This is a genomic window from Caldalkalibacillus mannanilyticus JCM 10596 (assembly GCF_000615945.1).
Taxonomy (GTDB): domain Bacteria; phylum Bacillota; class Bacilli; order Caldalkalibacillales; family JCM-10596; genus Bacillus_AT; species Bacillus_AT mannanilyticus.
In genome coordinates this window covers 1-53,951 of the sequence record NZ_BAMO01000036.1, presented here as the reverse complement: position 1 = coordinate 53,951, position 53,951 = coordinate 1, and the positions used below count along the sequence as shown (strand labels likewise).

At 39.1% G+C, this 53,951-nt stretch carries 62 protein-coding genes and 3 pseudogenes; 23 read left to right on the top strand and 42 right to left on the bottom strand.

Annotation, left to right across the window (positions count from 1 at the left end):
* Positions 1-200: 200 nt before the first annotated feature.
* The gene (locus JCM10596_RS18045; RefSeq protein WP_025028331.1) at positions 201-659 is read right to left on the bottom strand and encodes a hypothetical protein; all 459 of its coding nucleotides are present in this window, start codon (positions 657-659) and stop codon (positions 201-203) included.
* A 181-nt stretch (positions 660-840) separates the two neighbouring features.
* Between JCM10596_RS18045 and JCM10596_RS18040 the strand changes: the two genes are divergently transcribed.
* On the top strand, positions 841-1,278 hold the full coding sequence (locus JCM10596_RS18040; RefSeq protein WP_025028330.1) for a DUF1885 family protein: 438 nt from the start codon (positions 841-843) through the stop codon (positions 1,276-1,278).
* A gap of 188 nt (positions 1,279-1,466) precedes the next feature.
* Positions 1,467-2,702 (top strand): DNA polymerase IV, encoded by a 1,236-nt coding sequence (locus JCM10596_RS18030; protein WP_025028329.1) that lies wholly within the window; start codon positions 1,467-1,469, stop codon positions 2,700-2,702.
* Here JCM10596_RS18030 and JCM10596_RS18025 read toward each other — a convergent pair.
* The 8 genes from JCM10596_RS18025 to JCM10596_RS17990 form a co-directional block, all read right to left on the bottom strand.
* Positions 2,693-3,400, bottom strand: a complete 708-nt coding sequence (locus JCM10596_RS18025) for an LrgB family protein (protein ID WP_051541372.1) — start codon at positions 3,398-3,400, stop codon at positions 2,693-2,695. The two genes, JCM10596_RS18030 and JCM10596_RS18025, sit on opposite strands and share 10 nt — an antisense overlap.
* On the bottom strand, positions 3,378-3,755 hold the full coding sequence (locus tag JCM10596_RS18020; protein WP_025028327.1) for a CidA/LrgA family protein: 378 nt from the start codon (positions 3,753-3,755) through the stop codon (positions 3,378-3,380). Before JCM10596_RS18020 ends, JCM10596_RS18025 begins: the two co-directional genes overlap by 23 nt.
* 156 nt (positions 3,756-3,911) lie before the next feature.
* Positions 3,912-5,189 carry an isocitrate lyase gene (gene aceA / locus JCM10596_RS18015; RefSeq protein WP_025028326.1) on the bottom strand — a complete coding sequence of 426 codons (1,278 nt, stop codon included), beginning with the start codon at positions 5,187-5,189 and terminating at the stop codon, positions 3,912-3,914.
* A 77-nt stretch (positions 5,190-5,266) separates the two neighbouring features.
* Positions 5,267-6,877, bottom strand: coding sequence for a malate synthase A (gene aceB, locus JCM10596_RS18010; protein ID WP_025028325.1), 1,611 nt, complete (start codon positions 6,875-6,877; stop codon positions 5,267-5,269).
* The gene (locus JCM10596_RS29615) at positions 6,862-7,017 is read right to left on the bottom strand and encodes a hypothetical protein (RefSeq protein WP_159102373.1); all 156 of its coding nucleotides are present in this window, start codon (positions 7,015-7,017) and stop codon (positions 6,862-6,864) included. Before JCM10596_RS29615 ends, aceB begins: the two co-directional genes overlap by 16 nt.
* A 244-nt stretch (positions 7,018-7,261) precedes the next feature.
* The gene (locus tag JCM10596_RS29610; protein ID WP_025028324.1) at positions 7,262-7,471 is read right to left on the bottom strand and encodes a hypothetical protein; all 210 of its coding nucleotides are present in this window, start codon (positions 7,469-7,471) and stop codon (positions 7,262-7,264) included.
* A 159-nt stretch (positions 7,472-7,630) separates the two neighbouring features.
* Entirely contained in the window at positions 7,631-8,020 is a 390-nt protein-coding gene (locus JCM10596_RS17995; protein ID WP_025028323.1) for a thiol-disulfide oxidoreductase DCC family protein, read from the bottom strand.
* A gap of 18 nt (positions 8,021-8,038) precedes the next feature.
* Positions 8,039-8,767: an AAA family ATPase gene (locus JCM10596_RS17990; protein WP_025028322.1), complete on the bottom strand. Its 729-nt coding sequence runs from the start codon at positions 8,765-8,767 to the stop codon at positions 8,039-8,041.
* Positions 8,768-9,065: 298 nt separating this feature from the next.
* Here JCM10596_RS17990 and JCM10596_RS17985 point away from each other — a divergent pair, with 298 nt between their 5' ends.
* The gene (locus JCM10596_RS17985) at positions 9,066-9,560 is read left to right on the top strand and encodes a hypothetical protein (protein ID WP_025028321.1); all 495 of its coding nucleotides are present in this window, start codon (positions 9,066-9,068) and stop codon (positions 9,558-9,560) included.
* An 80-nt stretch (positions 9,561-9,640) separates the two neighbouring features.
* Here the strand turns inward: JCM10596_RS17985 and pruA are convergent, their stop codons facing one another.
* Genes pruA through JCM10596_RS17970 form a run of 3 tightly spaced genes read right to left on the bottom strand, consistent with a single transcriptional unit; the run spans position 9,641 to position 13,785 of the window.
* A complete protein-coding gene (gene pruA / locus JCM10596_RS17980; protein WP_034681657.1) occupies positions 9,641-11,206 on the bottom strand; it encodes an L-glutamate gamma-semialdehyde dehydrogenase in 1,566 nt (521 codons plus the stop codon).
* 46 nt (positions 11,207-11,252) lie between these two features.
* Positions 11,253-12,548, bottom strand: coding sequence for a Glu/Leu/Phe/Val family dehydrogenase (locus JCM10596_RS17975; RefSeq protein WP_025028319.1), 1,296 nt, complete (start codon positions 12,546-12,548; stop codon positions 11,253-11,255).
* A 19-nt stretch (positions 12,549-12,567) separates the two neighbouring features.
* The gene (locus JCM10596_RS17970; RefSeq protein WP_025028318.1) at positions 12,568-13,785 is read right to left on the bottom strand and encodes an ornithine--oxo-acid transaminase; all 1,218 of its coding nucleotides are present in this window, start codon (positions 13,783-13,785) and stop codon (positions 12,568-12,570) included.
* A gap of 351 nt (positions 13,786-14,136) precedes the next feature.
* Here JCM10596_RS17970 and JCM10596_RS17965 point away from each other — a divergent pair, with 351 nt between their 5' ends.
* Both JCM10596_RS17965 and JCM10596_RS17960 read left to right on the top strand, forming a co-directional pair.
* The gene (locus JCM10596_RS17965; RefSeq protein ID WP_148302638.1) at positions 14,137-15,525 is read left to right on the top strand and encodes a sigma-54 interaction domain-containing protein; all 1,389 of its coding nucleotides are present in this window, start codon (positions 14,137-14,139) and stop codon (positions 15,523-15,525) included.
* Positions 15,526-15,625: 100 nt separating this feature from the next.
* Positions 15,626-15,850, top strand: a complete 225-nt coding sequence (locus JCM10596_RS17960; RefSeq protein WP_025028316.1) for a hypothetical protein — start codon at positions 15,626-15,628, stop codon at positions 15,848-15,850.
* An 84-nt stretch (positions 15,851-15,934) separates the two neighbouring features.
* On the opposite strand, the gene JCM10596_RS17955 is transcribed toward JCM10596_RS17960, so the two are convergent.
* Genes JCM10596_RS17955 through JCM10596_RS17945 form a run of 3 tightly spaced genes read right to left on the bottom strand, consistent with a single transcriptional unit; the run spans position 15,935 to position 17,070 of the window.
* Positions 15,935-16,405: a hypothetical protein gene (locus tag JCM10596_RS17955; RefSeq protein ID WP_025028315.1), complete on the bottom strand. Its 471-nt coding sequence runs from the start codon at positions 16,403-16,405 to the stop codon at positions 15,935-15,937.
* Positions 16,398-16,553, bottom strand: a complete 156-nt coding sequence (locus JCM10596_RS29605) for a hypothetical protein (protein ID WP_159102372.1) — start codon at positions 16,551-16,553, stop codon at positions 16,398-16,400. Before JCM10596_RS29605 ends, JCM10596_RS17955 begins: the two co-directional genes overlap by 8 nt.
* Entirely contained in the window at positions 16,540-17,070 is a 531-nt protein-coding gene (locus tag JCM10596_RS17945) for an RNA polymerase sigma factor (RefSeq protein WP_159102371.1), read from the bottom strand. Before JCM10596_RS17945 ends, JCM10596_RS29605 begins: the two co-directional genes overlap by 14 nt.
* Positions 17,071-17,220: 150 nt before the next feature.
* Here JCM10596_RS17945 and JCM10596_RS29600 point away from each other — a divergent pair, with 150 nt between their 5' ends.
* Positions 17,221-17,379 (top strand): hypothetical protein, encoded by a 159-nt coding sequence (locus JCM10596_RS29600; protein ID WP_159102370.1) that lies wholly within the window; start codon positions 17,221-17,223, stop codon positions 17,377-17,379.
* A gap of 58 nt (positions 17,380-17,437) precedes the next feature.
* On the opposite strand, the gene JCM10596_RS28165 is transcribed toward JCM10596_RS29600, so the two are convergent.
* From JCM10596_RS28165 to JCM10596_RS17930, 3 genes are read right to left on the bottom strand one after another with little or no spacing between them, the layout of a single operon-like run.
* The gene (locus JCM10596_RS28165) at positions 17,438-17,980 is read right to left on the bottom strand and encodes a M23 family metallopeptidase (RefSeq protein ID WP_081792099.1); all 543 of its coding nucleotides are present in this window, start codon (positions 17,978-17,980) and stop codon (positions 17,438-17,440) included.
* A 20-nt stretch (positions 17,981-18,000) separates the two neighbouring features.
* Positions 18,001-18,618, bottom strand: coding sequence for a hypothetical protein (locus tag JCM10596_RS28160; protein WP_051541369.1), 618 nt, complete (start codon positions 18,616-18,618; stop codon positions 18,001-18,003).
* A gap of 30 nt (positions 18,619-18,648) precedes the next feature.
* The gene (locus JCM10596_RS17930) at positions 18,649-19,263 is read right to left on the bottom strand and encodes a stalk domain-containing protein (protein WP_025028313.1); all 615 of its coding nucleotides are present in this window, start codon (positions 19,261-19,263) and stop codon (positions 18,649-18,651) included.
* A gap of 208 nt (positions 19,264-19,471) precedes the next feature.
* On the opposite strand from JCM10596_RS17930, the gene JCM10596_RS17925 reads away from it, so the two are divergent.
* Positions 19,472-19,795, top strand: coding sequence for a hypothetical protein (locus JCM10596_RS17925; RefSeq protein WP_025028312.1), 324 nt, complete (start codon positions 19,472-19,474; stop codon positions 19,793-19,795).
* A 67-nt stretch (positions 19,796-19,862) separates the two neighbouring features.
* Here JCM10596_RS17925 and JCM10596_RS17920 read toward each other — a convergent pair whose 3' ends face one another.
* The 4 genes from JCM10596_RS17920 to JCM10596_RS17905 form a co-directional block, all read right to left on the bottom strand.
* Positions 19,863-20,312, bottom strand: a complete 450-nt coding sequence (locus JCM10596_RS17920) for a YlbF/YmcA family competence regulator (protein WP_025028311.1) — start codon at positions 20,310-20,312, stop codon at positions 19,863-19,865.
* 33 nt (positions 20,313-20,345) lie between these two features.
* A complete protein-coding gene (locus JCM10596_RS17915; RefSeq protein ID WP_148302636.1) occupies positions 20,346-21,545 on the bottom strand; it encodes a hypothetical protein in 1,200 nt (399 codons plus the stop codon).
* Positions 21,546-21,658: 113 nt separating this feature from the next.
* Positions 21,659-22,297 (bottom strand): hypothetical protein, encoded by a 639-nt coding sequence (locus JCM10596_RS17910; protein WP_025028309.1) that lies wholly within the window; start codon positions 22,295-22,297, stop codon positions 21,659-21,661.
* A gap of 2 nt (positions 22,298-22,299) precedes the next feature.
* Positions 22,300-24,003, bottom strand: coding sequence for a DNA repair helicase XPB (locus JCM10596_RS17905; RefSeq protein ID WP_025028308.1), 1,704 nt, complete (start codon positions 24,001-24,003; stop codon positions 22,300-22,302).
* 95 nt (positions 24,004-24,098) lie between these two features.
* On the opposite strand from JCM10596_RS17905, the gene JCM10596_RS26305 reads away from it, so the two are divergent.
* Positions 24,099-24,410, top strand: coding sequence for a protease complex subunit PrcB family protein (locus tag JCM10596_RS26305; protein WP_025028307.1), 312 nt, complete (start codon positions 24,099-24,101; stop codon positions 24,408-24,410).
* 102 nt (positions 24,411-24,512) lie between these two features.
* Here the strand turns inward: JCM10596_RS26305 and JCM10596_RS17895 are convergent, their stop codons facing one another.
* From JCM10596_RS17895 to JCM10596_RS17880, 3 genes and pseudogenes are all read right to left on the bottom strand, one after another.
* Positions 24,513-25,190, bottom strand: coding sequence for a C40 family peptidase (locus tag JCM10596_RS17895; protein ID WP_025028306.1), 678 nt, complete (start codon positions 25,188-25,190; stop codon positions 24,513-24,515).
* Positions 25,191-25,355: 165 nt separating this feature from the next.
* Positions 25,356-25,849: pseudogene (locus tag JCM10596_RS30435) on the bottom strand (S1C family serine protease).
* Between the two features lie 203 nt (positions 25,850-26,052).
* Positions 26,053-26,523, bottom strand: a complete 471-nt coding sequence (locus tag JCM10596_RS17880; RefSeq protein ID WP_025028303.1) for a hypothetical protein — start codon at positions 26,521-26,523, stop codon at positions 26,053-26,055.
* 118 nt (positions 26,524-26,641) lie between these two features.
* Between JCM10596_RS17880 and JCM10596_RS26295 the strand changes: the two genes are divergently transcribed.
* The 4 genes from JCM10596_RS26295 to JCM10596_RS17865 all read left to right on the top strand — a co-directional run bounded on the left by JCM10596_RS26295 (position 26,642) and on the right by JCM10596_RS17865 (position 28,404).
* Positions 26,642-27,130 (top strand): glycerophosphodiester phosphodiesterase family protein, encoded by a 489-nt coding sequence (locus JCM10596_RS26295; protein ID WP_051541368.1) that lies wholly within the window; start codon positions 26,642-26,644, stop codon positions 27,128-27,130.
* Positions 27,127-27,366: a PI-PLC domain-containing protein gene (locus JCM10596_RS28155; protein ID WP_051541367.1), complete on the top strand. Its 240-nt coding sequence runs from the start codon at positions 27,127-27,129 to the stop codon at positions 27,364-27,366. The genes JCM10596_RS26295 and JCM10596_RS28155 overlap by 4 nt, the downstream gene beginning before the upstream one ends.
* A 115-nt stretch (positions 27,367-27,481) precedes the next feature.
* On the top strand, positions 27,482-28,003 hold the full coding sequence (locus tag JCM10596_RS17870; RefSeq protein WP_051541366.1) for a PaaI family thioesterase: 522 nt from the start codon (positions 27,482-27,484) through the stop codon (positions 28,001-28,003).
* Between the two features lie 59 nt (positions 28,004-28,062).
* A complete protein-coding gene (locus tag JCM10596_RS17865) occupies positions 28,063-28,404 on the top strand; it encodes a hypothetical protein (RefSeq protein ID WP_148302634.1) in 342 nt (113 codons plus the stop codon).
* A 93-nt stretch (positions 28,405-28,497) separates the two neighbouring features.
* On the opposite strand, the gene JCM10596_RS17860 is transcribed toward JCM10596_RS17865, so the two are convergent.
* From JCM10596_RS17860 to JCM10596_RS26290, 3 genes are all read right to left on the bottom strand, one after another.
* Complete coding sequence (locus JCM10596_RS17860) at positions 28,498-28,944, bottom strand: CBS domain-containing protein (RefSeq protein WP_025028300.1); 447 nt, start codon at positions 28,942-28,944, stop codon at positions 28,498-28,500.
* A 139-nt stretch (positions 28,945-29,083) separates the two neighbouring features.
* Positions 29,084-29,680, bottom strand: a complete 597-nt coding sequence (safA, locus tag JCM10596_RS17855; RefSeq protein WP_148302637.1) for a SafA/ExsA family spore coat assembly protein — start codon at positions 29,678-29,680, stop codon at positions 29,084-29,086.
* Positions 29,681-29,784: 104 nt separating this feature from the next.
* Positions 29,785-31,002 (bottom strand): alanyl-tRNA editing protein, encoded by a 1,218-nt coding sequence (locus JCM10596_RS26290; RefSeq protein ID WP_025028298.1) that lies wholly within the window; start codon positions 31,000-31,002, stop codon positions 29,785-29,787.
* Between the two features lie 150 nt (positions 31,003-31,152).
* Between JCM10596_RS26290 and JCM10596_RS17845 the strand changes: the two genes are divergently transcribed.
* Both JCM10596_RS17845 and JCM10596_RS17840 read left to right on the top strand, forming a co-directional pair.
* Complete coding sequence (locus JCM10596_RS17845; RefSeq protein ID WP_025028297.1) at positions 31,153-31,872, top strand: N-acetylmuramoyl-L-alanine amidase; 720 nt, start codon at positions 31,153-31,155, stop codon at positions 31,870-31,872.
* Between the two features lie 100 nt (positions 31,873-31,972).
* Positions 31,973-32,338: a YugN family protein gene (locus tag JCM10596_RS17840; RefSeq protein ID WP_025028296.1), complete on the top strand. Its 366-nt coding sequence runs from the start codon at positions 31,973-31,975 to the stop codon at positions 32,336-32,338.
* 156 nt (positions 32,339-32,494) lie between these two features.
* Here JCM10596_RS17840 and JCM10596_RS17835 read toward each other — a convergent pair whose 3' ends face one another.
* Complete coding sequence (locus tag JCM10596_RS17835; RefSeq protein WP_025028295.1) at positions 32,495-32,872, bottom strand: Asp23/Gls24 family envelope stress response protein; 378 nt, start codon at positions 32,870-32,872, stop codon at positions 32,495-32,497.
* Positions 32,873-33,086: 214 nt separating this feature from the next.
* On the opposite strand from JCM10596_RS17835, the gene ytvI reads away from it, so the two are divergent.
* On the top strand, positions 33,087-34,142 hold the full coding sequence (gene ytvI / locus JCM10596_RS17825; protein WP_025028294.1) for a sporulation integral membrane protein YtvI: 1,056 nt from the start codon (positions 33,087-33,089) through the stop codon (positions 34,140-34,142).
* A gap of 152 nt (positions 34,143-34,294) precedes the next feature.
* Here the strand turns inward: ytvI and JCM10596_RS17820 are convergent, their stop codons facing one another.
* A complete protein-coding gene (locus tag JCM10596_RS17820; protein WP_025028293.1) occupies positions 34,295-35,089 on the bottom strand; it encodes an endonuclease/exonuclease/phosphatase family protein in 795 nt (264 codons plus the stop codon).
* A 151-nt stretch (positions 35,090-35,240) separates the two neighbouring features.
* Here JCM10596_RS17820 and JCM10596_RS29595 point away from each other — a divergent pair, with 151 nt between their 5' ends.
* Positions 35,241-35,381, top strand: a complete 141-nt coding sequence (locus tag JCM10596_RS29595) for a hypothetical protein (RefSeq protein WP_159102369.1) — start codon at positions 35,241-35,243, stop codon at positions 35,379-35,381.
* 53 nt (positions 35,382-35,434) lie between these two features.
* On the opposite strand, the gene JCM10596_RS17810 is transcribed toward JCM10596_RS29595, so the two are convergent.
* From JCM10596_RS17810 to ftsW, 3 genes and pseudogenes are all read right to left on the bottom strand, one after another.
* A complete protein-coding gene (locus tag JCM10596_RS17810) occupies positions 35,435-35,698 on the bottom strand; it encodes a hypothetical protein (protein WP_025028292.1) in 264 nt (87 codons plus the stop codon).
* Between the two features lie 118 nt (positions 35,699-35,816).
* Positions 35,817-39,263 (bottom strand): annotated as a pseudogene (gene pyc, locus JCM10596_RS26285) (pyruvate carboxylase).
* A gap of 117 nt (positions 39,264-39,380) precedes the next feature.
* A complete protein-coding gene (gene ftsW, locus JCM10596_RS17800; protein ID WP_025028291.1) occupies positions 39,381-40,499 on the bottom strand; it encodes a putative lipid II flippase FtsW in 1,119 nt (372 codons plus the stop codon).
* A gap of 136 nt (positions 40,500-40,635) precedes the next feature.
* On the opposite strand from ftsW, the gene JCM10596_RS17795 reads away from it, so the two are divergent.
* Both JCM10596_RS17795 and JCM10596_RS17790 read left to right on the top strand, forming a co-directional pair.
* Complete coding sequence (locus JCM10596_RS17795; RefSeq protein WP_025028290.1) at positions 40,636-41,130, top strand: divergent PAP2 family protein; 495 nt, start codon at positions 40,636-40,638, stop codon at positions 41,128-41,130.
* 62 nt (positions 41,131-41,192) lie between these two features.
* The gene (locus JCM10596_RS17790; protein ID WP_234410554.1) at positions 41,193-41,717 is read left to right on the top strand and encodes a DUF309 domain-containing protein; all 525 of its coding nucleotides are present in this window, start codon (positions 41,193-41,195) and stop codon (positions 41,715-41,717) included.
* Positions 41,718-41,819: 102 nt separating this feature from the next.
* Here JCM10596_RS17790 and acsA read toward each other — a convergent pair.
* Positions 41,820-43,561: pseudogene (gene acsA, locus JCM10596_RS26280) on the bottom strand (acetate--CoA ligase).
* A gap of 253 nt (positions 43,562-43,814) precedes the next feature.
* Between acsA and JCM10596_RS17780 the strand changes: the two are divergent.
* Positions 43,815-44,159, top strand: a complete 345-nt coding sequence (locus JCM10596_RS17780) for a hypothetical protein (protein WP_025028288.1) — start codon at positions 43,815-43,817, stop codon at positions 44,157-44,159.
* A gap of 109 nt (positions 44,160-44,268) precedes the next feature.
* Here JCM10596_RS17780 and JCM10596_RS17775 read toward each other — a convergent pair whose 3' ends face one another.
* From JCM10596_RS17775 to JCM10596_RS17755, 5 genes are all read right to left on the bottom strand, one after another.
* Entirely contained in the window at positions 44,269-45,462 is a 1,194-nt protein-coding gene (locus tag JCM10596_RS17775) for an ornithine--oxo-acid transaminase (protein WP_025028287.1), read from the bottom strand.
* 143 nt (positions 45,463-45,605) lie between these two features.
* Positions 45,606-46,010, bottom strand: coding sequence for a hypothetical protein (locus JCM10596_RS17770; protein WP_025028286.1), 405 nt, complete (start codon positions 46,008-46,010; stop codon positions 45,606-45,608).
* A gap of 175 nt (positions 46,011-46,185) precedes the next feature.
* Positions 46,186-46,509 carry an Fpa/YlaN family protein gene (locus JCM10596_RS17765; RefSeq protein WP_025028285.1) on the bottom strand — a complete coding sequence of 108 codons (324 nt, stop codon included), beginning with the start codon at positions 46,507-46,509 and terminating at the stop codon, positions 46,186-46,188.
* Positions 46,510-46,598: 89 nt separating this feature from the next.
* Positions 46,599-47,558: a glutaminase A gene (gene glsA, locus JCM10596_RS17760; RefSeq protein ID WP_025028284.1), complete on the bottom strand. Its 960-nt coding sequence runs from the start codon at positions 47,556-47,558 to the stop codon at positions 46,599-46,601.
* A 72-nt stretch (positions 47,559-47,630) separates the two neighbouring features.
* Positions 47,631-48,461 carry a GNAT family N-acetyltransferase gene (locus JCM10596_RS17755; protein WP_025028283.1) on the bottom strand — a complete coding sequence of 277 codons (831 nt, stop codon included), beginning with the start codon at positions 48,459-48,461 and terminating at the stop codon, positions 47,631-47,633.
* Positions 48,462-48,612: 151 nt separating this feature from the next.
* Between JCM10596_RS17755 and JCM10596_RS28885 the strand changes: the two genes are divergently transcribed.
* The 4 genes from JCM10596_RS28885 to JCM10596_RS17730 all read left to right on the top strand — a co-directional run bounded on the left by JCM10596_RS28885 (position 48,613) and on the right by JCM10596_RS17730 (position 51,220).
* Complete coding sequence (locus JCM10596_RS28885; RefSeq protein WP_081792096.1) at positions 48,613-48,783, top strand: DUF2759 family protein; 171 nt, start codon at positions 48,613-48,615, stop codon at positions 48,781-48,783.
* A 178-nt stretch (positions 48,784-48,961) separates the two neighbouring features.
* Positions 48,962-49,693 (top strand): DUF421 domain-containing protein, encoded by a 732-nt coding sequence (locus tag JCM10596_RS17745; RefSeq protein WP_234410553.1) that lies wholly within the window; start codon positions 48,962-48,964, stop codon positions 49,691-49,693.
* Between the two features lie 368 nt (positions 49,694-50,061).
* Complete coding sequence (locus tag JCM10596_RS17735; RefSeq protein ID WP_025028280.1) at positions 50,062-50,484, top strand: hypothetical protein; 423 nt, start codon at positions 50,062-50,064, stop codon at positions 50,482-50,484.
* A 103-nt stretch (positions 50,485-50,587) separates the two neighbouring features.
* A complete protein-coding gene (locus tag JCM10596_RS17730) occupies positions 50,588-51,220 on the top strand; it encodes a TVP38/TMEM64 family protein (protein WP_025028279.1) in 633 nt (210 codons plus the stop codon).
* A 95-nt stretch (positions 51,221-51,315) separates the two neighbouring features.
* Here the strand turns inward: JCM10596_RS17730 and JCM10596_RS17725 are convergent, their stop codons facing one another.
* From JCM10596_RS17725 to JCM10596_RS17715, 3 genes are all read right to left on the bottom strand, one after another.
* Entirely contained in the window at positions 51,316-51,516 is a 201-nt protein-coding gene (locus JCM10596_RS17725) for a cold-shock protein (RefSeq protein ID WP_025028278.1), read from the bottom strand.
* Between the two features lie 321 nt (positions 51,517-51,837).
* Positions 51,838-52,896, bottom strand: coding sequence for an ABC transporter ATP-binding protein (locus JCM10596_RS17720; RefSeq protein ID WP_025028277.1), 1,059 nt, complete (start codon positions 52,894-52,896; stop codon positions 51,838-51,840).
* Positions 52,897-53,027: 131 nt separating this feature from the next.
* Positions 53,028-53,876 carry a putative bifunctional diguanylate cyclase/phosphodiesterase gene (locus JCM10596_RS17715; RefSeq protein ID WP_025028276.1) on the bottom strand — a complete coding sequence of 283 codons (849 nt, stop codon included), beginning with the start codon at positions 53,874-53,876 and terminating at the stop codon, positions 53,028-53,030.
* Positions 53,877-53,951: the final 75 nt, after the last annotated feature.

Sequence of the window (53,951 nt, the reverse complement as noted above, 5' to 3'; positions counted from 1 at the left end):
CTCAGACACAAATCCAACAAACCTTACCTTGGCAGTCTCAGTCTCATCATACAAACGCTCATATACGTTCATGTGGATACCCCTCCTTGTCTTTATTCAAATTAATGTAACACATTGTAGTTATATTATACCTTATATCTTTTTTGGCAGGCAAGGAGATAGATCACTTCATTCAAGTTCTTTCCTTATTTATTTGAGATTTATTTGAGCTTCCCCATCTCTCCTCTCTCTTTTATTCTTCTCTTCAAATAAGCTACAACCTCCGATAGAAAAATACAGTCTTCTTCATCGACCTCTTGATGATGATGACTACTAACCCATAAAATTCCTAGGAGGTGATGTTTCTCATAACAAGGAATGTATATGTCAATCCCTCTCTGCTTATTCACCATTTGATTCGTTCCCCGTATAGCACATAATGATAATTCATTATCACCAAAAGGAAACGTTTCAGGTTGCGGATCCACACCCGCCCTACATAAGAGATAAAAGCCATTTTTCTCGCATGTATAATAGGAAACGTTACGATAGATGTATTTCTCAGTAGTAATTAATTTCGTTACCTTCTCTAATAAAATTCCCGTTTCCTTAATTTTTTCCCCATAAATCCCAATTTGATATCTAAATTCATCTAAGGTATCAGATTTAGAGTCATACATACTATTGCCTCCACACTTTTATCAGCATTCTACATACATTGTACTATTTTCCATTTACTTTCATACGTTTTTTTTTGATTAAGTTTCACTAGTGTATTTAGAGTTGTCAATCTAAGTTGATAATGCTAAGATGTTAAAAGATGTTAAGCGTATACATAGCTGTAAGTTAGGAGTGAACGTCGTGAGTAATAGCTCGTTTATAAAACTGGTCAAAGCCTCTGCTACCTCTCAGGTTACTTTGCAGGATGTAAAATCAAAATTACAGCATTACATAGACATGACTACAAAAACCGGTAAGCAGTTGGACTGGGGATACTCAGAAGCCGCTTTCCCTTATTCGATCGCGGAAAAACCTGAGGGAAAAGACCAATGGTTTTATCTAAAAGGGAAAGATCAGAAATTATATAAGTATATTGTGTTTGGTGTAGGCTCCGAAACCGTTCCTAATGAAGAAGGGAATGAAGAACAATATTTTATACAGGTTGTGTTGCCTGAAGGAGCTACTCATGGTGATAAAGGGAAAGCCAATGAGTTTTGTAAATATCTTGCTAAAGAATACAAAGCTGAACTGCATTTATTCAATGGACGCATCATGTATTACTATCCTCGAAAGCCTTAAATCATTTGAACCTTAGGATTCTCTAGAAAAGATTCTTAAGGTTTTTTTATACTATCAGAAAGTCTTCTTTTTTTCCAGAGAACTCCTGTTTCATTCCTCTTCTATTTTCTTTTTTTTTATCATATAATAAGAACACACGTTCTTTCAATAGGAAAAATGGAGGATGTTTCACCATGTCTAATACTCCCTTGAAAACTACAACCATCTTCTTAGTTGACATGCAATCCTTTTATGCAAGCGTAGAAAAGGCCTGCCTCCCACATCTTCGTGATAAGCCCTTAGTTGTAGCAGGTGACCCTGAACGACGCAGTGGAATCATTCTTGCCGCCTGCCCCCTCGCTAAGAAATGGGGGATTAGCACAGCTGAAGCCCTGTGGCAAGCAGAACAAAAGTGCCCAGAATTAGTCGTTGTTCGACCTCGGATGCAGAAATATATTGATGTTTCTCTTCAAATCACTTCCATCTTAGAAAGCTTCAGCGATCTTACAGAACCCTATAGTATAGACGAACAATTTGTAGATATGACCCCCTCTCTCCATCTATTTGGGACCGCTCATAAAACCGCCTTGCTGCTACAGAATCGCATTCTACAGGAAACAGGAGTCTATGCAAGAATTGGAATTGGACCAAATAAAGCATTAGCCAAAATGGCCTGCGATCATTTCGCCAAAAAAAACAAGGAAGGTATTTTTTATCTACCAAAAGAAAGCATCCACTCTCTTCTCTGGCCTCTTCCTGTTGGAAAGCTATTTGGTGTAGGGAGAAAAATGAAAAAGCATCTAGAACATATGGGCATACGAACCATTGGACAGCTGGCTCAATACCCTATGGAGCTTCTGCAAAAAAAATGGGGAATTAATGGAGTCGTGCTATGGATGACTGCAAACGGTCAGGATGATTCTCCTGTTTCAACAGAATCTCATGTACAACAAAAAGCAGTGGGACATCAAATGACACTCCCTAGAGATTATAAAGAACTGGCTGAAATCAAAGTAGTTCTGCTAGAACTAAGTGAGGAAGTAGGGTATCGTGCCCGCTGTAAACAGTACCTAGGTCATACCGTTTCAGTAGGCGCCAAAGGGGCTGATTTTGCTTTCCCCACCGGATTTTATAGACAGTCTAAACTCTATTACGAAACTAATTTTGGGATGGATATTTTTAAATCAGCCTACCGTTTATTCTGTCAGCACTGGGATGGAGAGCCTATCCGAAGCGTATCTGTGACTCTTTCTGGTCTTTCTCCTTTACATGATTGTCAACAGCTCCATTTCTTTCACGATATAGGTAAAAAAGAACAGATTAGCACCGCCATGGATCAAATCAAACAAAAATATGGATCAGCCTCTATCATAAGAGCCTCTTCTCTCACCAAGGCAGGGCAAGCTGTAGCTCGTTCTCACAAAATTGGAGGCCACTACAAATAGAAGGTCAAGAGTACCATGAACAAGGGCATCACAATTCCAGTCAATCCCATAGCAAAGCCACTCACACCTCCTCTGCGCTCAGAATCAAGAAGAAGTCTGGCTGTACCAATTCCATGTGCAGAGGTTCCAATGGCTGTTGCATAAGCAATATCATCACTGATTCCACAAAGCTTCAGTAATTTAGGACCACATACACTACCAATAATTCCTGTCAACACAGTCAATACTCCAATGAGCTGAGGAGCTCCTCCCCATCCTTGAACCATTTCTACAGCAATGGGAGTTGTCACTGTTTTAGAAGCAAGGGCAAGAAACATCTCTCTGCTCCCACCTAAAAGCCAAACAATCAAATAGGCTGAAAACATTCCCGTCAAACATCCTGCTAGAATCCCAATCAAAATTGACCAAAAATGCTCACGGATCAATAGATAATTTTTATACAAAGGGACAGCTAAAGCCACTGTAGCAGGTCCAAGAAAGAAAAAAATCAAATCGCCTCCCAATTGATAGTTTTCATAAGGAATATCAGCCACAACCAAAATGAAAAGGACAAATAAACTCGTAAATACAACGGGATGCAGCCAACGAAGCTTCTGATAAAAAAATAGACAGATCACATAGAGACCTACTGTTAAAGCAACACCAAATAGGGGGGATTGCACAAGCGAAAGCTGACTAATCAATGGAGCTAACACCATCGCACTCCCCTCCTTTCTTTTCTTTTGATTTCTTCAACAGCCCTTGCACGAACCAGCCGGTTGTCAGCATAACCACAAAGGTCCCGACAAAAAGACTCACTACAATGGGAAGCCACTGAGCTCTATAATCTGAAAAAATAACCCCTACGCCTACAATCACAGGGGTAAAAAAGAGTAGCATATGCTTCAACAAAAATTGTGCGGTTTCTTCAATCCACGAAAGCTTGATCCATCCAGCACAAAGGGCAAAAACTAATAAAATAAAACCAATCACATTTCCTGGAAGAGGAATAAACCAGGCATGTAATAGAGCACCCGCAAAATAAAAAGCAAGTAGTATAGCTAAGCCTCTCATACCGTTTCTCTCCTACTCTTAAAAAATCACTCTATCGTCTATCTTTTCATCATATCATAGAAAAAGGTACGAAATAGAAAGAAGATGTTCGCACTCTTTTAAGCAGAGTGAACATCTTCTTTCATTCACTTATACATTACTCACATTCCACCGATATTAAGCAGAAAATTGTTCTTTTTCGGTAGAGCCTTCAAGAGCAGTCGTGGAAGAATTCCCTCCCGCAATCACTTGGGCTACTTCATCAAAGTATCCTGTTCCCACCTCACGTTGATGCCTTGTCGCTGTATAACCGTGCTGTTCAATGGCAAATTCAGCTTGTTGCAGCTGAGAATAAGCAGCCATCCCACTCTCTTTGTACCCGCGAGCAAGTTCAAACATACTGTAGTTCAGCGCATGGAAACCTGCTAGAGTGACAAATTGGAACTTGTAGCCCATTTTCCCAAGCTCTTTCTGGAATTTAGCAATCGTTTCATCATCCAGCTTCTTCTTCCAGTTAAACGAAGGGGAGCAGTTATACGCTAGTAATTTACCAGGGAACTTCTCATGAATGGCTTCAGCAAATCTTCTTGCTTCCTCCAGGTTTGGCTCAGAGGTTTCGCACCAAATCATATCGGCATAAGGAGCATAGGCAAGCCCACGAGAAATGGCTTGATCCAACCCATCATTGGTATAGAAGAATCCTTCTGGAGAACGTTCGCCCGTTAAGAAAGGCTGATCATATGGATCAATGTCACTTGTAATCAGACGAGCTGCATTCGCATCTGTTCGAGCAATTAAAACAGTAGGTACTCCCATCACATCTGCAGCTAAACGAGCAGAAATTAAATTCTTCACCGCTTGTTGCGTCGGAAGAAGAACCTTCCCTCCTAAATGACCACATTTTTTCTCTGAAGAAAGCTGATCCTCAAAATGAACGCCAGCTGCTCCTGCCTCGATCATTCCTTTCATTAACTCAAAGCAATTTAACGCTCCTCCAAAACCTGCCTCTGCATCGGCTACAATCGGGGCAAACCAATACGTTCCTTCATTCCCTTCTGAGTGATCAATTTGATCCGCACGCTGCAAAGCTTGATTAATACGCTTAACAACATGAGGAACACTGTTGGCTGGATACAGACTCTGATCAGGGTACATATTACCAGACAAATTAGCATCTGCCGCTACCTGCCAGCCGCTCAAATAAATGGCTTTCAACCCCGCCTTGACCTGCTGAACAGCTTGATTCCCTGTTAAAGCTCCTAGTGCATTGACATAATCCTCTGTATTTACTAGATTCCACAGACGTTCTGCACCCATTTTAGCTAGAGTATGCTCAATCTGAATAGAACCACGCAAGCGAAGAACATCCTCCGCAGAATATGGGCGTGTAATCCCCTTCCAACGATCCGCCTTCCAATTGCTTTCTAATTCTTTCATTTCTTTTTCATTCATCATTCTTCCTCATTCCTCTCCATTTTTTTAGATTCTGATTGTTTACGTATGTGTGGTGTTGAATTTAAAAGCCAAACTCTCTAAGATGAGAGTTGTTGATAGCCTGGTATCGTTAGAAACTCAATGAACTCATCCTCCGTGACAAGCTGTAAAAAGAGACTGGCAGCCTGAGTATAACGACCATCCATATAGCGCTCTTGCCCCAAATGCTCCAAGAGAACTTGAAGCTCTTCTTCTAACAATTCCTCAACTAATGCTAAGGTCACCTTGCGTCCATCCTGAAGAATTCCTTTAGGATGACGGATCCATTGCCAAACCTGGGTTCTTGAAATCTCTGCCGTTGCGGCATCCTCCATCAGATTATAAATGGGAACAGCACCAGATCCTCCTAACCAAGCTTCGATGTATTGAACGGCTACACTTATGTTTGTTCTTAATCCCTGTTCTGTAATTTCACCACTAGGGGCTTCAAGAAGATCACTCGCTGATACACGAACATCCTCTCTCTTTTTGTCCACTTGATTAGAGCTAGGCATGTATTCATTAAATGCCTTCATGGCTACCTCAACTAATCCCGGGTGAGCTACCCAAGTACCATCATGCCCATTCTTCGCTTCTCTTTCCTTATCCGCTCTAACCTTATTCATCGCTTCTTCATTCGCTACAGGATCATACTTTACTGGAATCTGGGCTGCCATTCCGCCCATCGCGTGCGCTTCTCTTTTATGACATGTTTGGATAACATAGAGAGAATACGCATTCATGAAAGGCACCGTCATCGTCACTTGTGAACGATCAGGCAAGATAAACTGTGGATGATTTCTTAGCTTTTTGATATAGCTAAAGATATAATCCCAGCGCCCGCAATTTAATCCAGCACTATGCTCACGTAATTCATATAAAATCTCATCTGCTTCAAATGTAGCAAGAATCGTTTCGATTAGAACAGTTGCCTTAATCGTTCCTTGAGGGATTCCTAATTCATTCTGGGCAAAAACAAAGATATCGTTCCATAAGCGAGCCTCTAAATGCCCCTCCAGCTTTGGTAGATAGAAATAAGGACCAGATCCTTTGGCTAATAGGGTCTTGGCATTATGATAAAAGAAAAGTCCAAAATCAAAGATGCTACCAGAAGCTGGCTCCCCATGAATCAACACATGTTTTTCTTCCAGATGCCATCCTCTTGGGCGAACCAATAGAGTCGCAATCTGATCCTTTAATTCATATTTTTTTCCTTGAGGACTTGTAAAGTCTATCGTTCTATTAATGGCATCCCGTAAGTTTATTTGCCCGCCTATGCTATTCTCCCAAGTCGGTGAATTAGCATCTTCAAAATCAGCCATAAACGCCTTTGCTCCAGAATTAAACGCATTAATGACCATTTTTCGATCACCAGCAGGACCTGTAATCTCTACTCTACGATCCTGTAAATCAAGTGGTACAGGGGTCGTTCTCCATGAACCTTCCCTAATATTTTTGGTTTCTTCTAGAAAGTCTGGCAGTTCACCAGCATCAATATCCTTTTGTCTTGTTATTCTGTTTTGTAACAGTTCCTTCCGCCTAGTTCCAAACTGAAGGTGAAGCTTCTTCACAAATTCTAATGCTTCAAAGGATAAGATTTCTCCATATTCTTCTGTGAGGATTTCTCCTTCGATTCGAACATCCGACGGACTTTTTATTGAAGTTGACATCCTATCTTCCCCCCTATATTAATCAAGAAGACCATTCCCATTACATCTAGGACAGCATAATAGACCATCTCCTTGGCATTCTGAACATCCTTCGATTTCATGATGAGAGCAAGCTTTCTCATGGCACCTATGACATTCAATTTCTCCAGTCCCATGGCAAATATGACAGTTCATCTCTCTTTTCCTCCTTCTTCATCCTCTCTGTATTACTACAGAAAGTTTTAATTAATAGTTATTATATAACAAATAAATATTTTGGCAACTGTTTTATCACAATTTTTAATAAAATATTTTTGTACTATAACAGAAGAACTAGAAAAGAGGGACTGAAAGAATAATTTCCGCGTATGCCTAGGGGCTTTTATCCCACCTTGCACATACTCTTTAAATATAAAAACAGATCATTAGGAGGTTTTCAGAATATGTATCCGATCGATCGACAGAATCCTCAACTAACAGGTTATGGGTATCATCACCGTCCCCGTTTCCCTTGGCAACCTTTTGCTCTATTTCCGTTCTTATCATACGCATTACGCCCACCATATCCATATCCTTATCCTTATCCCTATCCACCTTACCCTTACTATCCACCATACAGTCCTTATCCTCCTTACTATCCTTACTATAGATCTAACCCTGCTGAGGAGATCTACACAGAAATGGAGAACTAAAAAAAGGAGCAAGTACATAGCCCTTTCAGCTATATGCTTGCTCCTTTTTTCGAAACAAATCTTAGTACACAGACTTTCCTAATTATAAGAATCTCTTTCTAATCTCTGGAGAAGGGATCAGACAATGATCCCTTTTTCCAAACCATTTGATTCTGTTTTTTGCCACAATTCCATATACCGCATCTCTGATTGGTTTGGGCACAACTAATAGGGCATAGAATACCTTCCAGGCCCCTTTTAAATCCTTACAAATTCGAAGAGCGGCTGATGATTTAAAATAACAAGTTTCCTGATCTACTAGAATGAAGCTGTTGATATTCTCAGGAATGTTATATTTTTTTATGAGTTCTTTCCCTATATCGCTTTGTTGAGCAGCAAACTTATAAACCCCCTGTGGATCTCTTTTAATAATAAACTGAACACTCTTATCACAAAAATTACATTCTCCATCAAATAATACAATCTTATTCATGATTCTCTCGACTCCTTCTTAGGTTTCATCTAACAACTCGTGGAGATAGAAGTTCCGATTTTCTAGAAACCTTCTTGTTATTTGATAATGACTTGTATCTTCATAACGTACAAGTCGAATCGAAGTTTCATCAAATTGAAAAATTTCTGCCTCCGGGTATCCCAAAAGAATCGGTGAATGAGTAGCTATAATTAGTTGAGAATCCTTCTGCAATTGATGAATAAGGCTCAGGAATGTTAATTGTCTTGCAGGAGATAAAGCCGCTTCAGGCTCGTCTAATAGGTAAATCCCCTGCTTCCCTAACCGGTGTGTAAACAGAGATAAGAAGGACTCTCCATGAGATTGTTCATGCAGCGATTTTCCGCCATAGTAGTCATACACCCGTCCGCCTTCTTCCTCCGCCATCTCATCCATATAAGAAGCAAAATGATAAAAGGACTCCGCTCGTAGAAAAAAGCCATTTTTTATTTTGGGCATCCAAGATAAACGTATATACTCGCCAAAATCAGCATGAGAGGAAGCTACTTCATACAAGTTATTGGCACTCCCACCAGCCACATTAAATTCACACTTATAAGCAATCGCTTCTAAAAGGGTCGATTTCCCTGAACCATTCTCTCCCACGAAAAAGGTAACATTTTTGTTTAAAGCAAGACTCGACAGGTTACGAAGGGCAGGAATGTTAAAAGGATATACATTTGTTTTTTTTATTTTCTCTTTCAGTACCTTAATTTCTCGGAGAAACATAAGTTAGCTCCCTCCATTTTTTCTATTAAACAGCCACAGTTCTAGTCTTTTTCATCTTAAACATTATATGCTTTCTCTTTTCTAGAAAAGAAGGCTTAGCTATATCGTACCATTAGTAGAGCTCCTTATCTATTTATTTACAGGATCAAATAAGCTTAAGTATATAGTATAGTAAAATATTCCTTTTTTTATATATTTTTGAAGGTATGCTGTGATATTTGTAGAATATGGGTTTAAAGAGAAAAATGTTAACACAATATTTTCAACTAATTATGTTTAAGGAGAGGTAGAATAATCGATGAAAAAAATACTATTTTCTAACTTTTTTGTGATTGTACTTACGCTGGTATTCTCTACTTCGGCATTTTCTTCATTAAATACTCCTGAGGAAAAAGCTGATGAATATGAGCCCAATAACACTCCAGAAGAAGCCGTCTATTTTGAAAATCATTCGGTCCTAGAACAAGGTCACATAATACAAGCCTATATAGCTCCTGATGATTTAGACTACTACCTTTTTTACACTCCGACGAGTGCACTTCAACTTGTCATATTTTATGCACCTGATAACCAAAATTATTTGGTTTCTATCTTTTTAGCAAGTGAATTATTAGATAGAAAACCAGGTGAAGAAGTTCCTAGTATTGTAAAAACTTATACAAACGGGGAACTAGGAGTGATATTGCCATTCCATCCTATAGCACAGGAAAAGTACATCGTTCTTGTAGAAGGTTATGATGGAGCTCATAACGAAAAAGATCGTTACACTTTAATAGCTCATCAAACTCGTTAGGCACAAAGAGGATGTTACCAAAAGCTAAGCTTCTAGTAACATCCTCTTCTCTTTTTCTTATATTTACTCTATCTATAACCCTATACTTTCCTTGAAGTTAATTTCGCTTGAGTAAAGAGCAGTAAATAATCAAATCCACCTGCTTTGGAATCTGTTCCAGACATGTTAAAGCCGCCGAACGGGTGAACTCCTACAAGTGCTCCTGTACATTTACGGTTGATATAAAGATTTCCGCAATGAATGGTTTCTAAAGCATATTCAATACGTTCTTCAACACCGGAGAAAAACGCTCCTGTTAATCCATACTCTGTATTATTGAAGATATCAATCGCTTCCTGCCAATCGCTTGCCTTGCAGATCGCCAGAACAGGTCCAAAAATCTCTTCCAGCATAATACGGGAAGTAGGCTTAACATCAACAAATACAGTAGGTTGAATATAAAAACCATTGCCTTCTCCCTTGCTTCCACCTGCTACAAGTTTTCCTTCCTGCTTTCCAATCTCGATATACTCAAGGATGCGATTATAAGCACTCTGATCAATGACTGGACCTACTTGATAATTCTCTTCTGGTAGACCCATTTCTAGTTGATTCGTTAATTCTATGACTCTCTCTACGACTTGATCATACACAGAATCGACAATAACCGCTCGTGATCCAGCAGAGCATTTTTGTCCTTGGAATCCAAAAGCAGAAGCAACAACCGCTTGAGCTGCCGCTTCAAGATCTGCCGTTTCATCAACAACAATCCCGTCTTTTCCACCCATTTCAGCCACTAAACGTTTAATCCAAATTTGTCCTTCTTGTGTTTCAGCTGCTAGACGATTGATGCGAAGACCTACTTCTTTGGAGCCTGTGAAGCTAATAAATCTTGTTTTTGGATGGGTTGTTAAGTAATCCCCTACCTCTGCTCCACTTCCAGGAATGAAATTAATGACACCAGCTGGTAACCCTACCTCTTCCATTAGGGCAACAAATTTATGAGCAATAACTGGAGTAGTAGAAGCTGGCTTTAAGAGAACAGTATTTCCAGACACCACTGCAGCTGTTGTCATTCCTACACAAATAGCTAATGGGAAATTCCAAGGAGGAATCACGACTCCAACCCCTAGTGGGATGTAAGAAAGCTTGTTATCTTCTCCAGGAATTTTGACCAGAGGCTGATGAATATGAGTTTCGCTCAAGCGAATCATTTCTCTAGCATAGAATTCGATGAAATCGATCGCTTCTGCCGTATCCGCATCTGCTTCTGCATAATTTTTCCCTGACTCTAAGATCATTAAAGCAGAAAATTCATGCTTGCGTTGACGCATTAGATCAGCCGCTTTAAAGAGATACTCTGCTCTTTCTCTAGCAGGGACCTTTTTCCACGTTTCGAAAGTAGCTAAGGCTTCTTGCATTGCTTTTTCTGCAAGCTCCTTACTAGCTTTACTTACCTTCCCAATCACTTCATCCTTTTTTCCTGGGTTGATCGAAACAATCTTATCTTCTGTATAAACCTTCTCATTCCCAATATATAAAGGATAATCTTGATTTAATTCTGCCTTTACTTTTTGAAGAGCTTGCTCCATCGCTTTTTTATTCTCTTCTAGTGAAAAATTAGTAAATGGTTCGTTTACAAAAGGGGCTATTGTTTTCGTTGTCATGATTAATCTCTCCTTTAATCTATAATCATTTAGCGGATAAGCTTTTTTAAACCCATCCTCTCCAGCGTGATGCTTCTGCCATTCTGCGTAATCCTACAATGTAAGAAGAAAGCCTCATATCTATTTTTAAGCGTCTAGAAGTGTCATAGACATTATGAAAAGAAGCTGTTAAGATTTTTTCTAGCTTTTCTTCTACTTCTTCTTCTGACCAATAGTAACCTTGGTTGTTTTGAACCCATTCAAAATAGGAAACAACAACGCCTCCAGCACTCGCCAGTACATCAGGTACAATAAGAACTCCTTTTTCTGTTAAAATTTCAGTAGCCTTGAGTGTTGTAGGTCCATTTGCTGCTTCTACTAAAATTTTTGCTTTAATCTCTGCCGCATTTTCTTCAGTAATCTGATTTTCAATAGCAGCCGGGACGAGAATATCACATTCTTGAACAAGCAACTCTTTATTTGTCAGTTGAGGAGGAAATAAATTGGTTACAGTCCCAAAAGAATCTCGTCTATCTAACAAATACTCGATATCCAATCCCTCAGGATCATACAAAGCTCCTAGCGCGTCAGAAATACCCACAATCTTAGCGCCAGCATCATGTAAAAACTTCGCGAGAAAGCTTCCTGCATTACCAAAACCTTGAATGATGACTCTAGCTCCTTCGATTTGAATACCAGCTACCTCCGCCGCTTCTCGTAAACAAATGGTTACACCTTTGGCTGTAGAGGATTCACGACCTGCTGATCCTCCTAGAACCAAAGGCTTTCCAGTAATAAATCCTGGAGAGTCAAATTCTCTAATTCGACTGTACTCATCCATCATCCATCCCATGATTTGCGAGTTGGTAAATACATCAGGGGCTGGGATGTCCTTTGTCGGTCCAACAATCTGACTAATCGCACGTACATAGCCACGGCTTAAGCGTTCTAATTCACGAAAAGACATTTCCCGCGGATCACATTGGATACCACCTTTTCCACCGCCATAAGGAAGATTGGTAATACCACATTTAATACTCATCCACATGGATAAAGCTTTCACTTCTTCTTCAGTAACATTGGGATGAAAGCGAATGCCTCCTTTTGTCGGGCCGACAGAATCATTGTGCTGGGCACGATAACCAGTAAAAATCTTGACTGATCCATCATCCATTCTTACAGGAATACGAACCGTCAATAAGCGTAGTGGTTCCTTCAATAGTTCATAGAATTCATCTTCATACCCTAATTTACCTAAGGCTTGCTTAATCACCTGCTGTGTTCGTTCAAATACACTTAGGTTCTCTAAATTGATGGACTCATTAGATTGATGATTCGCTTGTTTTACTTCTTCTGCCTTCATGCTCATGCCTGAACACCCCTTATTTTTGCTCTCCAGAACTCACTCTTACATCTAACACTTTTCTAATAATGTCTAATGCCCAATCCAATTCTTCCTTCTTAATCGTTAGAGGAGGAGCAAATCGAATCGTTGTTTCATGTGTTTCCTTACATAAAAGACCACGTTCTTTTAGCTCTTCACAATAAGGTCTTGCTTTGGTATTCAATTCTAATCCAATAAACAATCCTCTGCCTCGAATATCGGCAATAACAGGATTCTCTATCTTTCTAAGCTCTTCAATGAAATATTCTCCAAGCTCAGCAGAACGTTGAACTAATTTTTCCTCATTAAGTACGTCAAGTGCTGCAATGGCTACAGCACAGCCAAGTGGATTCCCACCAAAAGTAGATCCATGAGAACCTGGCTCAAATACTTCTAGAATTTCTTTATTTGCAGCAACAGCGGATATAGGGAATACTCCACCGCCTAATGCTTTCCCCATAATGTACATATCCGGCTTTACATCTTCCCAGTCACAAGCAAATAGTTTTCCTGTGCGTCCAAAACCAGTCTGGATTTCATCAGCGACAAATAGAACATTATTTTCTTTACAAATTTCTTGTGCAGCTTTCAAAAAGCCTTCCGTTGGGATAACAATACCCGCTTCTCCTTGAATCGGCTCTACCATGAAGGCAGCTGTATTAGGAGTAATCGCTTTCTTAAGCTCCTCAATATCCCCGTATGGAATAATCTTAAAACCAGGAGTAAAAGGTCCAAATCCTCTCTTATATTCTTCAGCAGAAGAAAAGGAAGTAATAGTTAATGTTCTACCATGAAAGTTTCCTTCACAAACAATGACCTCTGCTTGATTTGCAGGAACTTTTTTCACTTCATAAGCCCATCTTCTCACAGCTTTCAGTGCTGTTTCTACAGCTTCTGCTCCAGTATTCATTGGTAGAATCATTTCTTTTCCAGTTAGACTAGATAGTTTTTCATAGAAATCCCCAAGTTGATCGTTGTGGAAAGCTCTAGAAGTAAGAGTTACTTTATCTGCTTGATCCTTTAAGGCTTGAATAATTTTGGGATGGCGATGTCCTTGATTTAACGCCGAATATGCACTTAACATATCCATATATCGTTGTCCTTGAGGATCTTCTACCCAAACCCCTTCTGCCTTGGAAATAACAATGGGCAGCGGATGATAATTATTCGCTCCAAATCTTTCTGTTTGTTCAATAATCGTTTGAGATCTATTCATTTAAGAAATCCCCCTTATTCATTTTTCCTAGTAAGCTCTATACATACTTTCATCTTTTTGAGCGCACTTTTAGTAATGCAAGTTTCATGCCAAAATAAAAAAAGGACATATTCAAATATAGTCACTCTATTTTATACTGATATGCAAAAAATGACGAAGAGGAACAGCATAATATTTTTGCTGTGCAATATTTTTTTGCTTAATGCACTAGAATTTTTTTTGCATAAATGAAAAAGAACATGCTACAATGACTTGAAGAATGAAAGAAGGCAGGTGATTACGTTGAAAAAAGAGGATGAAATCAGACACTTACAACAACTCATCACTTTTTATCAATTTATTGTGCAGGAAATGAACGAGGGCGTTCACGTCATCGATGAACAGGGACGTTCCATTATATATAATAAAAAAATGAGCGAAATCGAATCGATGCAAGCCGAAGATGTACTAGGTAAAAATCTTCTGGATGTGTTTCCTTTTTCCAGAGGAGAAGAAAGCACCTTGTATCGAGCGTTAAAAGAAAGAGAAACAGTAAAAAAAGTAAGACAAACGTATTTTAATGATAAAGGGAAAGAAATCAATACAATCAATCATACCTTTCCTATCATGGATCATCATACCATTATTGGCGCTGTTGAAATTGCTAACGATGTGACAAAAATTGAACGAATTATTAGAGAAAGCATTCTGAATAAGGAAAATACTAAATATACCTTTGAAAGTATTATTGGATCGAGCGCTGCAATGAAGGAAGTGATTGAAAATGCCAAGCGAGTGACAAGAACCTCTTCTTCTGTCTTAATCGTTGGAGAAACTGGGACAGGGAAGGAACTATTCGCTCAAAGCATTCACAATGGAAGCTACCGTTCAGCAGCTCCATTTATTTCTCAGAATTGTGCTGCATTACCAGATAGCCTGATTGAAGGTTTATTATTTGGCACGTCGAAAGGCGCATTTACTGGTGCGATCGAACGACCGGGGCTCTTCGAACAAGCGGAAGGGGGAACCCTGTTTCTAGATGAGATTAACTCCCTTACCCTCCCTTTACAAGCCAAACTTCTTCGAGCATTACAGGAAAAAACGATTCGTCGTATAGGAGATACGAAGGACAAACAAATTGATGTGCGCATTATTGCGGCTATTAACGAAGATCCTTTTGAAGCCATTTCGAATCAAAGAATCCGCAAAGATTTATATTATCGTTTAAGTGTGGTCACGCTGTTCATCCCCCCTCTTAGAGACAGAAAGGAAGATATTCTTGAATTAACGAAACACTTTATTTCAAAATATAATCACCTTTTCGATATGAATGTGGAAAGAGTATCTGAAGAAGTGAAGCAGCACCTTCTAAGCTATCATTGGCCTGGAAATGTTCGTGAGCTACAGCATATTATCGAAGGTGCAATGAACTTGATGGTTGACGAGAAGGAGATACTCCATACCCACCTCCCTGTCCATCATATCCGACGTCAAAATCAGCTAGAGAAAGAAGCATTTGATCAAAGCAAGCCTGATGATCAAGATACAGCCTCCCTTCTGAATCGGGAGAATCAAGAGCAAGTATGGTCACAAATTGAAGAATCCAAAACCCTGAGAGAAAAAGTAGAAGAGTTTGAAAAATATTATATTACACGCATTTTAGACAAGCACAGAAGCAACATATCGCAAGCGGCAAAAGAACTCGGCATAAGCAGACAAAGCCTGCAATATCGCTTGCGGAAATATAAAAAAACAATGTGAGTAAAAAGAAACATTCTAAGTGATTTTTTATCCTTTTCTGGTTATTTTCATGACGAACTCCAAATAAACTTATACAAAGCCAAAAACAGGAGGATGTCAGATGAACAAATACAATGTCTATTTTACAATTCATGGTTCTATAGAAATGCCTGCACATAATGAAGGAGATGCCATTAAGCGATTCTGGGAAAAAGAGAATCGTTTCCTGATCAATAACCTCTCAAGAAGCCCTAACGTTAACATGGATGATGTCAGAATCGAGGCGAAAGAGGTCATGTTAAAAGAAAATCAAGAGAAAAAGGTTCGCTTATTTGGCAGAGGCTAGAGAAGTAATTTTGAAAAGCACAAAAAAATAAAGTGATGGAAGAAACATTCCCCCATCACTTTTTTCTTTTGTTATTCTCACTTTCTAGTCTATCTGAAAGCTTCTCGCTACTTCCTCAGCACGCTCTTTACTAAAAAAAGGAGTATAGAAATAGAGATGATAAACATGATCTTTATCATGAAGGATATAGTAATGGATAATTTGTGCGATCCCTTGTGATTTGATGTGCTCAAGAGTTTTTACTGCTGGATAAGGGAAATCTTGAGGATACAATTTTTCAAATAATATAGGATTTGAGGTCTTTTCAATCATTGTTTCCTCGTTCATCAATCGAAGCCCTCCTACAACAAGTTGACCAGCAGAAATAAAATCCCAGCTCCCGTCACTTAACTCTACGATTTCAAAATCTTCTGGAAGCTCTTTCAGACTGTAAAAAGATGAAAGCTGTTCACCTCCATAACCTAATTCTCGCTTTTCACCTCCTGTTAGGTTCATAACATACATTGCTCCACCAAATAAAAGAAACAGGATAAGAGCAATTGATACTTTATTCAACAGAGTATTTCTGCTTCCGTTTCCTCTCTCTGATTTCAATGCTTTCACGTAAAGAATAATAAATCTGTTGTTTGGCTCCTTTCCTCATCTCGATTCCATTCCATCTATCTGCGAATTCCTCCAAACGATCTTTTTCAGAGTGGCTCATGGATATATCCCTCCTCCTCCAATAAATCCTTCAGCTTTTGTAGCCCCCTATACAAATCGGTTTTTACTCTTCCTTCTGTACATTGCATAATCGCCGCTGTTTCAGCGATAGAGAACTCTTTTATTTTTCTTAGGTAAATCACTGTACGATATTTGTCACTCAACTTCGCTAACGCTCGATATAGTTCCGCTTCACTTTCATTTAGTTCAATAAAGTGTAGGGGTTGCGGTTCACTGGATTTGATTGTAGCTGTCAGAGCTTCCACAATCCAACGAAATGATCTCTTTTTTCTTATCCAATCAACGGCTATATTTCTCGCGATTCGAAACAGCCATGTTTTCTCAGTTGCTCTTCCTTCAAAGGAGCGAATACTGGTATACACATTTAAAAAAGTTTCCTGCAAGAGATCTTCAGCCACCTCTGAAGAACCCACCATAAAAATAAAAAAACGATAAAGATCGTCACAATATTGATGATACAAGTATTGAGTCTTCTCAGATGCCGATATCTGATCCACTTCTCCACCTCCCATTCACCTGCTCTACCTATATAGTCGTTACATTACTCAAAAAGTTACAAAAAAAATCAACCTCATGTATCCAGATTTTTAGGGCATCCTACGATATAGCTAGCACGCTAAAAATCAGATGAAAGAGGAGGTTGAATCTTGGACACTGTCAATAAAAATAAGTTAGAACAGGATTTGCAAGTAGATCGAATGATTGATGAGGGGCTTGGAGCAGGAAGAATCATAGAAAAAGAAGATACAAAGAAGTTCAGTATGGATCATCTAGCTCAGAAAACAGAAGATGACAGAGATCTTTAGACTCAAGAAGAAAGCCCCCTCGCAAATTGAGGGGGCTCGATTTTTTTACTTAATTTTCTTATTGTGATCTTTCTTTAAAGGTATGAATCAGTACATTCCTGATCTGCTGTGGCTCGTGAATATATTTCCAAAATAATTCGCCGTAAATTAATAAGTCAGCATGAAGGTGAAGCCCTCCCTCAGGATCATCATTGACGGCAAAACTAGTTCCTGAGTTTCCGACGTAACCCAGAGTTTCTCCACGCTTCACCTCTTTACCCACATAGATTCCTTCTTCAATCTTGGAAAGATGTGCATAACGCACCATGACTCCATGATCATATTGCACCCAAACAGACCTCCCGCGCAATTTATCTAGGATATACGTCGGGGTTTCATGCAATTCGCCCGCCAAGGTCAAGTAAGCCTCTCTTTCATCCTTCTCAAATTCTATGTAGTCTAGGTCGGCTCTAACCACAACTCCATCAGCTACTGACAACACCTTAGTATTGAGATCGATCGTTGTTCCAGTAGCACCACTATACCAATCGATCCCCTCATGATATCCGTTTCGATACGCTCTTCTAGCCCCAGGCAAATGAGATTCTCGTGTGCTAATCATGGCACCAGGGATAGGATTCGTTAGAAGGATAGGTATTCAACCAACTCTTCTGTAGATAATTCATCTAGCTGTGTGCCCTTCTCTCTAAATTGACTAAACACTTCTTCGGTTGGAGTTTCAATAGAGAAGAACACTTTCCTCTTCCCTTCATCCATCATGGGCTCAATTTCCAGACCATGTTGGAGGAATTCAAGAGGCACGAAGACTTTCTTCTCTTCAAAGACTGGCTTCCACTCATACGGGAGAAAAACCCCATTTCTCTCCACTACCGGCACATCCTTCACCCAAGAAAAGGGGATGTCAAATAGAGTAACAAGAACGGTTCCATTCACCTCATCCACCTTATATTCACCCGATGCTACACCCGCTAGCTCTTCTAAATCAATCCACCAACTGTCTTCAATGTCGCGCACTGACAAATCATAATCGTAGTGATCAGCAGGAGCAGCAGGTTGATCCGAGGGTGATTTCTGTGAGCTATCAGGGGGATTTTGTTTTTCAATCTTTTGCCCCTCTGTCAAATCTTGATTCCCATTCCTATCTAACTGACCAAACTGTAGAAGAACTAATAGGAGAACCGTTGCAATGATACTTCCTACCAAAAATCCACCAGCATGATCTATTAGCTTTTTGAACATAACGCCACCTAATTTCTATATATCTGTGCATTACCTAACGGTGATTAAATATTCCCCAATTGTAACAAATTTATTTCCATCTTCCATCTCTAATTTTAAGACGTATTCTCCGGTGCTACTCAGACGAAGCCCTGCTACCTCTAAATTCCCCTGAAAACTACCATTCACTCTCTCTGTATCAATCGTAAATGCTTTTCCTTCATGTACCGTTCTGTTTGAACTGTCTGTCACAACAAACCTCATCTTTAGATTCTTAGAAGTAGGAACCTTGGAAACCTGTGTTGCTACTTGAAACGAATGATTTCCTGTTCGAAAACTCGGGTTTACTTCAATTTCATTTCTATTACGATTGATAATCGCCATATTAACAATCGGTTTAGTAATGACAACTACTCTCCTAGATTCGTCCCAAGAAGTAAGTGCATTTAACATCTCGGCTACTTGAGCAACTGGCAACACCGTTCGCCCATTCACAATAAACGGTGGTACATCCTCTTCTTTTAACATAGAGCCATTTACTTCAATTCTTGTTTTCGTAAATTGACCAAGAAATAAATGCCCATTTGCTTCAGCATAAACTCCTGCGGATAAGAGAGCTAGAACCAAAGCAGCTACCGCTCCTACATACCATTTTTTCTTCTGCATTATTTTAAACCTCCAACAGTATAACAATATACTATAAAATAGACTTCCATCAGATGGAGTTTTAACTCCACCCTGACGGTTAGAACGTGATAAATTCTTTGGATAAGTCATCCTACATTGTTATACGCAAAAGGTACATAATTGTTTTGCTTTGTCCCAAAAAAGATGTGGTATAATATAGGCATTGTAAGCGAAAGGAAGAGGCCAGTTGAAAAAAAACGTAGAGTTCATATACAACGAGCGACTTGGGATTGAACTCCCTACATTCAACACTGATTGGGAGCTCTTAACTCCTGAAGAGCAGCATCAGGTTATTTTCAAATGGGAAACAATACGGGCAACGATTCCAGACAGAATCGCAGCTCTTGAACGCATGATTGCGGAAAGAGAAGGTCAATTACAGGTAGAAGACAACTTCCCTATTTTTTGTCGGCTTTCAGCTGAAATTTCAGACTATGCAAGCCGAGTTATTGATCTGAATTTATGGTTTAGAACACAAGAGGAAGCAACCTCCACCAAGGTTCATAACTAAAGAAAGAGGGGATATCCCCTCTTTCTTGCTGCTAACAAGGCAGTTTGGAGGGTCAGACGAAACATCCTTACCCGCAGCCTCCGCCACCGGATTTACAACCACAACCTCCACCACTCCCGCAACCAATGGCATCCCAGAAAGGATTGCCTGAAGGAACTTTAATCTCTTCTGAAACAGCAAAAGCGACCACCTTGCTAATCTCATTCAAGATCGATTCCATCTCTTTTTCAGCTTTTTTAAACCGAGCAACGAGCTCATTCATATCAAGCAAGCGCTTGACCTCACGCATTTCTCGATTCAACCTCTGATAGTCTGGATGATACTTTCCAAAACGTTCTGCTTCCTCAAATGCTTCTTTTTTCTGCAAGAAGGCTTGTATAAGGGATTGCGCCTCAGGATCTTCATCCATTCTCTTTCTAGTCAATCTATATTCTTTTACTTCTTCAGACTCTAAGATCAGTTGACCTAATTGATATGCTTCCTCTAGATATAAGGAAAGATCTAATGAGGCTATCATGATTTTTCACCCCCAATTTATTATATCATGCCCTTAGATTTCAGGTAATAATAGTTGCATTCGATTCATCTGTGTTAATACATACTTACGATGATCTCGAGCATAACAAACCCAATGCCCTGCATCAAGCTCACATCGTTCAGGCACAATAATATGGATCCTCCCTGCTGTATCTTCAATTTTCAGCATAAAATGATGATGAATGGCTTGTTCGACTATCTCCCGTTTTGTCTTATCGTGATATCCATGAAATTGCTTTTTCCACATCTCAGGAAGACGCTGCCACGATGGGAAGGCATCCATCAAATCTGGAATCACGTTTTCTACATTAGTCATTACTTTGCTTAGATTTCTTTTTTTGATTAAATACACATCTTTTCCCCTTTTAGATTCCTCTTTTTCCAAGGCACTTTGAGTGAGGTGAATCCCTCTTTTTTTCACGAACTCGGTTACTTTTTCTTTGTCAGAAAGAGGAAGTAAAAAAAGAGTGTCTTGAATCTGTTTCACTGATAACTTTTGAATTTCTGGCCACTGTAGAAATGCTTTCGCTAAATCATTATCCTCTATTTCAATAACAGTCATATCAGATATAAGAATGCGCTCTTGTTTATTTTGCAGCTGTAATAGCTGCTCTTCAAACGAATGAGGAATGGGGTTCGGAGATTTTGATTCCAGCCACTTTAACCATTCTCGAAGGAGTTCTCCACCACTCATTGTCCCTTGTACTTTGGCAGGTGAAATGGAGAGGATTAACATCGGCTCCCAGCTTTGAAAGCTGAGATATCTTGTTAGCTGCCACAGGAAAGAATAAGGAACAACTCTTGGACAAAAAACCTCAAGAGTGGGCTGAAGCCAGATTTCATCAGCACATTCTTCTTGTTCGTGCCAGCGCCAAACGTTTTCTTTCGTTGCACTTAATCCGCATTCAATAAACCCCAAGCCATCCAAAGGCACCAACACTTCCTCCATGAGATTCATCTGAACTTGTTTTATGGCAGGAAGCGTATAGTTTCCTTCCCAATTTTCAACGAGGGCTAGAAGGTAAATCCATGTTTTTTTCTGTTCTAGATTTGTATGTGAAGCTTGTCCTCCTAACAAAGCATACATATCCTTCAGATATCTTGTTAACCATGGTGAGGAAGGAACATAGACAAGAAGCCAATACTCTAGAAAAGCGATCATCATTTCTTTTCTACTTTTTTTCATCCATTCTTCCGCCTTCTTAAGCTCCAATTGGATGCTCCCTTCAAACCAATGTAGCAATCCTACATGTGTCAGAAAATCAAGGACAAGGACCACTTGTGGAGTGTATGTTTCCCGATGATCGAAGGCAAGCGAACAGTTTTCTAAAAAAGGATCTCGATCTGGCCATTTCTCTTTCCACGCACGAATATATTTTTTTGAATCATCCCTTTTTGTGTCAGAGAGATTTCATGCTTGGGATACGTTCTAAATTCATCAAGAAGCCAGTAAATATCCTCTAAAATGGTTGTCTTTTCCGCACTGGTCTTCTGTACCTCTTCCAGACAAAAATCTACTTTCATTTCCTCACCAGTAAGAGAGGAGTAGATCGCTTCTTCAACATTTCGTGGGAAGACATAGGCAACCTCACCCCACTGTCTGCGGATCGTATAAATCATTCCTTTTCTTCTTAACCCTGTCAGCCCTATTCGGAATAAATGGGGTTTAATCCCATTTACCTTTTGTTCTATTTGACGATAGGTTAATAGGTCCTGTCCTGTATAATAAATAAAATGATCTAACACAGCTCTTTCATAAGGAGTTAAGCCCTTTATTATTTCACCTACCTTATCAGGCGAAGTAAGGACAGTAAAGATATATTCTCTTAACTCTGCTTCCGTTAACGAGCCAGAGGACAAATCGCCCTTCTCATTCTGAACAAAGCTGCTCAATTCCTCCACAATTTGGACTAAATTAGGCTTAGAAATTTGCATCAGAAAAAGTCTAACATCAAAAACACTCATTCCTAACTCCCTTCTTTTACTTCCATTAGTTCATAACGATAGCCTTGTTCAACCAAAAATAGCTGACGTTTCAAAGCATATTCCTGATCTTTTGAATCCTTTGTCACAATATGATAAAAATGAGCTACATTGTATTCTTTTTTAGGTCGCAAGATACGTCCCAAACGCTGCGCTTCCTCCTGACGAGAGCCATACGTTCCCGAGATCTGTATAGCTACCGTAGCATCAGGTAAATCAATCGCAAAGTTAGCCACTTTAGACACTCCCAGCACATCGATTTCTCCCTTGCGAAAACGATCATAGAGGATCTCTCTTTCCTCCTGCTTCATCTTTCCTGTAATAACTGGAATTTGAAGGAGAACTCCTATCTGCTCTAATTGGTCAACATACTGCCCTATAATCAAAATGGGGTAACCCTTATGCTTCTTGAGCAATTCTTGAACAACAGGAATTTTATTAGGATTTTCTTGTGCTATTCTCGTTTGCTGGCGAGGTGAAGTAATATAATACTGCTGTTTGAGAAAGGAATCGAAAGCAACCCTAACTTCTGTACAAATCGCTTTCGCAATATACCCTTCTGTTTCAAGCTGTTTCCACGATACTTCATACCTTTTTGGCCCTACCAAGCTGAAAACATCCTCTTGTTTCCCATCCTCTCGTACTAAGGTTGCTGTTAATCCTAATCGTCTTGTCGATTGAATTGAAGCAGTCGCACGAAAGACGGGAGCCGGTAGAAGATGAACCTCATCGTAAATGATAAGTCCCCATTTGTTTTGACTAAAAAGGTCTAGATGAACAAATTCATCTGATTGCGCTGCTTTATAGGTTAATATCTGGTAGGTAGCAATGGTGATCGGCTTAATTTCTTTCTTTTCACCGGTATATTCACCCACCATTTCTTCTGTCAAATCTGTTTTTTCTATTATTTCCTTCTTCCACTGTTTGACGGATGAAGTATTTGTTGTCAAAATTAAGGTAGCACACTGTAATTCAATAATACTTCCGATGCCAATAATCGTTTTCCCAGCTCCACAAGGCAACACCAATACACCATGTCCTCCACTATGTGAGCCTTTTTGATGAAAGGCATGAATGGCATCTGCTTGATACTCTCGTAAAGAAAATTCCGTTCCATTCGGTAGGTTCTTAGCCCAATCCAGAGAAAGTGAAGCACCTTCTGTATAGCCTGCTTCGTCTTGGATAGGATAGCCTAAACGAATACATTGCTGTTTTAGTTCGCCTCTTTTCCGTGGATCTACAGCTATCCCATAAAACATTTCATTTTTCACTGTCAAACTTAGCATTTGCCCCATAAAATAAGACGAAAATGAAGGATAGGATGTAATTTCTAACAAGTCTTGCTTCTGTTTCGCTAGAAGGACAATCGCTTCCTCGTGTTGGATAAGTTGAAAACGACCGAATTTCGCCATGTCTTCCACAATGGATTGTTCAACTTGAGAAGCAATAGGAAACTTTGCGTGTGCTGTCAATAATTCTCTGACATGGTCTGCTGTATAGCCAAGTGATGCAGCATTCCATAAGGATAATGGAGTAAGACGATAGGTGTGTATATACTCTGGACTTTTGATCAGTTCTGCAAATTTTACCAACTGAAGCCGAATCTCTTCATACTGCGGATGATCTACCTCAAGAAAGATCGTTCGATCACTTTGAACGACTAACGGACGGTCGGGATGGTATTCCATTTTTCGCTTTCTCCTTCTATGCAAATCTGTTTGTTAATACTAGTTTTAGCTAGCTTTTAGTTTACCATACATGAAGATAAGGAGTTGAATGATTTATGAGAAAACAGTACCCAGACTTTATTCAAACCGAACTAGAGAAGATTAAGCAACAAGGCGGGCTCTCCGTTGTCCATGACCAGGATTACACTTATGCTGTTATAGGACTAGGGGAAAGAAGTACAGGAGGCTATAGCATTCAAGTGCTAAGCGCAGAGGAAGTCCAAGGTCCGACAGAAAGATACATCCTGATCAAAGCAAAAGAAACAAAACCAGGTCCCTACGACATGGTTACACAAGCTTTTACTTATCCTGTTGCCGTTCATCGTCTTCCACTAACTCCACTGCCTATCAAAATAGAATGGATCTGATTTTCTTGGTCCTCTATTTTTCCTTTGCTCCTTGCAAAAGAGAAAAGAAGCTATTGTCCTGTTGGATGATAGCTTCTTTTTCTACTCTATTATTTACTCAACCTACTCTGATTTTGTTTCTTCCGCTTTCTCTTCTTCAAATACACGCTTGATTCCGATTAATTGGTAGTTTTTATTATACCAATCTAAGCCATCAATTTTCACTTCTTTTTGGCTGCTTGCCGCATGAGCCATTTTATTATTCCCTACATAGATACCGACATGGGAAATCACTCCATTTTTCCTTGTGGAATAAAAGATAAGATCTCCAAATTTCATATCGGAACTAGATACTTCCGTTCCCACTTCATATTGGCTTCGAGAATCTCTAGGCAACTTCACTCCAATTTGAGCGAATGCATAAGAGGTAAATCCACTACAATCAAAACCACCGTTAGGGCTTGTACCTCCAGATTTGTAGGGGCTACCAAGAAGAGAGTCAATCACTGTCTTTAAACGGTCTTGTACAAGATCAGCAGAACGGGAAACGACCTTCTCACGTTCTTTTCTCTTTTCATTTTCCTTATCTTTCTTTTCTGGAATTTTTAGGACTTGTCCAATTTTAATCAAGGTGCCTTTCAATCCATTCTCCTTCATTAACTCATCAACTGTAATTCCGTACTCCTTGGCTATTTTAGATAATGTGTCACCCTTAACTACCTCATACTCTACAGCAGCAGAAACCGGCGATGCCATTAGTAAGAAAATAACCATAACGAAAAAGAAAACCGTTTTTTTCATGATTCACCATCCATATGTATTTTCCCTAGAGGAATAAGAAAAAAATGTAAAACTAATGTCCGTTTTTTTCACAAAGTACTTAATTCGCTGTTTTCTCGACAAATCCTCCTTTTAAATAAAAAAAGTCTGAATTTTTTTCAGACTTTAGACAATTTATGGAACTTTTTATGAGATAAACCGTCTGATTTCTTGGAGAAATTGTTCAGTCGGTATTGAAAATCCCATGTTCTGATACGAAGGAATAATAATGGCATTCATTCCTATTACTTTTCCTTTTGAATTAAATAAAGGACCTCCACTATTCCCTGGATTTAAAGCTGCATCGGTTTGAATTAATACTGGGTACTCTAATTTATCTGTTTCCAAGCTTCGTTTTCTTCCCCCTAAGACCCCCGAGGTTAAGGTATGCTCAAATCCAAACGGGTTTCCAATGGCAAAAACTCGATCCCCTATTGGAGTCTTAGAAGAAAGAGAAAAACGAACAGGCTGTAGTTTTTTTTGCGTGGCAATTTGAATAATGCAACATCCTTTCGGGGATTCGCCCAGACTAAACGAGCTTGATACACAGATTGATCGGTGCCTATTTTGACTTTAATGTTCGTCATTTCATGAACGACATGATTACAAGTCAGAATGTATCCTTTGGGTGAAATGATCATTCCGCTCCCATAGCTAAGCTTTTTCTCCTCGGGTTCTTCAAGAAGCGAAAAGGGAGTCAAAAAAAACGGGGTTTGCTCTCGCTTTATTCTCTTTTTTTTCATTCCTTCTATGGATACAATGCTTTGTTTTAATTTTTGATACAAGACCGTTAGGCGATTAGACATCTAAGCAACAACTCCTTCACTTATCTCCTCTCCTACCATTATTGCGGTGGATAATACGGACCGTTTACGGAGTGTGGATGATATCTTGTCTGATGATAAGGGGTACCCTGCTGTGGATGATGTCTGAAGGTTGGTGGCATCACGTTGATAGGCTGTTGCGGGTAGCGGTAAGATGGCGCCTGCGTGGGTGATAAGGGCTTCTTGAATTGATTAATTTGCTGAATCATCCCATTTACCTGTTCAAACACTTGGTTTAAATCTGAAATATGATTTCGTAGTTTGACCAAATCAATATTCTTGGTTATCTGTGAAATCGAGTCAAGCAACGAAGGAATATTTGCCTGTTGAGTTTGTGCTCCTACAGCTTGGGAACTCACAACTTGTTTAGCTTTTGGTTGATTTATGTTTATTTCTTGCTCCTTGCGACTGTTTCTCGACCTCTTCTGATTTCTTGAGGACGAGTTTTTTTTCTTTACATTCTGATTAATCCATACTTTAGATCCTTCCATGATCGGTGTGTCCTCCTGTTCTACTCTAGTCAGCCGATTCCATACTATCATCATATGGAACAAGAAATGCAAGTGTTCCATAAACTATATATAACTTTAGGAGAAGGAGAGAACGTACATGCTCGTGATTGCACATCGAGGTTCTTCTCAACAAGCACCAGAAAATACGCTTCCTGCTATACAGAAAGCGATTCAGGATCAAGCCGATGCAGTTGAAATTGATGTCCAGTTAACAAAGGATCAAGAAATTGTCGTCATTCATGATGAATGGTTAAATAGAACAACCAATGGCTCAGGCTTAGTATCTAGTCATACATTCTCAAGAATACGAGAATTAGATGCCGGATCTTGGTTTAGTCCAAATTTTAGCGGGGTTAGAATCCCGCATTTGGAAGAAGTTCTACTCTTATTGAAACCACTGTCTATAGAATTAAATATTGAATTAAAAAACGGAATCATTCCTTACCCAGGACTTGAAGAAAAAGTGATTCGGCTCATTCAGAATTATCAAATGGAAAAACAAGTCATCCTTTCTTCCTTCCGCCAAGATAGCTTGGTAGATGTTTCCAGATCGCCCCTTCCATTCGCCGAGGTTTATTATGTTTGACTGTTACGGAATCTCTCTATCAGACGGAACGCTGGGATCGATTACAGCTCTACTCGATTCATCCTCATGTAGCCTTTTTACATGCTCAGATGAAGAATTTTCAGCAAAAGGGATATCGCATTTTCCCTTACGTTGTTGAACGAAAAAAAGAGCTTGCTCTTTGTCAGAAATACCAGGTTGATGGTTTTTTTACGAACTCCCCCAGAATGGCAAAAAAAATTCTCACTCCTAGCTAATGTGAAACAAAGCAAATCACCCCATGAGCGGTCTGTCTATTTAGGAGAGCGCTCATTCTTGTATTTGCCTTTTCATCTAGTTACAATGGTAGAGTAAGCAAAGGAGGCGTTCCGCATGTCGAATACGATATCGAATACAACAGGTGGAGGATCATCGATCATCGAAGAAATAGAAAGCATTTTAGAGAGTGCATCTAATCAAGATCGAGAAATACTGAAGCTAGCTATTCAATCCATAAAACAAAAACGTGAAAAACCAAATACAATGTATCTATCTGGGTTTCTGAATCATGTTGGAGAATTTGTGGACGAGGAAACATTTCAAATCACCATTCCCATCACCCCTTTTATTTTAAATCCGTTGCAAATTGTTCATGGAGGAATTACTGCAACCCTAGCAGATTCTACGATGGGGGCTGTTGTCTATCGCAAATTACCTAAGGATAAGCACTGTGTCACAAGTGAAATGAAAATCAACTATATCTCTGCTGGCTTGGGGAATCAACTCATCTGTCGAGCCAAGGTGGTTCATATTGGCAATACGCTATGCGTGGCTGAGTGTCGTATCACGAATGAAAAAGACAAGCTCATCGCGATCGCTACAGGAACCTTCTATATCATAAAGGCTCAAAAATAATGGTTGCCGCGATCTGTATCATTGGTGTTTTTATCTATTTTTTCTTTTGGAGTCGCAAAGTGAAAAAAGAGCAGGAACAGGAATGGAAGCTTCTTGGGGATGAACAAGAAACGGAAAAAATCACAGGTCGCATTTCTCACCATTTTCTTCAAAAGAAAAAGTTTAATGACCGATATTGGTACATGGAGCTTGAAGGAACAATTGTCACAGATACGGACCAACAAAGAATGAAGCTGATTTGGAAAAAGCCCTATACACCCGATTTAAAAGTTCCAAAGATCGAAAAAAATAGTCAGGTACAACTCTATGGCAGGAGAAACAGAAACACCTTTCACGCCAACAGAATTCTACCCAAAAGAGGCTGGGACATAACTGCCGAGAATAATGAAAAATGGTTCTAAACAAAAAAAAGAGTGATGCTCACCAACTTGCTGGTGAGTAGCACTCTTTTTATCTACTGGTTTTTGTCCCAACCTCTTTCATATTTATAATTTTTAATGCGAAGTCGGGTGAGATCCTGCTCTTTCTTCCGAAATTTCACTTAAAGCATATTCAGCTTGAGAATCATAGCGTTCGCGAATAGCAATATCCCTTAGGGCACACATTCCAACAAGTTTTGTTCCTTCGACTATCGGTAAACGACGAATTTGTTTTTGAGACATCAGCTTTACGGCTTCTTCCACACCCATATCTGGTGTCCCAGTTACCACCTCAGAGGTCATCACTTCGGTAATTTGTGTAGAGCCAGGTTTTTTCTCAGCCATTGCTCTAATCACAAGATCACGATCTGTTACAATTCCAACAATTTGATCTTTAGAACACACTGGTACTGCCCCTACATCCCAGGACTTCATTTTTACTGCTGCTTCATAAATATTATCCTCCGCAATACAAAAACGAACATCCCTTGTCATGATATCTCCGAGCTTTTGAGTTGACATAAGAATTCCCTCCTAAATTAGAAATAATACTGGACATTATTAAAATACCCTATTGTTTATTCTCCATTCATTAACAACATATTTGCTTATGGAGTAATAAAGTAGACTTCCATCATGGAGTGATTACTCCACCAGATGGTTAGAACGTGATAAACATTTGTGTCCAATAATATCTCCCAGATCCACCTTCTACGTATCCAACTCCAATATGTGTGAAATTTCTGCTCAAAATATTTTTGCGATGCCCTTCACTATTCATCCATGACTTCACAACCTCCTGAGCAGTAGCTTGCCCCATAGCAATATTTTCCCCTGCTGCACGATAGCGAATATTATATGCTTTTAACATATCAAATGGAGATCCATACGTCGGGGAAGTATGAGAAAAATATCTTTTATCTCTCATGTCTTGAGATTTATGTCTAGCCACTCTAGCTACTTGCCAGTCAGGTGTTAGTGCTGGTAAACCATGCTTCGCTCTTTCTTGATTACATAATTGCACAACATCATGCTCAATCGCTTTTACTCTAGTTATCAACGGGATATTTAACTTTTGATTGGGATAGATCATATGGGGGTTCCTAATCTGAGGATTCGCCTCTATAATCTCTGTCAATCCAATCTGATAACGGACGGAAATTTTCCACATCGTATCTCCTGGTTTTACAGTATAGGTATCCACGTTTTGGGCATGAGCCATGCTCGGAGTAACAATCAAAAAGAACATACACATCATGAAGCATCCAAAATAAAAACCACTTTTTCTCAACATTATTTCACCTCCTAAAGCTAGGATGCATCTTACAGAGGTTTTATTACATGAGAAAAAATGGTATCTAATTATTGTTGAGTCTGCTGCTTAATGAATGAAGTTAAAAAAGTTCGATCTTCAGACTCAGGAACTTCCCCTGTCCACTGTCCAAAAACCTGACTCCCCCCTCCCTTTCCTCCGTAAGTTTCAATCAACTGAGCAATGAAATCACGGACTGAGAAAAGAGTCGTATCAGACAAGGCAACCGTCCATTGTTCTTGCTTAGATTTCAGTTCTTCATGAATAAACACAACCATCCGATGAGGTTTTTCGATGATCGATTTTGCTAAATCCTTTAGCTCTTGATTGTGCCGGGCTGTGCTTCGAAGATAATAGACCGTCCATTCCTCTTCTTTATATGGAAGAACAAAGGTTGGAACCATTCCCTCAGCTTCATACCTAAGCATGGACTGATAATATTTTCTGTTATTTTTTTTCGTCTCCTCCAGTTCATCAAGCAATGCGGATACTTTCTTATTGACTGATTCCCGATTTGTCTTAAGCTTTTTGGCGACATCTTGTAGGATGTAATGTTCCTTTTTTAACAGATCCAAAGCTCGATATCCGCAAACAAAAGTAACTCTGGTCATTCCCTTATATTTTTCGGTATCAATCACCTTAATCATCCCTACCTCACCAGTGCGATATGGATGAGTTCCACAGCAGGCAGATAAATCAAAATCTGTGATATGTACCATACGAATCAATTCTTGATCAGAAGGAACTTTTTTCAAAAAATGAATTTGCACTTCCTCACGGGTGAAAAACCTTGATTCAATACGACGGTTTTCTAACACAACCTGATTCGCTAAGTTTTCCACTTCATCAATAAGGGAGGACTCCAAATGACTAGATATAATATCAATGGTCGCGATTTCCTTCCCCAAATGAAAAGAAGCTGTTTGCAGTTCTGCCACTTGAATAAAGGCAGCAGATAAAATGTGTTGTCCACAATGCTGTTGCATATGATCAAATCTCCGGGAAAACTCTATACGCCCCTCCACATGATTTGACTCTAATGGTTCTTTCACATAGTGATAAATCTTTCCATTCTCTTCAAAAACTTTATCCACAGGAATCTGATCTAAGTAACCCCTATCATAAGGTTGTCCACCTGCCTCAGGATAAAAAGCTGTGCGATCTAACAATACCTTCCACTGTCCCTGATCTACTTTCTCTTGATGTACCAGTGTAGCTGTAAAACTTGTTTGATAAGGATCTCCATCGAACACTCTCTTTGTATTCAAGCTACTCCCTCGCTTCCGTATATCTGCGTTCACTCATATACTTATATACTTATATGATTATATCATCCGTGACATTTTTCACGATTTCTGTATCCAACCACCTACTTCTATCATATAGATAATGATAAGAGGATGTAAAGGAGGGAAAAGATGCGGAATTTCAACTCCTACTCCATTTCTGAGTATCGTCAATGGCTGAATAGACAATCCGTTAATAGACGTGTGACTCATATTCAAATTCACCATACTTGGAAGCCTCGCAAGACTGATTATACTGGCGAACGAACGATTTTAGGAATGTATCGGTATCATACTGAAACAAGAGGCTGGACAGACATTGCTCAGCACATTACGATTGCTCCAGATGGAGTCATTTGGGATGGGCGAAATCTTAACCTTGACCCAGCAGGGATTTCAGGGCATAACCGTGGTGGAATCATGATTGAAATGATTGGCAATTTTGATGCTGGAGAAGAGAAACTTGAGGGTCCCCAATTACAATCGGTCTTAGCTGTTGTTCATCTCCTCATGAAGCGATTTGCTCTAAACCAAAGTCATATTGTCTTTCATAGGGAACATGCAGGTAAAACCTGTCCAGGAACTGGAATCAATAAAACAGAATTCATTCGGCAAGTAAATCAATGGAAAGAAGAGGATGAAAGGAGCGTGGATGATGTGCCAATAGATCCTCGTCGTTTTTCTGATGTACCTAACAATCATTATGCTGCTGAAGCGATTGAATCCTTAGCCAAGCTAGGAATCATCCAAGGCAGAGCAGATGGAACCTTTGGTTTAAAAGACCCGCTTACACGTGCTGACGCCGCTCTACTCCTATATCGTTTTTTAGAATACTTGCAAAATGAAAGATGAATTATGAATAGCTTTCAAATTTTCCCGGACTAAGAATTGCAACTTTGTCCAATTCATACTATCATAAGTAAGAATGAATGGATAAAGGAGGTTTCCTAAAGTGAAAATTGAGGGAACTAATTTAGAAGGAAAACAGTTAACACTCATTGATTTAGATCATGTAATGGAGCAGCTAGGTTTTGTTCGTTGGGCATGGGATTATAAGAGGGCTACTTATGATTATAAATTTGAAGATCATAAATCAGGTCATACTTTTTATTTACGTGTACCAGCGGTATGCTTAAAGGGAGAAATCCAAGACGAACCAAACGAAAGCGTTTTAGAACTTGCTGAGCCATATATTGGTCGCCATCTTCACCCTCACGGATTTGACTATGAATTTAAATTTCCTTCAACGATCCTCGATAACGCGAAGAGAAAGCTTGATTCATTGGAGCGTCAAATCAATCATTTAGTAGAAGCATAGATACACAATATAAAAGGATAGAAAAAGCAGTTTCTTACTGCTTTCTCTATCCTTTTTACTGCATATAAAGTAAACTTCCATCAGATGGAGTTTTTACTCCACCTGATGGTTAGAACGTGATAAAATGAGGAAATGCTTTCGTTATGATTACGTTTTTTACATAGAGAGGCTTGGCTCAAGAGCCTTCCCTTTGTTTAACTCAACCCCTTCTACCCTTATATTCACGGTAGAAACATCAAGCCCAGTCATATTTTCTACTGCTTCCTTTACGTTCTGTTGTACTGCTCTGCACACATGATCTATCTTCGTACCAAATTTAACAATGATTCTTATGTCAATCGCTGCTTTATGTTGGTCTATTTGTACATGTACACCCTTCTGGATCTGTTTTCCACTCACTCTTTTGGCAAGACCTTCGGCAATCCCACTTGACATACATGCAATTCCTTCAGTTTCTACAGTAGCGATACTAGCAATTACAGCTACCACATCATCAGCAATACGAATAATGCCATTCTCTTTCCATTCGTTCATGTGGTATCACTTCCTTTCTCCTTATCTATTCTTATTGTATGTTGTATTCTCAGAATAAGCAACAATAAAGCGCTTCCTTCGACTTTATTGCCCTTGAAATTCATTTATCCCCTAAATTCAAACAAAAAAATAGACTAAATACTTGGCATGAAGCTTATTATTTAATATAATTTAAAATAGGGCGTTATCGTCCACGTATGAAAGGAGATTTACCTTGCAAAAATTTCTTACTCTAAAAAAAGTTCTTATTGCTTTAGGAATAATCGCCATTGGATTACTCCTCTACTTCTACCTTTCTGTATTTATGCCTATATTACTTGCCTTATTTACGGCATTTTTATTAGAACCCCTTGTGCAAGGGACTCAAAAGTTCCTTCGCCTTAAGAATAGATTGCCTTCTGTTGTCATTGTTTTTAGTTTATTTGTCTTCTTTATAGCGATTAGCTTCTATCTGGCGATCACCAAGTTGGTCAATGAAGTGATAAAATTTGTGTATCGCTTGCCCTATTATGCTGTAGAGCTAACCTACTTTGTGGAGAATACCATAGCAGATTTTAATCAAGCTGTGGCTAATTTTCCTCCAGTGTTAATCCAAGAAATAAGCAAGCAAAGTCCAAAAATCCTTAATAAAGGGGAAGAAATTGCACAGTCTGCTATTCAATTAATCGCCAATTGGGCACAAGCGATTCCTACCCTCATTGTTGTGACCATTATTTATCTTATTACTCTATTTTTGATTAGTATGGATCTCCCTAAGTTAAGGGAACAATTTTATAACCACTTTAAAGAGGAAAATGCTAAAAAAGTTCGATATATGAGCCATCGCCTTGGATATGTTTTTATTGGTTTTTTTAAGGCACAATTTCTTGTAAGTATCGTGATTTTTATCGTTTCTTATATTGGTCTGCTCCTGATTTCACCAGGAAATGCCCTTATTATGGCTCTTCTTTTATGGCTGATTGACTTTATTCCTTTTATTGGTTCGATCATTATTCTAGCTCCGTGGGCATTATTCAATATCATCTCAGGAGATCCTTCCACAGGAGTAAAACTACTCATTCTTGCTGGTGTTCTATTAACCCTACGAAGAACATTAGAGCCTATGATTATGGGAGAACAGATTGGCTTGTCCGCTCTATCAACCCTGCTCTCTATCTACTTAGGTCTATATTTCCTAGGCGTTGTTGGATTAGTAGCCGGTCCTCTTTTTCTCATTGCCATTAAATCAGCTATGGAAGCTGGAATCATTAAAACCGACTTTAAATTATAAAGTAGACTTCCATCAGATGGAGTTTTTACTCCACCTGATGGTTAGTCGCCCTTTATCTGGTTCTTCTTAGCGTCGGTTATCTCCCTGCTATAGAGGAGGGAGTCTTACCGCCAATTAGAACGAGATAAAAAGCCCAATTTGGGCTTTTTGTTTTATTTAAGCTGTAATGTAGCTGCAATTGGATAATGATCAGAAACATGACTTGGATAGGTTGATGTATTCAATACCTGAAAGTGAGCACTGAAAAAAATATAATCAATTTGCCAATCCCTGTGACTATATGTTTGCAATTTAGACCCTTGGTTGCTTTTCGTTATATGATCATTCCATAGCATAAATTCTTGCTGTTCTGGCGTCGAATTCAAATCACCCATCAGAATCAGCGGAGCATGGATAAAGGCCATAATGTCTAAAATGTTTTTTACATCTCTTCCTCTTTCCTCTTTATTTAATCCCAAATGAGTATTTAAGACATAGATGCTTTGCTTATTTTTTAATGAAATTTCAGCAAGAATCAATGATCTATTTTCTTTTTGACTTGTGAGTGGGAAAAATCTAGAGCTATGGATTGGGTATTTGCTAAAGATAGCGTTTCCATAATAGATGCCGGGATAAGCAATGGAGGGATAAAAAACAGCATTCATGTTCAATTCCTTCGCGATTAAATCTACCTGATCTTGAAAGCCCGATCGAAAACTATACCTCTCTACTTCTTGAAGACAAATGATATCTGCTTCTATGCTTTTTAATTTTTCAATGGTTCTATGGATATCAACCCAACCATCTTGACCTTTGCCATATTGGATATTATAAGAGATGACATTAAGCTGGTGTGTCGCCCCCTCCATTGCCCCCTCAACAGTAACAACATAGGTAGCATCCCAAAAAAGATGAAACATGAGTAATACAGCTATAAAGCAACCTGCTAAGAAATAAAATAGCTTCATCTTACCCCCTCATTATTCAGCATAGGACAGACACTCATCTATTCTTTCATTATAATCTAAATTTACTGAAAATTTAATGGGTTTATACAAAAAAAGACCTTGTATTTTTTCGTGGTTAGGAAATAGTAAAGAAAGAAAGGAGCTGATTCATATGGCTAGAGAAAACAAAACAACGAATGATACCAATGGAGAGTCTATGGAACAAAAGAAATTCAGAGATCAGGTCAAAGAAGAAAATTCAGTACTTCAGCAGGACAAGAAGTTGGGCGGACCTAATCGACCATCAGAATAAAAAAAAGACTGCCCCCTTCGTCAATAATGACGAAGGGGGCAGTCCCATTTATCTTAATTCGTGCTGTCTTCTTTCTTATCTTCCTCAAGCTCTGATCCCGTATCTACACCATCGGTATCTTGTGAATCACCATCAGCATCAACATCACCGTCTTCACCTAGATCGTCGCCATTTACGTCTTCTGCATCATTAGGTTGATTCACGGGACTCTCGACCCCTTCGCCAGTAGTTGGCTCATCTGGCTCAGCTGAACAGCCAATCAATGCTGTTCCCATTGCTAATAATAGGACAAGGCTTAAAATCCAATATTTTTTCATTGTGTACAGTCCCCTCTCTTTAAAATATTTATTGGTATTGCCTCAATACCTTTCGATGAGATTTTTTTGTTTTTGAGGGGGTATTTCTAAAATAGGAATATTATCCCACTTATTCAGACTATTCAAACTCTATTAATAAGTCTCCAGTTGTAATACTTTCCTTCTCCTGAACGACAATTCTCTTGATGATCCCATCTCTTGAAGCTTGTACTGTGGTTTCCATTTTCATGGCTTCATTCACCATCAAATGATCTCCTTTTTTCACAGTATCCCCTTCATTAACAAGAATCTTCATGACGGTACCTGGCATAGTAGCACCGATTTGATTTGGATTATTTGCATCTGCCTTTTCCTTGCGTAAGATATTAGACTCTATAGATTGATCAATCACATTCACTTCTCGAGGACGTCCATTTAGTTCGAAATAGATCGTTCTTGTACCATCAGGAAGAATCTCACCAATAGATAGTAGCTTAATCATAAGGGTTTTTCCACGCTCAATTTCTGCTGCTCCTTCCTCTCCTACTCTCATCCCATAGAAGAAAGTAGGACTGTCCAAAACAGAAAGATCACCGAAGTTCTGGCGATGCTGCTCAAATTCCTTAAACACTGCTGGATACATAACATATGATAGGACATCATGAATAGAAAACGGACGATGGAACTCGTCTTCCAATTCTTTAGCGACCTGATCAAAGTCAACAGGCTCCATTAACTCTCCAGGGCGACATGTGATGGGTTCTCTACCTTTTAACACAGCTTTCTTTACCTTCTCAGGAAATCCTTGATACGGTTGACCAAGATACCCCTGAACAAACTCAACAACCGAATCCGGAAAATCTAAGGTTTCACCACGTTCATATACATCTTCTTCCGTTAAGTTATTTTGAACCATAAATAACGCCATATCTCCGACCACTTTAGAAGATGGGGTGACTTTGACAATATCCCCAAACATCATATTCACGACGGAATACATTTTTTTGACTTCTTCCCAACGGTGTTCGAGTCCTACACCTTTCGCTTGTTGTTGAAGATTCGTGTACTGTCCTCCTGGCATTTCATGTTGGTAAACCTCTGTACTGCTCGCCACCATCCCAGCATCAAAACCACGGTAATACTGACGAACGTCCTCCCAATAATGACTAAGCTTTTCTAAATGGCTAAGTTCAAGCTGCGGAGAACGAGGTTGTCCCTGCAAAGAAGAAACCATCGCATTTAAGCTCGGCTGAGAGGTCAACCCTGACATGGAGCTTATCGCCACATCAACGATGTCCACTCCAGCTTCCACTGCCTTGTGATACATAGCCACTCCGTTACCACTCGTATCATGCGTGTGAAGATGGATTGGAATATCTACGGCATCTTTTAATGCTGAAATAAGATCATACGCTGCATAAGGCTTTAACAGCCCTGCCATATCTTTGATGGCTAGAATATGTGCTCCTGTTTTTTCTAACTCCTTCGCCATCATAATGTAATAATTCAAATCATATTTAGCACGAGAAGAATCATGGATATCTCCTGTGTAACAAATCGTTGCCTCGGCTATTTTTCCGCTTTCACGCACTGCCTCAATCGCCACACGCATCCCTTCAATCCAATTGAGACTATCAAAGATTCGGAAGATGTCGATTCCTTTTTGCGCAGATTCTTGAACAAATCTTTTGATGACATTGTCTGGGTAGTTGGTGTAACCAACTGCATTCGCTCCTCTTAATAACATTTGAAACAAAATATTAGGAATCTGTTCGCGTAACGTTTGTAATCTCTCCCAAGGATCCTCCTTCAAAAATCTCATGCTGACATCAAATGTGGCTCCTCCCCACATCTCTAATGAAAAGAGATTAGGAGCTAATTTGGCTGTTCCTTCAGAAATTTTTAAGAAGTCATAGGTACGAAAACGTGTAGCATAGAGGGATTGATGAGCATCCCGAAAGGTCGTATCTGTAAGTAAAACTTGCTTTTGTTCTTTAATCCACTTTACAAGTCCTTCCGCCCCTTGTTGCTCTAATACCTGCTTAGAGCCAAATTGGTAGCTGTCTTTATAGCTTGTAATTGGAACTCGTGGTTGATTAAACTCTGGCTTTTCTGTCATTTTGGTTAAACCAGGATAGCCATTCACAATTGTATTTCCAATATATTGCAAAATTTTCGTTCCTCTGTCCCTTTGCTGCTGAAATTGAAATAATTCAGGTGTCGTATCGATGAACGAAGTATTATAATCCCCACTAAGAAACGCTGGGTGCTGAACCACATTTTCCAAAAACGGAATGTTTGTTTTCACTCCTCTTACCCGAAATTCTTTTAAATTTCTGACCATTTTGGAGGCAGCTTGCTCGTAGGTAATGGCCCAAGTGGATACTTTGACTAACAAAGAATCATAGTAAGGAGAGATGACTGCACCCACGAAGCATTACCAGCATCCAAACGGGTTCCGAACCCACCTGCTGAGCGATACGCCAATAGTTTCCCTGTATCAGGCATAAATGAATTAAGCGGATCTTCTGTTGTGATTCGGCATTGAATCGCATAACCTCTCCAGCTTATATCTTGTTGGAGCGGTACACCTACCTCAGGACTATGTAAGGAATACGAACTTGCGATTAATATTTGCGATTGAACTATATCAATTCCTGTAATGAGTTCAGTGATCGTGTGCTCTACTTGAACCCTTGGATTCACTTCGATAAAATAGAAGCTCCCATCTTCGGTTACAAGGAATTCAACCGTACCTGCATTAAGATAGCCTACATTTTTCATAATTTGGACAGATGCATCACAAATTTTCTCTCTAAGCTCTTGACTTAGTGAAACACTTGGAGCCACCTCTACTAGCTTCTGATAACGTCTTTGAACCGTACAGTCCCTTTCAAACAGATGGATAACATTTCCTTCATGGTCCGCTAATATTTGGACCTCAATATGCTTGGGATTTTCAATATATTTTTCTATATACACCTCGCATTGCCGAACGAAGCCCGCGCTTCAGATTGTGCTCTTCCGAATGCTTCCTCTACTTCCTCTTCAGAGCGAACAATTCTCATCCCACGTCCGCCTCCTCCTGAGCTGCTTTTATGATAAAAGGATAGCCATGCTCCGTTCCAAAGGCTCTTATTTCATTCAATGAAGCTACGGGTTCATCTGTTCCAGGAATAACGGGTAGCCCTGCCTTTATAGCTTGTTTTCTTGCCTCCACTTTATCTCCAAACATATTCAAATGAATCTCTTTTGGACCAATAAAGGTGATGCCTTCCTCCTTACAACGACGGGCAAACGTTGCGTTTTCGGATAAAAATCCATAGCCAGGATGGATCGCTTCAACATGATTTCTCTTCGCTACCTCAATGATGCTTTCAATATCAAGATAAGCTTCAATAGGTCCTTTTCCTTTACCTACGATATACGCTTCATCCGCTTTAAAGCGGTGCAAACTAGGAGTATCTTCCTCTGAATAGATCGCCACTGTACGAATATTTAATTCATTACAGGCTCTAAAAATTCGAATGGCAATCTCACCACGATTTGCCACTAATATTTTCGAAAAAGTCTTCACTCTATCCATCCTTCTTCCCCTTTTCTCTATGTTTTTTTTGCATAATTCTAGCAATTTTATAAATAAATATAACACATTATATCATAATGTGTTATACCAAACAAAAATGCATCCTACTATATAAGGTTAATCTGGCTCATAGTGAGAATAACGTGATATGTTTAATAACATTCCTACTGCCACCATCGTCAATAAGAGAGAAGAGCCTCCATAGCTTAAGAAAGGCAAGGTAATCCCTGTCACTGGCAACGTTCCCGATACTACAGCAATATTAATCAGAGCTTGAATTCCAATCATGGCAACAATTCCAATCGCTAGCAGTTTTCCAAACAGATCGGGACATCTGTTAGAAATTGTAATTCCACGTAACACAAAGAATAAATAAAGACTTAGAATAACAAGCACGCCGACTAATCCCAACTCTTCAGCTGTAATTGAAAAAATAAAATCTGTATGCGCCTCAGGAAGGTAGTGATATTTCTGGATACTCTTGCCGAAGCCATTTCCAAACACCCCACCATTTCCAATAGCATAGAGTGATTGAATCAACTGATATCCTGACCCTAAGGGTTCTGCCCAAGGATCTTTAAATGAAGTAATTCGTTGCCAACGATACGGTGAGGTTCTAGCAAATATAAAGAAAATGACAGAGCAAACCAAACCTAACCCAAAGAGATGTTTGAATTGAGCGCCTGAGCAGAATATCATCACCATCGTAAAAAAGATAACCGACATCCCTGTCCCTAAATCGCGTTGTAGCAAAATAAGCATAAAAAAGATTGCCACAACGACCAATGGAGGAATCAGACCACGACTAAAATTGTTGATGTGTTCCTGCTTCTTAGAGTAGATAGAGGCTAAATAAATAATAATACCCAGCTTCACAAATTCTGAGGGCTGTATCTTAGTAAACCCTAAATCCAACCAGCGCTGTGCTCCATTCACAGTAGATCCCAATCCTGTAAGAACCAGAACCATCAAGATAAACAGGGTAAGTATAATCAAAGGCGTTAGCTTTTTGTAAACTGTATATGGAATATTCATTACCATAATCATCGCAATAATTCCTGCAATTGCCCAAACGACCTGTCGTTTGAAAAAAAATGAACTGTCATTAAATTTGTCATATGCAGCAATTTGGCTTGAACTATATATCATGACTAAGCCAATCCCTAGTAAAAGAAGGCTTATGACCATGATCATAAAATCTGGTTGTCCCTTTCTCAGTTGAAAATCTTTATCCATGTTGCCATCCTTCTTTCCCAACATTCTTACCCAATAATAATTCTTGACGACTTCTTTAATCTCCTGCTAAAAATATAAATTTTTGAATTAATTTCCCTCTTTCTTGGAGAAGCTACTCTTTAGAGGTGAACATACGATGAACAGAGCCATTACCACAGCAATTTCTAGTATCACAATAGCTCAAATGCTTAAAGTTCCATTTAACCTAGTCAATTCAGATCATCTGGATTGGAGTCATCTGCTTACAGCAGGGGGAATGCCCAGCTCCCATTCAAGTGGCGTAACTGCTTTAGCCACCTATGTAGGACTAGACAAAGGCTGGGATTCAACTGAATTTGCCATTTCTACCATGCTTGGATTAATTGTCATGTATGATGCAGCTGGGATAAGAAGACATGCTGGTGAAACAGCTATACAGGTCAATGACCTAGACGAAGATGTTGAAAAATTAGCAGGTCATCATCCCGGAATCTATCACGTACGTAGAGAAAAAAAATTAAAGGAGCGCTTAGGTCACCAACCAATCGAGGTCTTTGCCGGTGCCCTCTTAGGTGTTGGGATTGGTTTAGTAAGCTATCTAACAAAGCCTAAGAGTAAAAAAAGATTCCTTATCTCTTCATTATTAAACTAAACACTTTTCTTGTAAAGCATCTATCTGACCTCTATAATAAAGTAACAAGAGCAAATGGGAGGATGGAGGTCTTACAGATGTACCCTGCTGAGTATTTAGAGTACCTGGTTTATTTTCATGCAGATCGAGATTATTTTGAATGTCATGAAATTCTTGAGGAATATTGGAAAGAACAGGGGATGAATAACCTAGTTTGGGTAGGCCTAATCCAGATCGCTGTTTCTCAATATCACTACCGCAGAGGAAATATGGCTGGAGCATATAAAATGCTGTATAGCGCCATTTCTCTACTAGAACAAAAACAAAATGAAGTAGAGCAGCTCGGCTTTCATGCTTCAGAATTGCTCACGCTACTCAATAAAAATCTACAATCAATGAACGACAACATGCCTTATCATAGCCTTCAGCTTCCTCTAAAGGAACCCGTTATAAAAGAATGTCAGAGCTTATGCTCACAAAGGGGAGTCATCTGGGGAACGACCAGCGATTTATCAAATGAGTTTCTATTACATAAGCATACATTAAGAGATCGTAGTGATGTCGTGCAAGAAAGAAGCAAACAAGCCCAACTAAAAAAACGTTCATGAAACAGAAGCAGAATAAACAAAAGGAGCCCCCGTAAAGGCTCCTTTTGCTATGGCTAAAATCCTTGTCACTTATTCATATCTGTTCTTTCCCCAGCCAAATATTTAATCCTCCATTGTAGACAAATCGCCTGTAGGGAGATCTAACTCCCATGCTTTCAAGACACGCCTCATTATTTTTCCACTACGTGTTTTAGGAAGCTTATCCTTGAATTCAATCTCTCTGGGGGCAGCATGTGCTGCTAAACCTTGCTTGATAAATTGGCGAATTTCTTCTTTCAACTCGTCCGAAGGAGTATATCCCTCACGAAGAGCAATGAATGCCTTGATAATTTCTCCACGAACAGGATCTGGCTTTCCAATGACTCCCGCTTCCGCCACAGCCGGATGCTCCACGAGCTTACTCTCCACTTCAAAAGGTCCTACTCGCTCTCCTGCGGTCATAATCACATCATCAACACGACCTTGGAACCAAAAGTAACCATCTTCATCCTTATATGCCGAGTCTCCTGAAACATACCAACCTTCAATCGCAAAATATTCTTGATATTTCGAATCATTTTTCCATATCTTACGCATCATAGATGGCCATCCTGCTTTAATGGCTAAATTCCCCATCCGATTCGGTGGAAGGATATTGCTTGATTGTCAATAATATCAGCTACCACGCCAGGAAACGGTTTACCCATTGAGCCCGGTCTAATTTCCATACATGGATAGTTACAAATTAACATTGCACCTGTTTCTGTCATCCACCATGTATCATGAATACGCTTCTGAAAAACCTTCATTCCCCAGCGAATGACTTCTGGATTAAGTGGTTCCCCTACGCTTAGGACATGTCTTAGAGAGGAAAGATCCGCTTCCTCAACCACATGATCACCCGCCCCCATCAACATTCGAAAGGCTGTTGGAGCACTGTACCATACAGAAACCTTGTATCTTTCAATCGTCTTATACCAATCCTGTGGACTAAATCTCCCACCACGAATGACGTTGGTAGCTCCATTTAACCAGGGACCAAAAATACCATACGATGTTCCTGTAACCCATCCCGGATCTGCCGTACACCAATAAATATCATCTTCTTGAAGGTCTAAAACCCACTTCGCCGTCTGGTAGTGCTGAACCATGGCATAATGTACATGGAGCACACCTTTAGGTTTTCCTGTTGAACCAGAGGTGTAATGCAGAATCAGTCCATCTTCCTTGTCCATCCACTCGATTTCCAGCTCTAGTGATGACGCTTTCATTTCCTTGTAAAAATCATAAAACGTAACCTGTGGATAGGAATCTCTTAACTGCTCTAATTGATCCAGTTGATTCGATATTAATACGATATGCTGGAGAGCAGGGAGTTCACTTATTGGAACACGTGGTAGTAATTCCGGGGTTGTAATGATCGCTACCGCTTCAGAGTTTTCCAAACGATCGCGAACAGCTCCTTCCATAAAGGCTTCAAATAGAGGACCTACAATCGCCCCTAACTTGACCGCCCCCAAAAGGCTGAAATAGAGCTCAGGCATCCTAGGCATAAAGATGAACACACGATCCCCTTTGTTGATCCCTATTTTCTTTAATAGGTTTCCTGCTTGATTTGTTTTTTCTTTCATTTCTGTAAATGTATATTTTTCATCGCGTACTGCATCACTATAGTAGAGAGCTACCTTATCCTTTCTCTCACCTTCAGCATGACGATCAATCGCTTCATACGCGATGTTTATTTTCCCTGTATTGTACCAGGTGAATTCGCGCTCCACATCACTCCAAGAAAAGGTCTGTCTTGTTTCCTCATAATTCTTTAGATTAAAATCATTACCAACACTAGCTAATTTTTCTGTTTTCACTCAACCACTCCTCTCCCTTGACAATATGTTCCTTCTACTTAAAAAAATTATAACAAAGTGTTAGATTTTTCTCAATTTTTTATCTTGACCTTTACCTTACAAATCAGGCAATTTAAGCTGCATCCTAGGTCATTTACCCTCAGATTTGAACCATTTAAGACAAATTCATGATATATTTGATATTTATCATCATGTATTTTCATTTTTTTTGCTATAATATTGAAGTACTGAAGGACCCAAGGAGGACTATAAAATGAAAATCTATCACTGCTCTGGTTTTGAATGTGAGAAGCAACTTCCCACAACACTAGAAGATCTCTTTAATCAGTCAGATGTGCTCTATGATATCGATGGTTCGGAAAAAAAACTGAATGTAACCTATGTCCGTTACTTCGATCAATATCTAAAAGAACAAGCGATTTATAATGAAGAGGAAACGGGAGTACCTTTTTACCATATCGCGGCACTCCTTATCTTGATGAAACATGGTGGGCAAATCGACGCAAGCAGACTTTATTATAACGACACTAAAGAATTTATGAATGCCTTTAATACACAAGATATTCCGGAAGCCATCTCTATTTTCAAATCGAAATAGACAGTTCCCAACTCTCATTAGGAAAGGCGACAATTATAAACGGCATTCAAGCGGTAGAGACAACGCTCCACCTAAAAGAGCCATTTTTCATGTCGCCTTTTTGACAATCTTATTTCGTCAGAACTTCTTGTATAAGATCAAAGGCCCAGTCGATTTCTTCTTGCTTGATAATGAGTGGAGGTGCCAAACGAATAATCGTTCCATGTGTTTCTTTACATAATAGACCCTTTTGTTTTAATTCCTCACAATATCCTCTGGCTGCTTCATGAAGCTCTATGCCAATAAATAATCCTCTTCCTCTTATTTCTTTGATAATTGGACTTTCAATTGTTTTTAATTTTTTCATGAAATAGGTTCCCATTTCTAGAGAACGTTCCACTAATTCTTCTTCTTTTAACACATCTAGTGACGCTATAGCCACTGCACACCCTAAGGGATTCCCACCAAATGTAGAACCATGAGAACCCGGATTGAAAACACCAAGTACTTCTTCATCTGCCGCCACAGCTGAAATCGGAAATACGCCTCCTCCTAGCGCTTTACCCATAATATATAAATCAGGTACGACCTCCTCCCAATCACAGGCAAAAGGTTTTCCCGTTCTTCCAAAACCCGTTTGAATTTCATCGGCAACCAATAAAATTTGATGTTCAGTGCAAAGCTTCCTAACCTCTTTCAAATACCCTTCTGGAGGTATAACAATACCTGCTTCTCCTTGTATTGGCTCTAGCATAATGGCAGCTGTATTAGGTGTAATCGCAGATTTTAGGGCTTCCACATCCCCATAGGCCACGAGTTTAAAGCCAGGTGTGAACGGGCCAAAGCCCTTTTTATATTCTTCTTCTGAGGAAAAGGAGGTAATGGTAATCGTTCTTCCATGAAAATTCCCTTCAAACACAATGATTTCAGCTTGATTTTCAGGTATTTTTTTCTGGTCATAAGCCCATCTGCGTACTGCTTTTATCGCAGTTTCAACTGCTTCAGCACCTGTGTTCATCGGTAAAATCATTTTTTTTCTAGTAAATTCGGACAGCTTCTCATAAAAATCCCCCAGTAGTTCATTATGAAAAGCTCTCGACGTTAAAGTAACCCGATCTGCCTGATCCTTAAGTGCTTGAATAATTTTAGGATGCCGATGACCTGGATTTAATGCTGAATAAGCACTAAGCATATCCAAATAACGATTTCCTTCTGGATCTTCCACCCAGACACCTTCTGCTGTTGAAATCACTATGGGTAAAGGGAGATAATTTTTCGCTCCAAATAATTCTGTTTTTGTGATAATCGCATTCGTTTTTGTCATCTTAGAATCGCCTCTCATCCGTAAGAATTTGCTTGTTCTACCCCTTACGTTTCCCTTTTTAGCTTCGAAAGAAACAAAAAGAATCATGCCAAAATAAAAAACCAACTCCACAATAATAAAGGAACTGGTTTACTTAAAATAGACTATTTTTCTTTCTTCTGATGAATTAATTTTAACAAAGGAAGTATTCTTGATAGCTCTTCTTTCGAAAGGCGCTGGCAAATTGTCAACGTTTCTTCAAGTAACTTCTCCCTTTCCGGATCTTGCACAGCTTGATTATTTTTTTTATGATTTTTTTGACTTTTCTCTTGCTCCTGTTTTTCCTCTTTTGGATTAGAGCTTGCCTCTAAGTCCTCGATCTCACTTAACGCAAGATTGTACACTTTCTTTTCGTCATCGTGATAAAACAAAATGAGCTGTTCTGAGGCACTATATTGTAATATGCGGCCATGAAGAACCTTACGACCAATTCCTTTTTCCAGTAAAGAGAGACGAATCAGTTGGCGACTTTGAATCCAAGATTCAATTTGTTGTATTAAATCATTCATTTTTTCATCTCTTCCTTTTCCATTTATTCCTTAGTGCCTGTAACAGTAGTTCTATGGCATGTTTATTTTGTAACCTTATTATACTTTTTCATTCATCAATTCTCTACAAATTTTTTATTAAAACATGATCCAGTATTATCCTATCCTAAATAAAAAAAGCCCCAAACGTAAGGAGCTATTTCTGTATATCTCTATTTATCAGTGGCGGCTGTATACGTTCAACCGACTCATATGCTTCATGAAGGCGTGCTAATTTCTTCTCCAGATCGGAAATGAGATTCTTTCCATTTACTTCTTCAATAAGTCCCAAACGTATCGCAAAGTCGATCTCCCTAGACAAACCAAACATTTGCGTGTCTAAAACTTCCTCATATAATGGGCATTGCGGCATCGTTAAATTATCCATCTGCACTTCAATCAGTTTCAATATTTTATTAGCGTCTGCCTGCAAAAGGGCATAAGCCTTATTCTTAATATCAGTTACTAAATCCGTTGACAATCAAATCACTCCAATCATCGTCCAATCTCCCTACACCTATAATACGTGTTCAAGCTAAAAAAAGCAAGGAATGACTAGATTCTAGGTGTTTAAAATATGCTTAAATTCCAGCGATCTGACATTGATTCTAGTAACTTAACTCCCGCAACACTATTTCCTTTATCATCAAGAGAAGGTCCTAATACGCCAATCCCCATCTTAGTTGGCACAGTTCCCAGAATTCCTCCTGACACACCGCTTTTGGCAGGAAAGCCTGCTTGGATCGCAAATTCACCCGATGCATTATACATTCCACAAGTAACCATAAAGGTCTTACAAATACGAGCGATCTTAGGCGGAATAAGGGTTTCTCCTGTTTCCACATCTTGTCCATTATTAGCGAATACAGCCCCAATATTGGCCAGATCAAGGCAATGAACCTCAATCGCGCAATGCTTAAAATAAAACTCTAGGATTTCCTCTATATCCCCTTCAAATACTTCATGCTCCCTCATAAAATAAGCTAGGGCTCTATTTAAGTCAGACGTCTTTGATTCTGATTCTGCCACCTTTTCGTTATAACTAATTTCTGAGTTTTTGCTTAATTTTCTTATAAACGTAAGGACACGTTCAAGCTTTTTTTCTACCTTATTTCCTCTAATCATCGAAGAAACGGCAATAGCTCCAGCATTAATCATTGGATTTAATGGTTTGTTAGGATGGATCGTTTCTAGTTTAACAATAGAGTTAAACGGATCTCCTGTTGGCTCCATCCCCACTCTTTTAAACACATACTCTTCACCATGATCCATTAAGGCAAGGGCTAAAGTTAGAACCTTAGAGATACTTTGCATTGTAAAAGGAACTCTAACATCCCCCGCCTCTACAATCTCTCCCGATAGCAAACGGATGCTGACACCTAAATGCTTGGGATTTGACTTTGCTAATTCGGGAATATATGTAGCTACTTTCCCAAGATTAGCATCTTGTCGATGGTTGTTTATTAATTCTTCTAACTCCTGCTGAAAGACTGTACTTGAATCAGCTGAATTTACTATTAGCTTTGACACCCTTATCCCTCCAGTGAACTTATGTAACCACTATTATCTTTTTTTTAGCTTAACACATCGATCTATTTCTTACTACCACTCAACTGTATAAGTGACCCATCGCCCAATCATTTGACAATAAGCACGGCTATAAAATTCAGTTAGATCTGAATCACTGAAGTAAAAACACGCTTTTTTCTTCCTCTTCAGCGTGTCTTTAAGCACAGCATACCCTAAGAGGGTTGCTATTCCTTTTTTCCGTTCACTCTCCCTCACATATAATCCTCCTAATAAACGATAGGATGGTGATTCCTTCAAGGACATGATACACCCTACAATCCGAGAATGATTTCGGTTAGCTGTATCCTCTTCTACTAGCAGAATTCTATGTTTAACAGAAAGCGAAGAAATAAGTGACTCGTCAATATGCCGATGTACAGAAGAGCTCTTAAGAAACTGTATTAACAATGGGTAATCAAGAAATGAAGAGAATCTAACCCTGTACTGCGGAGGAACTTCTTGTATATCTTGTACCACTTGTTCAGTCTGAGGAGTTTGAATGGCAAATTGAGCTTCTTCAACTTTAGTCACCCTGCCTTGCAGACGAGATACAATAGCCTCCACAATTTCCTTTTTTCCATGTGAAATAAAATAGGGAAAGCGTTGTTGTAAAAAAGAATATAGAGGAGAATCATGTTCTGGTGCAACGGGGTAAACAAAGTGCAAAAGCTGGCGATGATGGTAGATAAGTCCTTTTATTTGATGATGATGAAGCTCTACAAACCATTCATGCTCATGATTCGATGCGCCAAAAGTAAGATAGGCCTCATAAGCGATTAAATGCCAAGGCTCTTCTTGTTTAATAAAATGTTTAATTACTTCAGGTTGGAACAAGCCATTCAAAGGAAGAATCATTCGGCTCATCATACCTCTCCTTTCTATCACTTAATGTTTAAATATATATTTTACTATCTATATATGCCTAGAACTCGACAAACGAAACCATTAGGAGTAAAATAACAATAGTGCGTAAAAAATGAGCAATGTTACATACTACCAGTAAGGGGGTTCAGACATGAATATTTTTATTTTATCTTGCGTTGCCATCACATTACTTTGCCTCTACGGTTTGATCAGAACTCTTTCTGTTAAAAATTTCTTTGGGGCAGGGTTTTCACTTATCTCGTTGGCAGTTTTCGGCTGGTTTACAGTGATGTCTCTAATAGAGGCTTTTACTACAACTTAGCACTTTAAGACAAATAAGACCTGTTTACATGACTTTTCATCCATGAAAGCTCACGTAAACAGGTTTTGTCATTTCTACTGATCTAAAAAAAAGAATCTCCCGAATAAGTGAAGGCTCCTTCGACTACACTAAAGATGATTTTTTCATCATTTTGGTCAAAGGAGCTTTAATACTGCATATGAATATAGATATAGATATGAAAGATATTCTTATCTTGGTGGGAAGAATTATCACGATTTTTCCTCTCTTATTGATCATGGCACTATTTATGGGAAAAAGAGCGATTGGGGAGCTTCCTGTCTTTGATTTTCTAATTATTGTTTCCCTTGCTGCAGTAGCCGGAGCTGATATTGCAGACCCTAAAATTGGTCATGTTCATACTGCCATAGCGATCGTTCTCATCGGCATCTTTCAGAGAGTCATATCAAAGTGGGCTATCCAATATCGATGGTTTGGAAAACTGATTACTTTCGAGCCTACCCTTGTGATCAGAAATGGACAATTCTTAATCAAAAACATGAAAAAAATTCGTTATTCTCTTGATAATCTCCTGCAAATGCTCAGAGAAAATGGGGTCTTTGATGTAAGAGATGTCGAACTGGCTATTATTGAAGCTAATGGGAAGCTAACTGTGCAACAAAAGAAGGAAAAAGAAGTTGTTACGAACGAAGACATGGGCATTACTAAAAAAAGTGCGCTTTTTTCTTTTCCTGTCATCGTTGAAGGAAGGATCTATCAGGAGGTTTTAGACAAATTAAAATTAGATGAAGCATGGCTGCTACAGCAAATGAAGGAGCAAGGTATTCATCACACACAGGAGGTGTTCTTTGCTTCACTAACAGAAAACCGTGAACTGCACATCTCTTTAAAGACAGAAAAAGATATCAGGATACCTCCTATTCTTCATTAACATCATGTGCTACTGAAAGGAGTAAAACAATGTCCTTTTGTCCTGTATGCAACGGATTCTCTTCTGTGGAAGTAAAATGTCCTAAATGTCAAACTATGATGACTGACTCCGGAAAGTTATCTGACTATTTCGGTGATTATAGTCCGTATCGAGAAATAGAGCATCTTAATATGACCAATGGTATTGTGGATGTTGCTGAACATCAATGCACACACATAGCCTATTGTTCAAATTGCGGTTATGATCAAATGGTCTCAATTAACGAGTTGAATAATCCTTAAATACAAGGGATAGAAAACGAGTTTGAAAGTGCTTTCATTTTCGTTTATGATGGAAGTAATCCAATATGAAAAGGGGTGCTACATATCATGTTAAAAGAAAGAATTCAATTAACAGAGGAACTGTTAATTGAAACGTATCCATTTTCAGAATACATTACCTGTGTTGAAGTTTTTCTAAATGGTCAATCTTTTAATGCCTTTTGCTCAGACAATGAGATTGTACAAGAGTGGAAAGAAAATCCGGATATGTTAGTGGAATTATGTAAAAATCACATGTTGCAGCAGCCCAAGAAGCCATCCTCTGTATCCCCCTCCCAAGCCAACCGGATTCAACTCCCTGATGGCTTAGAGGTAGAGTCCTATTCATTTTCCGAAGATATTTATTGTATGAATGTGTATCAGCATGGTGCACTTGCCACCTCCTTTTGTTCCGATCGTCATTCGATCGATGAGTGGAAAGAAGATCAAGATTCTTTGTACACCTTCGTCAATACGATACTAAAAAAGTAACAATAGTAGACACAAGCCTAGCCATTGGGTATGATCGAATAAACGAACATACCTAATGGCTTTTCATTATTCTAAGAAGTTCGAATCAGGAGGCACTAGTTTCATGCAAAAAAAAGTAAGTATCTTTCTCTTTTATAGTTTTATTGCTTTTCTTATCTATACCTATCAAGGGGCGATATTGAGTTGGATTGAGAATGCAACTCTTTCACTGATTCCTATTACAATGACCATCGCTACCTTAATGTCATTATTCCCCATTATCCCTTATCCTTTTGTGGGAGCTGTCATTGGTGCATCCTATGGACTTATTATTGGAGGAGTTATTACATGGTTTGGGTCCACAGCTGCCTCCTTATTGATGTTTTTGATTGTACGTTATGGATATCAGGATTGGGGAGTCAAAGTACTTCATAGATATAAAGCGTTAAGCCAGGTTACGACGCTGTTTGAAAAGAATGCTTTCCTAACTATTTTATTTGCTAGAGTGATTCCCTTTATTCCATCCATTGTCATTAATACTTATGCGGCATTGAGCCGCATCCGATTGCTTCCTTACATGCTTGCCTCTGCTCTTGGAAAGGTGCCGGCTATGCTATTATTTGCGCTAGTAGGAGCTCAATGGATGAATGACCCTTTCTCCATCTTATATATTCTGTTGTTCTATGCCCTATTTCTTTTAGTCGTCTATTTCTTATATCAAATATGGACAAGACGTACTCGTCGTATCGAAACCTAGATCAATCTGAGCAAGGCAAGACACCAAGAAAAAACCTTAGGAGAAACTCCTAAGGTTTTGATACGTGTTCTTATTTAAAATAAGGAAGCCTTATCTTATAACTTAACAACGTTTGAAGCTTGAGGACCACGATCGCCTTCAACGATTTCGAACTCAACGCGTTGTCCTTCTTCTAAAGTTTTGAAGCCTTCAGATTGAATAGCGCTGAAGTGTACGAATACATCGTTTCCGCCTTCAACTTCGATAAATCCAAATCCTTTTTCAGCATTAAACCATTTTACTGTACCTTGATGCATCTTAAAACAACCTCCTAATATACCGGCCCTGTGGCCTGAAAAAATAATATTACTTCCAAAGATTAGATTCAGGAGATATAAAAAAGTCGTAACCTAGAGGGACTTCATAAAAACTTGAAAGTCTCCAGACTTGGTACGACTTACAAATCCAACTCATCCATCTTTTTCAGTAAACAGATAAATAATAAGGAAATCCTTAATATTTACTTTAATATTAGCACTAGCGGAAATGAATGTCAAATGCTTTACGGATTTTTTTGTAGATAGATTATGACAAAATACTACATATCAAAACAGAAATATGTCTAACTTTGACGCTTTTTATTGCTCAACCACCGCAACAAGCTCTGGCGTGATATCAAATGATATTCTACAACCAATCTCGATGTCCTGATCAATCGGTGCATATAAGATTATGGATTCAAATGTATGGGAATCCGTTGTGACTTTCAACTGTAGTTCTTGGTATTCTCCTCCATAAATAACCTTCTCTACTTCCCCGTTATAACGTCCTTGCTCAACAATTTTACATCCTTCTGGACGAATCGATACCGTTACATCGGTCAGAGAGCCTACTGTCTGATGAGGCAAACAAACCTTCCCAATGTGCGTATCGACATGTTTTAGATCAGCCGATAACTGACCAGAGAGTAAATTGGTTTTCCCTACAAACTGAGCAACGAAGCAATTTTTAGGACAGCGATACATCTCTCGAGGTGAGGCAATTTGTTGAATCACACCTTGATTCATGACCACAACTCGATCAGAAATAGCAAACGCATCTTTTTGATCATGCGTTACTATAATGGCTGTTGTACAGGCTTTGCGTAAAATGTCCATGACGTCTACTCTCATTTTCTCACGAAGTCCTGCATCTAAATTACTAAACGGCTCATCCATCAAGACGACATGTGGACGAGGAGCCAGTGCTCGCGCTAAAGCTACACGCTGTTGCTGTCCACCAGATAGCTGATGAGGATAACGATCTCCGAAATCTGCTAATCCTACTAACTCAAGAACCTCCTGCACCCTCTGCTTCTTTTCACTATTCTTCCACTTCGATAAACCAAAGGCCACATTCTTGGCAATTGTAAGATGAGGAAATAGAGCATAATCTTGAAATACCATACCTATTCCTCTTTTTTCAGGAGGAAGAAAAGAAAACATATCATATACTAATTGATCTCCAATTTGAATGCTCCCTACTGAAGGCTGTTCAAATCCAGCGATCATTCTTAAAGTTGTTGTTTTACCACATCCACTAGGACCTAGCAAGGTGATGATTTCTCCCTGTTCAATCTCTAACTCAAATCGATCAACAGCAGGTTGAAGCTGATCAGTAAAATGTTTAGTTAGTTGATGTATTTTAATGAACGCCATGTCATCCTCCTACGCTTTATCTAAGTCACTAAGGAAATAATTTGATCTAAATTAGAATGATTCTAATATAATTGATAATGATTTTCATTACTCTTAGTATAGTATACCTAGGCGAATGACGTCAATCATTTTTAAAATTGCTCGACCCCATTCAATAGAACATGTTCAAATTCTGTAGGGTTTAATGGACGGCGAATAAAAAAGCCCTGCATTTTATTTGTCGCTTTCGATTTCAAATATAAATAATCTGATTTGGATTCGACTCCCTCAGCGATTACTTCCATATTCAGCTGTTCAGCTAAATGGATCATGGCTGTGGTGATGGCAGCATTTTCCGTCTTATGATGAATATCCTTGACGAAAGAACGATCTATTTTTAATGTGTTCACTCGATATTTTTTTAAGTAAGAAAGAGAAGCAAATCCTGTCCCAAAATCGTCGATTGAAATATGAATTCCCATCTGTTTAAATTGCTCAATCATCTCGATGACAGCTTCTTCATCTTGAATGATGGTGCTTTCGGTAATTTCGATTTCCAACCAGTTTGGTTCCATGTCGATCTCTTTTAAAATTTGTTGGACACTTCGAAAAAGGTGATGATACATAAATTGTCGAGCTGAAAAATTTACGGCAATTCTGATAGGAGGGTATCCCTTCTCCTGCCAATATTTATTTTGCCTGCAAGCCTCCGTTAAGACCCATTCTCCAATTGGTAAAATCAAACCCGTTTCCTCAGCAATAGGGATAAATTCACTAGGACTGATCAATCCCAACTCTGGATGCTTCCATCGAATCAACGCTTCACCAGAAACGATTTTTCCTGTCTGGACATCAATAATTGGCTGGTAGTACAAGACAAACTCTTTATTTTGAAGTGCACGGTACATATCATTTTCCAAGCGGAGCTTTTCATAATTTTTTTGATCCATTTTTGAATGATAATAGGCAAATTGATTTTTTCCTTTTGCTTTGGCAGCCATCTTTGCCCTGTCTGCATTTTTCAGTAAGGTTTCTGCATCAAATCCATCTATGCCATAAAGTGCAATTCCAAACTA

Bases quoted from the DNA above. Each gene is read 5' to 3' on its own strand.
- JCM10596_RS18045 (WP_025028331.1), bottom strand. From the start codon at position 659: ATGTATGACTCTAAATCTGATACCTTAGATGAATTTAGATATCAAATT.
- JCM10596_RS18025 (WP_051541372.1), bottom strand. From the start codon at position 3,400: ATGGTGTTAGCTCCATTGATTAGTCAGCTTTCGCTTGTGCAATCCCCC.
- JCM10596_RS18020 (WP_025028327.1), bottom strand. From the start codon at position 3,755: ATGAGAGGCTTAGCTATACTACTTGCTTTTTATTTTGCGGGTGCTCTA.
- aceA (WP_025028326.1), bottom strand. From the start codon at position 5,189: ATGATGAATGAAAAAGAAATGAAAGAATTAGAAAGCAATTGGAAGGCG.
- aceB (WP_025028325.1), bottom strand. From the start codon at position 6,877: ATGTCAACTTCAATAAAAAGTCCGTCGGATGTTCGAATCGAAGGAGAA.
- JCM10596_RS29610 (WP_025028324.1), bottom strand. From the start codon at position 7,471: ATGGTGGATAGTAAGGGTAAGGTGGATAGGGATAAGGATAAGGATATG.
- JCM10596_RS17995 (WP_025028323.1), bottom strand. From the start codon at position 8,020: ATGAATAAGATTGTATTATTTGATGGAGAATGTAATTTTTGTGATAAG.
- JCM10596_RS17990 (WP_025028322.1), bottom strand. From the start codon at position 8,767: ATGTTTCTCCGAGAAATTAAGGTACTGAAAGAGAAAATAAAAAAAACA.
- JCM10596_RS17985 (WP_025028321.1), top strand. From the start codon at position 9,066: ATGAAAAAAATACTATTTTCTAACTTTTTTGTGATTGTACTTACGCTG.
- pruA (WP_034681657.1), bottom strand. From the start codon at position 11,206: ATGACAACGAAAACAATAGCCCCTTTTGTAAACGAACCATTTACTAAT.
- JCM10596_RS17975 (WP_025028319.1), bottom strand. From the start codon at position 12,548: ATGAAGGCAGAAGAAGTAAAACAAGCGAATCATCAATCTAATGAGTCC.
- JCM10596_RS17970 (WP_025028318.1), bottom strand. From the start codon at position 13,785: ATGAATAGATCTCAAACGATTATTGAACAAACAGAAAGATTTGGAGCG.
- JCM10596_RS17965 (WP_148302638.1), top strand. From the start codon at position 14,137: ATGAACGAGGGCGTTCACGTCATCGATGAACAGGGACGTTCCATTATA.
- JCM10596_RS17960 (WP_025028316.1), top strand. From the start codon at position 15,626: ATGAACAAATACAATGTCTATTTTACAATTCATGGTTCTATAGAAATG.
- JCM10596_RS29605 (WP_159102372.1), bottom strand. From the start codon at position 16,553: ATGAGCCACTCTGAAAAAGATCGTTTGGAGGAATTCGCAGATAGATGG.
- JCM10596_RS28165 (WP_081792099.1), bottom strand. From the start codon at position 17,980: ATGATTAGCACACGAGAATCTCATTTGCCTGGGGCTAGAAGAGCGTAT.
- JCM10596_RS28160 (WP_051541369.1), bottom strand. From the start codon at position 18,618: ATGTTCAAAAAGCTAATAGATCATGCTGGTGGATTTTTGGTAGGAAGT.
- JCM10596_RS17930 (WP_025028313.1), bottom strand. From the start codon at position 19,263: ATGCAGAAGAAAAAATGGTATGTAGGAGCGGTAGCTGCTTTGGTTCTA.
- JCM10596_RS17920 (WP_025028311.1), bottom strand. From the start codon at position 20,312: ATGATAGCCTCATTAGATCTTTCCTTATATCTAGAGGAAGCATATCAA.
- JCM10596_RS17910 (WP_025028309.1), bottom strand. From the start codon at position 22,297: ATGAGTGTTTTTGATGTTAGACTTTTTCTGATGCAAATTTCTAAGCCT.
- JCM10596_RS17905 (WP_025028308.1), bottom strand. From the start codon at position 24,003: ATGGAATACCATCCCGACCGTCCGTTAGTCGTTCAAAGTGATCGAACG.
- JCM10596_RS26305 (WP_025028307.1), top strand. From the start codon at position 24,099: ATGAGAAAACAGTACCCAGACTTTATTCAAACCGAACTAGAGAAGATT.
- JCM10596_RS17895 (WP_025028306.1), bottom strand. From the start codon at position 25,190: ATGAAAAAAACGGTTTTCTTTTTCGTTATGGTTATTTTCTTACTAATG.
- JCM10596_RS17880 (WP_025028303.1), bottom strand. From the start codon at position 26,523: ATGGAAGGATCTAAAGTATGGATTAATCAGAATGTAAAGAAAAAAAAC.
- JCM10596_RS26295 (WP_051541368.1), top strand. From the start codon at position 26,642: ATGCTCGTGATTGCACATCGAGGTTCTTCTCAACAAGCACCAGAAAAT.
- JCM10596_RS17870 (WP_051541366.1), top strand. From the start codon at position 27,482: ATGTCGAATACGATATCGAATACAACAGGTGGAGGATCATCGATCATC.
- JCM10596_RS17860 (WP_025028300.1), bottom strand. From the start codon at position 28,944: ATGTCAACTCAAAAGCTCGGAGATATCATGACAAGGGATGTTCGTTTT.
- safA (WP_148302637.1), bottom strand. From the start codon at position 29,680: ATGATGTGTATGTTCTTTTTGATTGTTACTCCGAGCATGGCTCATGCC.
- JCM10596_RS17845 (WP_025028297.1), top strand. From the start codon at position 31,153: ATGCGGAATTTCAACTCCTACTCCATTTCTGAGTATCGTCAATGGCTG.
- JCM10596_RS17835 (WP_025028295.1), bottom strand. From the start codon at position 32,872: ATGAACGAATGGAAAGAGAATGGCATTATTCGTATTGCTGATGATGTG.
- JCM10596_RS17820 (WP_025028293.1), bottom strand. From the start codon at position 35,089: ATGAAGCTATTTTATTTCTTAGCAGGTTGCTTTATAGCTGTATTACTC.
- JCM10596_RS29595 (WP_159102369.1), top strand. From the start codon at position 35,241: ATGGCTAGAGAAAACAAAACAACGAATGATACCAATGGAGAGTCTATG.
- JCM10596_RS17810 (WP_025028292.1), bottom strand. From the start codon at position 35,698: ATGAAAAAATATTGGATTTTAAGCCTTGTCCTATTATTAGCAATGGGA.
- ftsW (WP_025028291.1), bottom strand. From the start codon at position 40,499: ATGGATAAAGATTTTCAACTGAGAAAGGGACAACCAGATTTTATGATC.
- JCM10596_RS17795 (WP_025028290.1), top strand. From the start codon at position 40,636: ATGAACAGAGCCATTACCACAGCAATTTCTAGTATCACAATAGCTCAA.
- JCM10596_RS17790 (WP_234410554.1), top strand. From the start codon at position 41,193: ATGGAGGTCTTACAGATGTACCCTGCTGAGTATTTAGAGTACCTGGTT.
- JCM10596_RS17780 (WP_025028288.1), top strand. From the start codon at position 43,815: ATGAAAATCTATCACTGCTCTGGTTTTGAATGTGAGAAGCAACTTCCC.
- JCM10596_RS17775 (WP_025028287.1), bottom strand. From the start codon at position 45,462: ATGACAAAAACGAATGCGATTATCACAAAAACAGAATTATTTGGAGCG.
- JCM10596_RS17770 (WP_025028286.1), bottom strand. From the start codon at position 46,010: ATGAATGATTTAATACAACAAATTGAATCTTGGATTCAAAGTCGCCAA.
- JCM10596_RS17755 (WP_025028283.1), bottom strand. From the start codon at position 48,461: ATGAGCCGAATGATTCTTCCTTTGAATGGCTTGTTCCAACCTGAAGTA.
- JCM10596_RS28885 (WP_081792096.1), top strand. From the start codon at position 48,613: ATGAATATTTTTATTTTATCTTGCGTTGCCATCACATTACTTTGCCTC.
- JCM10596_RS17745 (WP_234410553.1), top strand. From the start codon at position 48,962: ATGAATATAGATATAGATATGAAAGATATTCTTATCTTGGTGGGAAGA.
- JCM10596_RS17735 (WP_025028280.1), top strand. From the start codon at position 50,062: ATGTTAAAAGAAAGAATTCAATTAACAGAGGAACTGTTAATTGAAACG.
- JCM10596_RS17730 (WP_025028279.1), top strand. From the start codon at position 50,588: ATGCAAAAAAAAGTAAGTATCTTTCTCTTTTATAGTTTTATTGCTTTT.
- JCM10596_RS17725 (WP_025028278.1), bottom strand. From the start codon at position 51,516: ATGCATCAAGGTACAGTAAAATGGTTTAATGCTGAAAAAGGATTTGGA.
- JCM10596_RS17720 (WP_025028277.1), bottom strand. From the start codon at position 52,896: ATGGCGTTCATTAAAATACATCAACTAACTAAACATTTTACTGATCAG.
- JCM10596_RS17715 (WP_025028276.1), bottom strand. From the start codon at position 53,876: ATGGCTGCCAAAGCAAAAGGAAAAAATCAATTTGCCTATTATCATTCA.